The 55,986-nt window shown below is 71.5% G+C and carries 50 protein-coding genes and 6 tRNA genes (1 of these 56 only partly in view); 31 read left to right on the forward strand and 25 right to left on the reverse strand.

Annotated features, from left to right (window positions below):
- Window positions 1-72: 72 nt before the first annotated feature.
- The 3 genes from J5X75_RS04895 to J5X75_RS04905 all read right to left on the reverse strand — a co-directional run bounded on the left by J5X75_RS04895 (window position 73) and on the right by J5X75_RS04905 (window position 3,237).
- Complete coding sequence (locus tag J5X75_RS04895) at window positions 73-831, reverse strand: ABC transporter permease (protein WP_208466055.1); 759 nt, start codon at window positions 829-831, stop codon at window positions 73-75.
- A complete protein-coding gene (locus J5X75_RS04900) occupies window positions 828-1,802 on the reverse strand; it encodes an ATP-binding cassette domain-containing protein (RefSeq protein WP_208466056.1) in 975 nt (324 codons plus the stop codon). The genes J5X75_RS04895 and J5X75_RS04900 overlap by 4 nt, the downstream gene beginning before the upstream one ends.
- An 82-nt stretch (window positions 1,803-1,884) precedes the next feature.
- Entirely contained in the window at window positions 1,885-3,237 is a 1,353-nt protein-coding gene (locus J5X75_RS04905; RefSeq protein ID WP_208466167.1) for a cation:dicarboxylate symporter family transporter, read from the reverse strand.
- Window positions 3,238-3,392: 155 nt separating this feature from the next.
- Between J5X75_RS04905 and J5X75_RS04910 the strand changes: the two genes are divergently transcribed.
- Window positions 3,393-4,745 carry a glucose-6-phosphate dehydrogenase gene (locus J5X75_RS04910; RefSeq protein ID WP_208466057.1) on the forward strand — a complete coding sequence of 451 codons (1,353 nt, stop codon included), beginning with the start codon at window positions 3,393-3,395 and terminating at the stop codon, window positions 4,743-4,745.
- A gap of 19 nt (window positions 4,746-4,764) precedes the next feature.
- On the opposite strand, the gene J5X75_RS04915 is transcribed toward J5X75_RS04910, so the two are convergent.
- On the reverse strand, window positions 4,765-5,130 hold the full coding sequence (locus J5X75_RS04915; RefSeq protein ID WP_208466058.1) for a DUF2784 domain-containing protein: 366 nt from the start codon (window positions 5,128-5,130) through the stop codon (window positions 4,765-4,767).
- A gap of 252 nt (window positions 5,131-5,382) precedes the next feature.
- Here J5X75_RS04915 and J5X75_RS04920 point away from each other — a divergent pair.
- The 7 genes from J5X75_RS04920 (at window position 5,383) to J5X75_RS04950 (ending at window position 6,601) form a co-directional block, all read left to right on the forward strand.
- A tRNA-Arg gene (locus J5X75_RS04920) sits at window positions 5,383-5,455 on the forward strand.
- Window positions 5,456-5,460: 5 nt separating this feature from the next.
- A tRNA-Leu gene (locus J5X75_RS04925) sits at window positions 5,461-5,534 on the forward strand.
- 13 nt (window positions 5,535-5,547) lie between these two features.
- Window positions 5,548-5,620 (forward strand) — tRNA-Leu (locus J5X75_RS04930).
- A gap of 27 nt (window positions 5,621-5,647) precedes the next feature.
- Window positions 5,648-5,738 (forward strand) — tRNA-Ser (locus J5X75_RS04935).
- 11 nt (window positions 5,739-5,749) lie between these two features.
- Window positions 5,750-5,824 (forward strand) — tRNA-Pro (locus J5X75_RS04940).
- An 11-nt stretch (window positions 5,825-5,835) separates the two neighbouring features.
- A tRNA-Ser gene (locus tag J5X75_RS04945) sits at window positions 5,836-5,923 on the forward strand.
- A 90-nt stretch (window positions 5,924-6,013) separates the two neighbouring features.
- Window positions 6,014-6,601: a dihydrofolate reductase family protein gene (locus tag J5X75_RS04950; protein WP_208466059.1), complete on the forward strand. Its 588-nt coding sequence runs from the start codon at window positions 6,014-6,016 to the stop codon at window positions 6,599-6,601.
- Here the strand turns inward: J5X75_RS04950 and J5X75_RS04955 are convergent.
- Window positions 6,579-7,145, reverse strand: coding sequence for an NUDIX domain-containing protein (locus J5X75_RS04955; RefSeq protein ID WP_208466060.1), 567 nt, complete (start codon window positions 7,143-7,145; stop codon window positions 6,579-6,581). The genes J5X75_RS04950 and J5X75_RS04955 overlap by 23 nt on opposite strands.
- A gap of 47 nt (window positions 7,146-7,192) precedes the next feature.
- Here J5X75_RS04955 and J5X75_RS04960 point away from each other — a divergent pair, with 47 nt between their 5' ends.
- Window positions 7,193-8,038 (forward strand): GNAT family N-acetyltransferase, encoded by an 846-nt coding sequence (locus J5X75_RS04960; RefSeq protein ID WP_208466061.1) that lies wholly within the window; start codon window positions 7,193-7,195, stop codon window positions 8,036-8,038.
- Between the two features lie 18 nt (window positions 8,039-8,056).
- Here J5X75_RS04960 and J5X75_RS04965 read toward each other — a convergent pair whose 3' ends face one another.
- Together J5X75_RS04965 and J5X75_RS04970 are read right to left on the reverse strand one after the other, a co-directional pair.
- Window positions 8,057-9,640, reverse strand: coding sequence for an MFS transporter (locus J5X75_RS04965; RefSeq protein WP_208466062.1), 1,584 nt, complete (start codon window positions 9,638-9,640; stop codon window positions 8,057-8,059).
- Between the two features lie 75 nt (window positions 9,641-9,715).
- The gene (locus J5X75_RS04970; RefSeq protein WP_208466063.1) at window positions 9,716-11,575 is read right to left on the reverse strand and encodes an elongation factor G; all 1,860 of its coding nucleotides are present in this window, start codon (window positions 11,573-11,575) and stop codon (window positions 9,716-9,718) included.
- 246 nt (window positions 11,576-11,821) lie between these two features.
- On the opposite strand from J5X75_RS04970, the gene J5X75_RS04975 reads away from it, so the two are divergent.
- The 3 genes from J5X75_RS04975 to J5X75_RS04985 all read left to right on the forward strand — a co-directional run bounded on the left by J5X75_RS04975 (window position 11,822) and on the right by J5X75_RS04985 (window position 14,784).
- Window positions 11,822-12,412 carry a CPBP family intramembrane glutamic endopeptidase gene (locus tag J5X75_RS04975; protein ID WP_208466064.1) on the forward strand — a complete coding sequence of 197 codons (591 nt, stop codon included), beginning with the start codon at window positions 11,822-11,824 and terminating at the stop codon, window positions 12,410-12,412.
- 58 nt (window positions 12,413-12,470) lie between these two features.
- On the forward strand, window positions 12,471-14,039 hold the full coding sequence (locus J5X75_RS04980; RefSeq protein WP_208466065.1) for a DHA2 family efflux MFS transporter permease subunit: 1,569 nt from the start codon (window positions 12,471-12,473) through the stop codon (window positions 14,037-14,039).
- A 76-nt stretch (window positions 14,040-14,115) separates the two neighbouring features.
- A complete protein-coding gene (locus tag J5X75_RS04985) occupies window positions 14,116-14,784 on the forward strand; it encodes a phosphotransferase (protein WP_208466066.1) in 669 nt (222 codons plus the stop codon).
- Between the two features lie 154 nt (window positions 14,785-14,938).
- Here J5X75_RS04985 and J5X75_RS04990 read toward each other — a convergent pair whose 3' ends face one another.
- The 3 genes from J5X75_RS04990 to J5X75_RS05000 are packed head-to-tail and all read right to left on the reverse strand — an operon-like array spanning window position 14,939 to window position 18,669.
- Window positions 14,939-16,177, reverse strand: coding sequence for a vWA domain-containing protein (locus J5X75_RS04990; RefSeq protein ID WP_208466067.1), 1,239 nt, complete (start codon window positions 16,175-16,177; stop codon window positions 14,939-14,941).
- Window positions 16,174-17,346 carry an AAA family ATPase gene (locus tag J5X75_RS04995; RefSeq protein ID WP_208466068.1) on the reverse strand — a complete coding sequence of 391 codons (1,173 nt, stop codon included), beginning with the start codon at window positions 17,344-17,346 and terminating at the stop codon, window positions 16,174-16,176. Before J5X75_RS04995 ends, J5X75_RS04990 begins: the two co-directional genes overlap by 4 nt.
- 6 nt (window positions 17,347-17,352) lie before the next feature.
- Entirely contained in the window at window positions 17,353-18,669 is a 1,317-nt protein-coding gene (locus tag J5X75_RS05000; RefSeq protein ID WP_208466069.1) for a hypothetical protein, read from the reverse strand.
- A 1,095-nt stretch (window positions 18,670-19,764) separates the two neighbouring features.
- On the opposite strand from J5X75_RS05000, the gene J5X75_RS05005 reads away from it, so the two are divergent.
- A complete protein-coding gene (locus J5X75_RS05005) occupies window positions 19,765-20,370 on the forward strand; it encodes a response regulator transcription factor (RefSeq protein WP_183219586.1) in 606 nt (201 codons plus the stop codon).
- A gap of 28 nt (window positions 20,371-20,398) precedes the next feature.
- Window positions 20,399-20,980 (forward strand): VanZ family protein, encoded by a 582-nt coding sequence (locus J5X75_RS05010; protein ID WP_208466070.1) that lies wholly within the window; start codon window positions 20,399-20,401, stop codon window positions 20,978-20,980.
- Here J5X75_RS05010 and J5X75_RS05015 read toward each other — a convergent pair.
- Window positions 20,895-22,085 (reverse strand): glycosyltransferase, encoded by a 1,191-nt coding sequence (locus tag J5X75_RS05015; RefSeq protein WP_208466071.1) that lies wholly within the window; start codon window positions 22,083-22,085, stop codon window positions 20,895-20,897. The two genes, J5X75_RS05010 and J5X75_RS05015, sit on opposite strands and share 86 nt — an antisense overlap.
- Before the next feature lie 430 nt (window positions 22,086-22,515).
- On the opposite strand from J5X75_RS05015, the gene J5X75_RS05020 reads away from it, so the two are divergent.
- The 12 genes from J5X75_RS05020 to fdhA all read left to right on the forward strand — a co-directional run bounded on the left by J5X75_RS05020 (window position 22,516) and on the right by fdhA (window position 34,801).
- Complete coding sequence (locus J5X75_RS05020; RefSeq protein ID WP_208466072.1) at window positions 22,516-24,444, forward strand: nucleoside-diphosphate sugar epimerase/dehydratase; 1,929 nt, start codon at window positions 22,516-22,518, stop codon at window positions 24,442-24,444.
- 62 nt (window positions 24,445-24,506) lie between these two features.
- Entirely contained in the window at window positions 24,507-25,763 is a 1,257-nt protein-coding gene (locus tag J5X75_RS05025) for a nucleotide sugar dehydrogenase (RefSeq protein ID WP_208466073.1), read from the forward strand.
- A 15-nt stretch (window positions 25,764-25,778) separates the two neighbouring features.
- A complete protein-coding gene (locus J5X75_RS05030; protein WP_307797923.1) occupies window positions 25,779-26,432 on the forward strand; it encodes a sugar transferase in 654 nt (217 codons plus the stop codon).
- Window positions 26,422-27,468, forward strand: a complete 1,047-nt coding sequence (locus J5X75_RS05035; protein ID WP_208466074.1) for a hypothetical protein — start codon at window positions 26,422-26,424, stop codon at window positions 27,466-27,468. The genes J5X75_RS05030 and J5X75_RS05035 overlap by 11 nt, the downstream gene beginning before the upstream one ends.
- Window positions 27,469-27,519: 51 nt before the next feature.
- Complete coding sequence (locus J5X75_RS05040; protein WP_208466075.1) at window positions 27,520-28,734, forward strand: DMT family transporter; 1,215 nt, start codon at window positions 27,520-27,522, stop codon at window positions 28,732-28,734.
- A 306-nt stretch (window positions 28,735-29,040) separates the two neighbouring features.
- Entirely contained in the window at window positions 29,041-29,469 is a 429-nt protein-coding gene (locus tag J5X75_RS05045) for a hypothetical protein (protein WP_208466076.1), read from the forward strand.
- Between the two features lie 480 nt (window positions 29,470-29,949).
- Complete coding sequence (locus tag J5X75_RS05050) at window positions 29,950-30,444, forward strand: DoxX family protein (RefSeq protein WP_208466077.1); 495 nt, start codon at window positions 29,950-29,952, stop codon at window positions 30,442-30,444.
- Between the two features lie 59 nt (window positions 30,445-30,503).
- Window positions 30,504-30,986 (forward strand): WXG100 family type VII secretion target, encoded by a 483-nt coding sequence (locus tag J5X75_RS05055; protein ID WP_208466078.1) that lies wholly within the window; start codon window positions 30,504-30,506, stop codon window positions 30,984-30,986.
- Entirely contained in the window at window positions 30,983-31,684 is a 702-nt protein-coding gene (locus J5X75_RS05060; RefSeq protein WP_208466079.1) for a hypothetical protein, read from the forward strand. The genes J5X75_RS05055 and J5X75_RS05060 overlap by 4 nt, the downstream gene beginning before the upstream one ends.
- Entirely contained in the window at window positions 31,677-33,038 is a 1,362-nt protein-coding gene (locus J5X75_RS05065; protein WP_208466080.1) for an esterase/lipase family protein, read from the forward strand. The genes J5X75_RS05060 and J5X75_RS05065 overlap by 8 nt, the downstream gene beginning before the upstream one ends.
- A gap of 11 nt (window positions 33,039-33,049) precedes the next feature.
- Window positions 33,050-33,460 (forward strand): hypothetical protein, encoded by a 411-nt coding sequence (locus J5X75_RS05070; RefSeq protein WP_208466081.1) that lies wholly within the window; start codon window positions 33,050-33,052, stop codon window positions 33,458-33,460.
- A 78-nt stretch (window positions 33,461-33,538) separates the two neighbouring features.
- Entirely contained in the window at window positions 33,539-34,801 is a 1,263-nt protein-coding gene (gene fdhA / locus J5X75_RS05075; RefSeq protein ID WP_208466082.1) for a formaldehyde dehydrogenase, glutathione-independent, read from the forward strand.
- On the opposite strand, the gene J5X75_RS05080 is transcribed toward fdhA, so the two are convergent.
- On the reverse strand, window positions 34,768-35,568 hold the full coding sequence (locus J5X75_RS05080) for a dioxygenase family protein (RefSeq protein WP_208466083.1): 801 nt from the start codon (window positions 35,566-35,568) through the stop codon (window positions 34,768-34,770). The two genes, fdhA and J5X75_RS05080, sit on opposite strands and share 34 nt — an antisense overlap.
- Before the next feature lie 171 nt (window positions 35,569-35,739).
- Between J5X75_RS05080 and J5X75_RS05085 the strand changes: the two genes are divergently transcribed.
- Both J5X75_RS05085 and J5X75_RS05090 read left to right on the forward strand, forming a co-directional pair.
- The gene (locus J5X75_RS05085) at window positions 35,740-36,183 is read left to right on the forward strand and encodes a hypothetical protein (protein ID WP_208466084.1); all 444 of its coding nucleotides are present in this window, start codon (window positions 35,740-35,742) and stop codon (window positions 36,181-36,183) included.
- Window positions 36,180-36,515, forward strand: a complete 336-nt coding sequence (locus J5X75_RS05090; RefSeq protein WP_208466085.1) for a transcriptional regulator — start codon at window positions 36,180-36,182, stop codon at window positions 36,513-36,515. Before J5X75_RS05085 ends, J5X75_RS05090 begins: the two co-directional genes overlap by 4 nt.
- A 12-nt stretch (window positions 36,516-36,527) precedes the next feature.
- On the opposite strand, the gene J5X75_RS05095 is transcribed toward J5X75_RS05090, so the two are convergent.
- Both J5X75_RS05095 and J5X75_RS05100 read right to left on the reverse strand, forming a co-directional pair.
- Entirely contained in the window at window positions 36,528-38,552 is a 2,025-nt protein-coding gene (locus J5X75_RS05095) for a tetratricopeptide repeat protein (RefSeq protein ID WP_208466086.1), read from the reverse strand.
- An 81-nt stretch (window positions 38,553-38,633) separates the two neighbouring features.
- A complete protein-coding gene (locus J5X75_RS05100) occupies window positions 38,634-39,668 on the reverse strand; it encodes an oxidoreductase (protein ID WP_208466087.1) in 1,035 nt (344 codons plus the stop codon).
- A 60-nt stretch (window positions 39,669-39,728) separates the two neighbouring features.
- On the opposite strand from J5X75_RS05100, the gene J5X75_RS05105 reads away from it, so the two are divergent.
- Window positions 39,729-40,082 carry a MerR family transcriptional regulator gene (locus J5X75_RS05105; RefSeq protein ID WP_208466088.1) on the forward strand — a complete coding sequence of 118 codons (354 nt, stop codon included), beginning with the start codon at window positions 39,729-39,731 and terminating at the stop codon, window positions 40,080-40,082.
- Here J5X75_RS05105 and J5X75_RS05110 read toward each other — a convergent pair.
- From J5X75_RS05110 to J5X75_RS05160, 11 genes are read right to left on the reverse strand one after another with little or no spacing between them, the layout of a single operon-like run.
- On the reverse strand, window positions 40,066-41,955 hold the full coding sequence (locus J5X75_RS05110; RefSeq protein ID WP_208466089.1) for a purple acid phosphatase family protein: 1,890 nt from the start codon (window positions 41,953-41,955) through the stop codon (window positions 40,066-40,068). The two genes, J5X75_RS05105 and J5X75_RS05110, sit on opposite strands and share 17 nt — an antisense overlap.
- A 19-nt stretch (window positions 41,956-41,974) precedes the next feature.
- Window positions 41,975-42,988, reverse strand: a complete 1,014-nt coding sequence (locus tag J5X75_RS05115) for a GNAT family N-acetyltransferase (RefSeq protein ID WP_208466090.1) — start codon at window positions 42,986-42,988, stop codon at window positions 41,975-41,977.
- A gap of 25 nt (window positions 42,989-43,013) precedes the next feature.
- The gene (locus tag J5X75_RS05120; protein WP_208466091.1) at window positions 43,014-44,243 is read right to left on the reverse strand and encodes an FAD-dependent monooxygenase; all 1,230 of its coding nucleotides are present in this window, start codon (window positions 44,241-44,243) and stop codon (window positions 43,014-43,016) included.
- Between the two features lie 11 nt (window positions 44,244-44,254).
- Window positions 44,255-45,268: a GNAT family N-acetyltransferase gene (locus J5X75_RS05125; RefSeq protein WP_208466092.1), complete on the reverse strand. Its 1,014-nt coding sequence runs from the start codon at window positions 45,266-45,268 to the stop codon at window positions 44,255-44,257.
- A 23-nt stretch (window positions 45,269-45,291) separates the two neighbouring features.
- Window positions 45,292-46,422 carry a hypothetical protein gene (locus tag J5X75_RS05130; protein WP_208466093.1) on the reverse strand — a complete coding sequence of 377 codons (1,131 nt, stop codon included), beginning with the start codon at window positions 46,420-46,422 and terminating at the stop codon, window positions 45,292-45,294.
- Window positions 46,419-47,627: an O-antigen ligase family protein gene (locus J5X75_RS05135; protein WP_208466094.1), complete on the reverse strand. Its 1,209-nt coding sequence runs from the start codon at window positions 47,625-47,627 to the stop codon at window positions 46,419-46,421. The genes J5X75_RS05130 and J5X75_RS05135 overlap by 4 nt, the downstream gene beginning before the upstream one ends.
- Complete coding sequence (locus J5X75_RS05140) at window positions 47,624-48,892, reverse strand: lipopolysaccharide biosynthesis protein (RefSeq protein ID WP_307797924.1); 1,269 nt, start codon at window positions 48,890-48,892, stop codon at window positions 47,624-47,626. The genes J5X75_RS05135 and J5X75_RS05140 overlap by 4 nt, the downstream gene beginning before the upstream one ends.
- Window positions 48,885-50,438, reverse strand: coding sequence for a tyrosine-protein kinase domain-containing protein (locus tag J5X75_RS05145; RefSeq protein WP_208466095.1), 1,554 nt, complete (start codon window positions 50,436-50,438; stop codon window positions 48,885-48,887). Before J5X75_RS05145 ends, J5X75_RS05140 begins: the two co-directional genes overlap by 8 nt.
- Window positions 50,439-50,457: 19 nt before the next feature.
- Window positions 50,458-51,690 (reverse strand): glycosyltransferase family 4 protein, encoded by a 1,233-nt coding sequence (locus J5X75_RS05150; RefSeq protein ID WP_208466096.1) that lies wholly within the window; start codon window positions 51,688-51,690, stop codon window positions 50,458-50,460.
- 6 nt (window positions 51,691-51,696) lie between these two features.
- Complete coding sequence (locus tag J5X75_RS05155) at window positions 51,697-52,797, reverse strand: DegT/DnrJ/EryC1/StrS family aminotransferase (protein ID WP_208466097.1); 1,101 nt, start codon at window positions 52,795-52,797, stop codon at window positions 51,697-51,699.
- Window positions 52,790-53,560 carry a polysaccharide deacetylase family protein gene (locus tag J5X75_RS05160; RefSeq protein ID WP_208466098.1) on the reverse strand — a complete coding sequence of 257 codons (771 nt, stop codon included), beginning with the start codon at window positions 53,558-53,560 and terminating at the stop codon, window positions 52,790-52,792. The genes J5X75_RS05155 and J5X75_RS05160 overlap by 8 nt, the downstream gene beginning before the upstream one ends.
- Window positions 53,561-53,786: 226 nt before the next feature.
- Between J5X75_RS05160 and J5X75_RS05165 the strand changes: the two genes are divergently transcribed.
- Complete coding sequence (locus J5X75_RS05165; protein WP_208466099.1) at window positions 53,787-54,809, forward strand: lipid II:glycine glycyltransferase FemX; 1,023 nt, start codon at window positions 53,787-53,789, stop codon at window positions 54,807-54,809.
- Between the two features lie 458 nt (window positions 54,810-55,267).
- On the forward strand, window positions 55,268-55,986 hold the 5' portion of the coding sequence (locus J5X75_RS05170; RefSeq protein ID WP_208466100.1) for a S8 family serine peptidase. 2,071 nt of this gene lie beyond the right edge of the window; only the first 719 of its 2,790 coding nucleotides appear in the window; its start codon is at window positions 55,268-55,270; its stop codon lies beyond the right edge, outside the window.

Raw genomic sequence — 55,986 nt, forward strand, 5'->3', positions numbered from 1 at the left:
GTGGGGGTGGGGCGGGTTGGGCCCCCGGCCGGGGGGGCGGGGGGGGTGCGGGGGCCCCCCGCGCGGCTCGCTCTAGGCCCGGCGTGAGTAGGCGCGCAGCGCCAGCGGCACGAACACGACCAGGAGCCCGGCCATCCACAACAGCGTGGTGCCCAGCGGCCCGGCGACCGGCCCGCCGACCAGCAGGCCGCGGATCGCCTTGACCAGCGGCGTGATCGGGTTGACCGCCACGAACGCCTGCAACCAGCCGGGCAGCGTGTCGGTCGGCACGAACACGGGCGAACCGAACGTCAGCGGCAGCACCAGCAGGAACATGATGCCCTGCACCGCGCCGGAGGTCCGGACCATCATGCCGACCCAGACCGAGATCCAGCAGAAGCAGAGCCCGAAACCGATGGACAGCGCCACCGCGCCGAGCGCCGGCAGGAACCCGGTCTCCACCCGGAACCCCATGATCGTGCCGAAGAGCAGCAGGCTCACACACACCGAGAGGTAGCGGACGACGTCGGCGCACACCGCGCCGACCAGTGGCGCGGCCCGGGAGATCGGCAGCGACCGGAACCGGTCGAAGACGCCCTTCTCGATGTCCGCGTTCAGGTTCTGGCCGAGCGCCACCCCGCCCATGGCCAGCGACTGCGCCAGCATGCCCGGTAACAGGAGCTGGAGGTACTCGTGCCGGTCGCCGGAGATGGCGCCGCCGAACAGGTAGGTGAACAGCAGCAGGAAGATCACCGGCTGGATGGTGACGTCGATCAGCGCCTCCGGTGTCCGCATCGTCTTGATGAGACTGCGCTTGGCCAGGGCCGCGCTGTGCATGGCGATCGCGGTCATACCAGTTCCTCCGTCCGGACACGCCCGGTCAGAGCGTGGAACACCTCGTCCAGGCTGGGCAGATGCAGCGCCAGCTCGGTCACCTCGACGCCGTCGGCACGCAGCGCCGGAATCAGCTTGTCCAGCGCCTCGTCGCTGCTCACCGGCACGGACGCCGCGCCGGGCCGGGAACCGGCGGTCTCGTCGAGACCCGCCGCGGTGCCCGGTGCGGCCACCACGTCGAGCAGCCGCAGCACGTCCGGCAGCCGGGCCGGATCAGCCGGGCGAACCCGTAGCGTCTGGCCGCCGACCTTGCGCTTCAGGCCGTCCGGGGTGTCGTGGGCGATCACCCGGCCGTGGTTCACCACCACGATCTCGTCGGCGAGCGCGTCCGCCTCCTCCAGGTACTGGGTAGTCAGCAGCACGCTCGCGCCGCTGGCCACCTGGGTGCGGACCACACCCCACATGTCCTCGCGCTTGGCCGGGTCGAGGCCGGTCGTCGGCTCGTCCAGGAAGATCACCTCAGGCTGCCCGACCAGGCTCGCCGCCAGGTCCAGGCGACGGCGCATGCCGCCCGAATAGGTCTTCGCCGGCCGCCGCGCGGCCTCGCTCAGATCGAACCACTCCAGCAGCTCGTCGGCCCGGCGCCGCGCGTCCCTCCCGCTCAGATCGAGGAGACGCCCGATCAACACCAGATTCTGTACGCCCGTGAGGTCCTCGTCGACGGAGGCGTACTGGCCGGTCAGGCCGATTTTGCGGCGCACCTGCCGCGGGTTCTTGAGCACGTCGATCCCGGCCACGAAGGCGCGGCCCTCGTCCGGGCGGAGCAGGGTGGCGAGCACCCGTACCGCGGTCGTCTTGCCGGCGCCGTTGGGCCCGAGCACTCCCAGCACGGTGCCGCGGCGCATCGACAGGTCGACCCCGTCGAGCGCCTGCGTGCTCCCGAATCGCTTGCGCAGCCCCTCGGCGCGCACCACCAGATCTTCGGTCATGCCGAGAAGGTTGCCGGTCCCCGCTGGCACGGCCCGCACACGCCGCTGACACCGCGCCTGACACGGCCCGCACACGGATCTCTCAGGCTCCGGCGTGCTCCGGCTCACGGTGCGGGGCCGGTGCGCCATGCTCGTCGTCGACCATGGTCCGTTCGTCGAACGGGTCGTCGCCGGAGAGGACCCGCCGGGCCCGGTCGCGGTCGAACTCCCTCGTCCAGACGCCGATCAGCACGGTGGCGACCGCGTTCCCGGCGAAGTTGGTGAGCGCCCGCGCCTCCGACATGAACCGGTCGATACCGACGATCAGGCCGACCCCGTCGACCAGGTCGGGGCGGTGGCTCTGCAATCCGCCGGCGAGCGTGGCCAGCCCGGCGCCGGTGACCCCGGCCGCCCCCTTCGACGCGATGATCATGAAGAGGAGCAGTGACACCTGCTCGGCCACCGACAGCGGGTCACCCATCGCCTCGGCCACGAACAGCGACGCCATGGTCAGGTAGATGGCCGTCCCGTCCAGGTTGAACGAGTACCCGGTCGGCACCGTGATCCCGACGACCGTCCGGCTCACCCCGGCGTGCTCCATCTTCGCGATCAGCCGGGGCAGCGCCGACTCCGACGACGACGTCGACACGATCAGCAGGAACTCCCGGCCCAGGTAGCGCAGCAGGCTGAAGATGTTGATCCGGGCCACCAGCCAGAGCAGCGTGCCCAGGACCCCGACGACGAACAGCGCGCAGGTGACGTAGAAGCCCAGCATGATCTGCGCCAGGCTGATCAGCGCATCCGCGCCGGTCGCGCCGACCACCGCGGCGATCGCCCCGAACGCGCCGACGGGCGCCAGCCACATCAGCATCGCCAGGATCCGGAAGACCACCCGCTGAAACAGTCCGATGGCGCGTAGCACCGCCTCCGACCGCTCGCCGAGCGCCTGCACCGCGAACCCGGTGAGCAGCGCCACCAGCAGCGTCTGGAGCACGTTCCCGGTGGCCAGTGGGGAGAGCAGGCTGTCCGGGATGATCCCGAGCAGAAAGTCGGCGGTGGTCTTGGCGCTCTCCGCACCGATCGCCTTCTGCCCGGCGGCGGCCGCCGTCTCGTCGAGGTTCATCCCCGAGCCCGGGTGGATCAGATTGCCGACCACCAAGCCGATGGCCAGCGCCGCGGTCGACATGATGAGGAAGTAGCCGAGGGCCAGGCCGCCGACCTTGCCGACCGTGGCCGCCTGCCGGATCGAGCCGACACCGAGGACGATCGTGCAGAAGATGACCGGCGCGATCATCATCCGGATCAGGTCGACGAAGCCGGTGCCGAGTGGCTTCAGCCCGACCGCCGCGTCCGGCGCGAGCAGGCCGACGGCGACGCCGAGCAGGACGGCCACGATGACCGCCAGGTACAGGAAGTGGGTACGGTCGCGGTGGACCTCAGCGGTGGCGTTCGTCATGGACGGGATGTGTCCCGGGTCCCGGCGCTGATCACCGTCACGCTCCATCTGTTCACCCCTTGCAAAACGATCACGGGCCGGTGGATGACACGGCGCCGGAGCTTCGTGGGGCGCGGGGCCGAGTACCACCCGGCGTCCGGGGGTATGCAGCGCCCATGACCGATCAGACCCTGATCATCCTGGGCGCGTCCGGTGACCTGACCGGCCGGCTGCTGCTGCCCGGGCTCGGCGCGCTGCTCACCGCCGGGCACGTGCCCGGCCTCACCCTGATCGGCGCCGCCGTCGACGACTGGGACGACGCGCGGTGGCGGGAGCGGGTCCACGAGTCGTTCGGCGACGGTCCGGTGGCCGGGGAGGTCGCCGACCGCGCCCGCTATCTGCGGACCGACGTCACGCACGCCGACGACCTGCGGCGACTGCTCGGGGAGGCCCGCGGCTCGGTGGTGATCTTCTTCGCGCTGCCGCCCGCGGTGACCGCCAGGGCCTGCCGGGCGATGCTCGACGTGGATCTGCCGGAGGGCACCCGGCTCGTGCTGGAGAAGCCGTTCGGCACCGGCAGCGCCGCGGCCGCCGAGTTGAACGCCCTGCTCACCCGGCTGGTCCCGGAGGAGCGGGTGCACCGGGTCGACCACTTCCTGGGCAAGTCCACGGTGCTCAACATCCTGGGCCTGCGGTTCGCCAACCGGATCTTCGAGCCGCTGCTCTCCAACGCCCACGTCGCCTCGGTGGAGATCGTCTTCGACGAGGACCTGGCCCTGGAGAACCGGGCCGGCTACTACGACCACGCCGGCGCGCTGGCCGACATGATCCAGAGCCACCTGCTCCAGATCCTCGGCCTGCTCACCATGGAGCCGCCGTTCACCCTGGGGGCGGCCGAGTTCCGGGACCGCAAGGCCGACGTGCTGCGCGCCACCCGGCCGTGGAGCGACGATCCGGCCGAGTGCAGCCTGCGGGCCCGCTACACCGCCGGTGAGCTGGGCGGGCGGAAGCTTCCGTCCTATGCCGACGAGCCCGGCGTCGACCCCGACCGCGGCACCGAGACCCTCGCCGAGCTGATCGTCGCGGTGGACACCTGGCGGTGGGCCGGGGTGCCGTTCCGGCTGCGCTCCGGCAAGGCGATCGGAAACCGGCGCAGGGAAGCGGTGATCACCTTCCGGAAGCCGCCCCGGGTGCCGGACGGGCTGCTCGGCTGCGACCAGCCGGACCGGCTGCGCATCGGGTTCGGGCCGGACCGGCTGGCCGTCGACTTCAACATCAACGGGCCGGGTGACCCGTTCGAGCTCGATCCGGTCACCCTGGCGGCCGAGTTCGGCGAGGGCGACCTGCCCCCGTACGGGGAGGTGCTGCGCGGCGTCTTCGAGGACGACCCGACCCTGTCGGTACGCGCCGACACCGCCGAGCAGTGCTGGCGCATCGTCGAGCCGGTCACCGGGGCGTGGCGGGCCGGGAAGGTGCCGCTGCGCGAATACCCGGCCGGCGGTTCCGGGCCCACGCTGCCGTTGCCGTGACCGGGGCACTCGGCTGGATTCAGCTCGTGCCGCGCCTGATCCGCCAGCGCCGCACCGCGACCGCGTAGGAGAGGACCACCACGGCCGCGATCAGCAGCCGCACCTCGTCGAGATACCGCTCCGGATAGATCACGCCGGTCAGGTACGTGTCGATGAACCCCCGGCTCAGCCCCGCCTCGCCGGTCCGCTCCCGGGCCCAGTCCTCCACGTGGGTGAGCGGGCAGTTCAGCCCGAACAGCACGATGCACAGGCCCCACCCGGCCGCCAGCAGGTGCAACCAGACCACCTTCGGCCAGCGCCAGGCCAGGAAACCGCCGAGCACCACGAACGCGATGAACAGGAAATGCACGGCCATCGTGGTCTCGGCCAGGATCCGGTAACCCATGCCGCCCAGTTTCCTCGATTAATTCGTTGGACGGGCCCCCGCGCCATTGCCTACCTTGGTTTCAGCGCCGGCCGAGCGAGCCGGATCGGGAAGAGGAGGGGAAACGATGTCCAGTCTGCGGATGCTTCCCCTGAGCCGACCGCTGGGGCGGTGGCGCGGCTAGCAGCCTGCTAGCGATCTTCGCGCCGCCCTTCCGATCACCGGAACCGGGCGGCTTTTCGTTTCCCATGACAATTCCACAGCGGATGACAGGTCCCCGTAGCTCAGCGGAGAGAGCACCGGATTACGGATCCGGGTGTCGGGAGTTCGAATCTCTCCGGGGACACACACGCCCTCGTGGCCCAACAGGCAGAGGCACCAGGTTGAGGACTTGGACGGTGCGCGTTCGAATCGCGCCGGGGGCACGTGCGACACCAGGCCCGGGTAGCCCAACGGAAGAGGCGCCGCGTTCAGAGCGCGGAGGATGGGGGTTCGAATCCCTCTCCGGGTACGCAGAGGACCGTGCACGGTCCCTGATGGAGGGCTGGCCGAGTGGCCCAAGGCGACGGATTGCTAATCCGTAACAGGGGTAGTGACCTCTGTCGGGAGTTCGAATCTCCCGCCCTCCGCGCAAGTCCACCGGGTCGTGGCGCAGCTTGGTCAGCGCGCTCGCTTTGGGAGCGAGATGTCGCGGGTTCGAATCCCGCCGACCCGACTGTTCGACAGGGAGACGCCAGCCGATGGGTGCCGGCCGCCGCCTCGAAAGCGGTTGGAGGTTTGACGCCTCGTGGGGGTTCGACTCCCTCCGTCTCCGCCGTTGTCCGGGAATCGCCGCGTGAACGCCTTGCGTGAACCGCCGCCGGGTAGAAGCCTGCGAGAAGGGATGCGCAGAAGGAGGCCTGCCATGGGCAAGGTCGTCGCTGCCCTGTCCATGTCTCTGGACGGGTTCGTCGCGGATGAGAACGACAGCGTCGGTGAGCTGTTCGGCTGGTACCAGAACGGCGACGTCGAGGTGCCGAGCGCCGACCCACACCGGGTCTTCCACGTCTCCAAGGCGAGCGCCGGCTTCCTGCGCCAGGCTTTGACCGGCACCGGCGCGCTGATCTGCGGGCGGCGGCTCTTCGACCGCACCGACGGCTGGGGTGGGCGGCACCCGGCCGGCTGCCCGGTCTTCGTGGTCAGCCACACGGTGCCCGGCGGCTGGCCCCGGCCGGACTCGGCGACCAGCTTCTACACCGACGCCATCGCCGCCCTGGAAGCGGCACAGGACACGGCCGGGGAACGGACCGTCTCGGTCTCCACTCCGGCCCTCACCCAGCAGTACCTGGACGCCGGCCTGCTCGACGAGCTCGTCGTGTCGCTGGTGCCGGTGCTGCTCGGCGCGGGTGTCAGCCTCTTCCGCGAGCAGCAGGTGGGGCCGATCCGCCTCGGCGATCCCGACGTGGTCGAGGGGACCGGCGTCACCCATCTCACCTACCGCGTACTGAGGTAGGCAGTTTGCTCAGGAAGCGGCCCAGATGCGGGTCGAAGTGGGCCGGGTCGGCCGCGGCGATCTCCACCGGGGTCCACCAGCGGGTCCGGTGGAACTCGCCCGCGTCCGGGCGCAGCTCGTGGCCGCGGGGCAGCTCGACGACATACCACAGGCTCACGTCGATGTGGCCGGAGTCCAGGCCGACGGTCTCGGTGACGGTCAGGAAGAGCGGTTCGGCCCACGGTTTCGCGACCACGCCGAGTTCCTCCTCGAGTTCGCGGACCGCCGTGTCGTACGGTTCCTCGTCCACCTCGACGTGCCCGCCGGGCGGCAGCCACAGCCCGGCGTTGCGGTGCGCGACGAGCAGGACGGCGCCGTCCGCCGGATCGACCGGCACCACGTAGGACACCAGGTGTTTCACCGGCTCGGCCGGCTTGGCCCGCCGGTAGACGTCGTCGGTGCGGCGCAGCCACCCGAGCACGTGCCCGCGGTGTTCGCCCTCCAGATTGTCGACCGGCTCCAGCCGGGTCACGAGCTCGTGCACTGCCGCCACCGTTGAACGCATGCGGGCATGATGGCAGCCCATTGTGCCGAGTGGGTGACAATTCGCGCATGACCATGCGCGTAGTGCGGCTCGCGAACCCTGACAACGGCAACCCGGCCTGGATCGCCGAAGGCGACGACGGGCGCCCGCTGGGGTCCGCCTACCTGTTCATCCCCGCCGGTGGCGGCTCCGCCGACCTGCGGATCACCGTGCATCCCGCCGAGCGGCGCCACGGAGTCGGCGGCCGGCTGCTGCGGGCGGCGGTCGAGACCGGCCGCGAGCGAGGGCTGCCGGCGTTGCTCGGCCAGGCCGTCGAGGAGGGCTCCGCGGGGGAGTCCTTCTGCGCCGCGGCCGGGATGCGACGGGTGCTGGCGCTCACGTACACCCGTCTCCCGCTCGGCGCGGAGCCCGCGCCGACCGCCCGGCCGGTGCCCGGCTACCGGCTCGTGCACTGGGAGGGCACCGTCCCGGACGAGCTGGCCGAGACGTTCGCCCGGTCCCGCAAGGCGATGGACGACATGCCGATGGACGCGGCCGCCTGGGTCCCGGACGTGTGGGACGTGGACCGGCTGCGCTGGATCGCGGACGCCGTGGCCGAGCGCGGCGAGATCCTGCTGACCACGGCGGCCGTCGCCGGGGACGGGGAGATCGCCGGGTTCACCGAGCTGGTGGTTCCCGGCGACGGCACCGGCGACGGGCAGGGCTACGGGACCGGCGTGCTGCCGGAGCACCGCGGGCACGGCCTGGCCCGGTGGATGAAGTCGGAGCAGATCGGCCTGGTCCGGAGCCGCTTCCCGAAGCTGGGCGGGCTGCTCGCCGACACCGCCGACAGCAACACGGTGATGCGGCGGATCAACGACGGGCTCGGCTACCGGCCCACCCACCGGAGTCTGCTCTACCAGTGGGATCTCTGACCCCGCCGGCGGTGCGGCTCAGCCGAGCAGGTTGCTGTCACCGCTGGACGGGCGCGGGTCGGGCAGGCGGGTCATCCGGAAGGAGTTGAGCAACCCGAGCAGCGCGGCCAGCAGCGGGATGATCAGCGCCGCCTGGAGCGCGATCGGCCGGGCCTCGGTGTTGATCCGGATGATCTCGTCGTGCACCTCCGGCGGTTTACCCACCAGCAGGGTGTCCAGGTGTTCGTTCGTCATCACCTCGGCGTTGTGCTGGAGAGCCTGGGCGACCTCCTGCTTCTCGGCCGGGCCGAGCACCGTGCTGCGGTCGGCCAGCGTGGTGAACGCCAGGCTGAGCGTGGCCAGCATGATCGCGCCGGCGAAGGCGAGCCCGAACGACAGGCCGAACGACCCGCCCGCCGAGTTGACCGCGGCCGCCTCGCTGACCCGTTGCTCCTCCACGGGCGACAGTGTGTAGTTGTTGAGCTGCGACACCAGCAGGCCGAGGCCGGCGCCGGCGACCGCCAGCGGGATCAGCAGCTGCCAGCCGAAACCGGCTCGCGGCACCAGCGGGATGAGCGCCACCGTACCGAGGCTGAGCAGCAGGAACCCGGTCCGGATGATGACCGCCGGGCGGCGTTTGCCGGCCCGGCGCCCGGCCAGCAGCGCGACCCCGAACATGGTCAGGGAGAGCGGCGCCAGCGACAGGCCGGCCTGGAGCGCGTTGTACTCGAGAACCATCTGGAGGTAGATCGGCAGCGCGATCATGACGCCGCCCAGCGTGATCTGCTGGAGCAGCTGCCCGGTGATCCCGGCCCGGAACAGGCCGGAGTCGAACAGGCCCGGGTCCAGCAGCGCGGGCCGGTTCGCCCGCTTGCGCCGCACCAGCCAGTAGGCGAGACCGGCCAGCGCCACCACGCCGAGGCCGATCAGCGCGAAGACCCGGTCGCCGCCCTCCTGCCAGACCAGGATGCCGAGCACCACACCACCCATGCCGACGACCGACAGCACCGCGCCGACCAGGTCGATGTGCCGTGGCCCGGTGTACTCGACGTTGCGGATCAGGCCGATGCCGGACAGCACCACCGCGATGATCACGCCCTCCAGCGCGAACCCGACCCGCCAGGACAGGAACGTGGTGATGAAACCGCCGATCAACGGCCCCACCGCGGCGGCGATCGCGGCCGCGGCGCCGACCATGGCGTACACCTTGGTCTGTGCCTTGCCCTCGAAGTTGCCGTGGATGAGCGACTGCATGGCCGGCAGCAGCAGGGACGCGCCGACGCCGCCGATCAGCGCCCAGCAGACCACGATCGGGGCCAGGGTCTGCGAGACGGTCATCGCCACCGCGCCGACCGCGTAGCCGAGCAGGCCCAGCACGTACGCCCGTTTGCGGCCGATCAGGTCGCCGACCTTGCCGCCGATCAGGATGAACGCGGCCGACACCAGCGCCTCCAGGGCGATGGCCGACTGCACCCGGCTCGCCGTGGTGTCCAGGTCCCGGACCACCGCCGAGATCGAGACGTTCATCAGTGAGGTGTCCACGACCAGGACGAACATCGCCATGGAGAGCAGGATCGCCAGTCGGTTGGGACGGCCGACCGCCGTCTCCGCATCGCGTGCCATGACGAGAGCCTGGTCGGGGGGCGGCGCCACGACATCCCCCCGTGCGGATGAGATCATCGTGGCGCCGACCGCTCGCTATGCCGCCGGACGGTAGCCGGCCGGGCGGCTGGTGAACGTGCCGCGGCCGTGTGTGCGGCTGCGCAGCCGGGTGGCGTACCCGAACAGTTCGGCCAGCGGAACCGTCGCGGTCACCGTCCGTACCGTCGAATCGGTCACCTGAGCGCGCCGCGCGGCAAGATCGCCGAGCACCGCGCCGAGCGCGTCCGAGGGCGCGCTCACGGTGACCTCCGCGACCGGCTCGAGCAGCGTCAGCGTGCAGGCGCGCAGCGCCGCGCGCAGGCCGAACCGGCCGGCCGCGCGGAACGCCATCTCCGACGAGTCCTTCGGATGCGTCTGCCCGTCGGCGAGCGTGACCCGCAGACCGACCACCGGATGGCCGCCGAGCGGACCGTCGCCGAGCGCCTCCCGGCAGCCCGCCTCGACCGCCCGGATGTACTCGGCCGGCACCCGCCCACCGGTCACCGTGGACGCGAACACGAAACCCGTGCCCGGTTCCGGCGTCACGTCCAGCACGACGTGCGCGAACTGGCCCGCGCCACCGTCCTGTTTGACGTGCCGGTAGAGCATGCCGGTGACGCCGCCGGTCACCGCCTCCCGGTAGGAGACGCGCGGCCGGCCCACCGTCAGCTCCAGGCCGGTACGCTGCCGCACCTTCTCCACGGCCACCTCCAGATGCAGCTCACCGAGACCGGACAGCAGGGTCTGCCCGGTCTCCGGGTCGGTACGCACGGACAGCGACGGATCCTCGTCGGCCAGCGCGGCCAGCGCCGCCGGCAGCTTCAGCGCACCCGCCCGGGTACGCGCCTCGACCGCCACCGACACCAGCGGCTCAGCCGTGCGCGGCGCCTCCAGCAGCACCGGCCGCTGCCGGCTGGACAGCGTCGTGCCGGTGCGGGCCGCCTTCACCCCGGCCACCGCCACGATGTCGCCGGCCACCGCACGGTCGATGTCGGTGTGCCGGTCGGCCTGCACCCGCAGGATGCGGGCGATCCGTTCGGTACGCCCGGCGCCCGCGTCCCACACGGTGTCCCCCTTCGTGATCGTGCCGTCGTAGACGCGCAGGTAGGTGAGCCGTTCCCGTCGCTTGAAGACCAGCGCCACCAGGTCCTTCGCCGGGTCGCCGGCGGGCGCCGGCAGGTAGTCGACCACCGCGTCGAGCAGTGGTTCCACACCCTTGTCCCGGTAGGCGGAGCCGCAGAGTACGACGACGGCTTGTCCGGTTTTCGTTAATTCGCGAAGCGCCTTCTTCAGTGTTGTATCCGATATATCGCCTAATTCCTCCAGTGCTTCGGGATGCAGTTCGGCTACCGCCTCCTCCAGCCTTCTCCGCGCGTCCCTAGCCTGAGGTGGGGGGTCGTTGACCAGGTCGATCACGCCGGCGAAGTCGCCCTCCCGGCCGATCGGCAGCTGCACCACCAGCGGCGTGACCTCCAGCCGGTCGCGGATCGAGGCCACGGCCGCGTCCAGGTCGGCCCCGGGACGGTCCAGCTTGTTGACGAAGGCGATCCGGGGTACGCCGTACCGGTCGGCGGTCCGCCAGACGCTCTCGCTCTGCGGCTCCACCCCGGCGACGCCGTCGAAGACGGCGATCGCGCCGTCCAGCACCCGCAGCGACCGCTCCACCTCGTCGGCGAAGTCGACGTGCCCCGGCGTGTCGATCAGATTGAGCCGGTGCCCGGCCCAGTCGCAGCTGACCGCCGCCGCGAAGATGGTGATCCCACGGTCGCGCTCCTGCGGATCGAAGTCGGTGACGGTGTCGCCGTCGTGCACCTCGCCGGTGCGGTGGGTGATGCCGGTCGCGAAGAGGATCCGCTCGGTGAGCGTGGTCTTGCCGGCGTCGACGTGCGCAAGGATGCCGATGTTACGGACATGCATGATGAATCGGTCTTTCGAGTCTGATCGGAAGCGGACTGCGCCGTTTACAGGCAGCGACCAGCCCCGGTGGCGCAGCCGGAGCCGGCCATGCCAGACACGAGAATCAGCTCGAAACGCGACACCGGGATGACGACGGCGGTGCGGTAGCGCATGGCCGTGTCTCCTCCCTGGTCGCGGTGATGGCGTCACGTTACGGAAGATCCGCGAGGGATGTCGACCGATTAATGTGGGGCGATCATCGTCCTGGTGCTGGCGTTCATGGCGGCGGTCCGCGTGTGGAACCGCCGCGGTCCGGCGCGGGCTCAGCCCTTCACCGGGCCGCTCGCCGCGGCCACGCTGGTCGGACTCTCCGGGCTCACTCCCGCCGAGGTGGGTCTCACCCTCGCCGCCGGTGGGGGGTACGCGGTGAGCGCGGCCCTGCTCGTCGCGGCCGGCTACGGGGTGGCCCTCCGGATCCCGGCCGCGCGCCGGGCGCTGGCCGAACCGTACTTCCCGCACCCGGTCCGCAGCGCCCTGATCGGCGTGCCGTTGAGCACGGTCCTCTTCGAGGAGGTGGCGTTCCGCGGCGTGCTGTTCACGCTGGTCGAACAGGCACACGGACCGGCCTGGGCGGTGGCCGTGACGTCGGTGCTCTTCGGGCTCTGGCATCTTCCGGACAGCCGGGAAGTGGTGTTCACCACCCTGGCGGGTGTCGTTCTCAGCTTTCTCCGGCTGCTCAGCGGCGGACTTCTGGCCCCCATCGTGCTCCATTGGACCGCCAATGGCCTGGGAATACTCACCTCGGCATGGGTGCGCCGATCTGGGCAACCGGATATCGGCCAGGGCGACGAAACCTGAGAACCGTGTCGTACCCCGCCGCTACGCTCCGGAATGCCGCCCAACCTGTGGAGATGTTGTGAGCAGTCAACCCGTGGCGGCGCCGGCGAAACTCGACGGCGCCGTCCTCAAGATCGCCGGGGTCGTGGTCCTCGGCGCCATCATGTCGATCCTCGACGTGACAGTGGTCAGCGTCGCGCTGCCCACCTTCCAGAAAGAATTCAACGCCACCTACGCCGAAGTGGCGTGGACCATGACGGCCTACACCTTGGCCCTCGCCACGGTCATCCCGCTCACCGGCTGGGCCGCTGACCGGTTCGGCACGAAGCGGCTCTACATGGCCGCCCTCCTGCTCTTCACCATCGGCTCCGCCCTCTGCGCCACCGCCGACAGCATCGGCCAGCTCATCGCCTATCGGGTGCTCCAGGGCCTCGGCGGCGGCATGCTCATGCCGCTCGGCATGACGATCATGACGCGGGCGGCCGGCCCCGAGCGGATCGGCCGGCTGATGGCCGTCCTCGGCATCCCGATGCTGCTCGGCCCGATCGGCGGCCCGATCCTCGGCGGCTGGCTGATCGACGCCTACAGCTGGCACTGGATCTTCCTGATCAACCTGCCGATCGGTCTGGCCGCGCTGATCTACGCGCAGATCGTGCTCCCGGCGGACCGCCCCGAGCCGTCCGAGTCGTTCGACTTCATCGGCATGCTGATGCTCTCGCCCGGCCTCGCGCTCTTCCTCTACGGCGTGTCCTCCCTGCCCGAGGAACAGACCATCACGGCGAACAAGGTGTGGGTCCCGATGCTGGTCGGCGCCGCGCTGGTGATCGGCTTCATCTTCTACTCGTTCAAGCCGGTGCACCCGCTGCTCGACCTGCGGCTGCTGCGCAACCGCAACCTCGCCGTCGCGTCGATCACGCTGGCCGTCTTCACCGTCGCCTTCATGGGCGCCGGGCTGCTCTTCCCCAGCTACTTCCTGCAGATCCGGGGCGAGTCGACGCTGCACGCCGGCCTGCTCATGGCCCCGCAGGGCATCGGCGCCATGGTCACCATGCCGATCGCCGGCATCCTCGCCGACAAACACCCGGTCGGCCGGACCGTGCCGTTCGCGCTGCTCCTGATCGCCGGCGGGTTCTACACCTTCACCCAGGTCGGGACGGACACGTCGTACCTGCTGCTGTGCGGCTCACTGTTCGTGATGGGCCTCGGCATGGGCGGCACCATGATGCCGATCATGACCTCGGCGCTGCGCACCCTCAAGAACCACGACGTGGCCCGCGGCTCCACCCTGCTGAACATCCTCCAGCAGATCGCCGGCTCTGTCGGATCCGCCGTCATGTCGGTGATCCTCACCAGCGAGCTGAACGATTCGGCCGTCATTCCCGGCGTCACCACGAAGACCGGCGACCCGGTCACCGAGGCGGGCCTGGCGATGGCCGCCCAGTCCGACCCGTCGATCGCCGCGTCCGTCCCCGACCCGACCCTGATCGAGCGTGGCCTCCAGTTCGCGGCCGACGCGTTCGCCAACACGTTCACGGTCGGTTTCGTGCTGACGGCGCTCACGCTGATCCCCGCGCTGTTCCTGCCCCGCAAGCACGAGGAGTCCCACCTGCTCGACGACGAGAACGTCCCTCCCGTCGTCCTGCACTGACCCCACACCCGTCACGCCCGGCCGGCCTCCCGCCGGCCGGGCGTTTCGTTTGCCGGGTGCGACTACCGTCCCCGGCATGGATCTTCTTGGATCCGGCCGGGAGGCCGACGTCTATGCGCTCGACGAGTACCGGGTTCTGCGCCGCTACCGTCGCGGCGACGACGCCTCGGGCGAGGCCGCGGTGATGTCGTACCTGGCCGGGCACGGATTCCCGGTGCCGCGGGTGCACGCGGTCGACGGGCCCGACATGATCATGGAACGGCTGGACGGCCCGACCATGGCAGGTGCCTTCCAGGCCGGGGCGCTGACCGTCCCGGACGGCGCCGAGATCCTCGCCGACCTGCACCATCGCCTGCACGAGCTGCCCGCCCGCCTGAGCCCCGCCCCCGGCGACCGCGTCCTGCACCGCGACCTGCACCCCGAGAACGTCATGCTCACCTCGCGCGGCCCGGTCGTCATCGACTGGCACAACGCCGCCGAGGGCCCGGCCGCCCTCGACGTCTGCCTGACCGCGATCATCATGGCCCAGGTCGTCGCCGACGGAACCCACCCGCAGGCCGCCGCGGCCGCCGAGTTCCTCACCGGATTCCTCGCCCGGATCGGCGACGGCCCGCTGTCCGCCCTCGGCGACGCGATCGCCGTGCGCCGCGCCGACCCGTCCCTCAGCCCGGCCGAGGCGGCCCGGCTCGCCGACACCGTCACCCCACTGATCCGTGCCGCCTGGCCGTCCCCCGACCCCGCCTGACCCGTCCCCGCCGTTGCGCCCAGAACCGTCCGGCTGGTCGTGGGGGCTGTTTCAGCGGGGTTGAGACCGCTCTGAGAGCCAGCCGGCTTTGTCCGGCTGGTCGTGGGGCCTGTTTCGGCGGGGTTGAGACCGCTCTGAGAGCCAGCCGGAGGGGTCAGCCGATCGTGACGACCCGGGCCCAGGAGGGTGGCGGGTCGGAGCGGTGGTCCGGGTTCGCGGCGTCGACGACCCGGGGGCGGCGGAACAGGCCGACCACGGTTCGGCAGGCCGGCTGGCTGCGGGGCCACGGGGTCTGGCCGTCGGTCAGGACGACCACCACGTCCGGTGCCGGGCGGGTGGACAGGGCACGGTCGAAGCCGGCCCGGAGGTCGGTTCCGCCGCCGCCGGTCAGTTCGATGCCCGCCGAGGTGCAGACCGGGGCCACCACGTGGGCGGCGGCGTCACAGGCCACCACCCGTACCAGATCGCGGCGGCCACCGACGGCCCGGCTGATCGCGGCCACCTCGAGCAGGGCGCTGCCCAGTTCGGTGTCGCTCACCGAACCCGAGGTGTCGATCACCACGGCCACCCGCGGTGGGTTGCGCCGCAGGCTCGGCAGCACCACCTTCGGCAGGCACGCCGAGCGCCGGGCCGGCCGGCTGTAGACGTAGTCCTCGCCGACGCCGGGGGCGGAGGCGGCCGAGCGGATCGCGGCGCCCAGCAGATCCCGCCACGGCTGCGGCGGATGGATCACCCGTTCCGCCCACCGCCGCCAGCCCAGCGGCGCCTTGCCCGGAGCGCCGGTGATCGCCTGCGCCACCCGCAGCTGGACCAGGTCACGTTCCTGCTCGTCGAGGGCGTGTGCGCCGTCCGGGCCGAGTTCCCAGACCCGGGTCAGGCCGTCCGCGCCGCTGCCGCAGTCCAGCCAGGCCAGCTGCCGCCGGTAGGTGTGTGCCGAGAGCCGGGCGACGTACTCCTCCATGAGCAGGCCGACCGGCAGGTTCACCTGGCTGGGGTGGACCGCCCCGCTCGGTTGTGGCAGGCCATCGCCGTACACATCGTCGTTTATCTCGAAATCGGCCGCGATGTTCATGCGGAGCCGGTCCCCGCGCCCGGTCAGGTCCTTCGCGGCGGCGAGCCGCTCGCCGCGGCCGTGATGGTCGCGCAGCAGGTGGGCCACCTCGTGCACCCACACCCCGGCGAGATCCTTGAGGGTCGTGGCGGCCACGAAGGCGGGGGAGACGTAGCAGCGCCAGTAACGGTCGACCGCCATCGTGGGTACGGCCGGCGACTCCACCACCCGCAGCGCGAACAGGGCGGTCGCCAGGTAGGGCCGCGTCTGGGCGGCGTAGAGGCGTGCCGCGTACAGTTTCTCGCTCTCCTCGGCGGTGAGCGCCGCACGGGGGCCGGTCATCGGGCCGCGCCGACCCGCTCGGCGAGCGACAGGGCCGGGGTGAGCTGCTCGATGTCGGGCGGCAGCACCCAGTCGGCGCGGCGCAGCGCGGCCAGCGCGGACGCCGGGGCCACCACCAGGTCGGGGCCGCCCATCTTCAGCGAACGCACCAGCACCACCCACGCCGCGTCCCAGCGGGAGCGTTCCGGGCGCTGCCGGACCGCCTCGACCAGCCCGTCCAGGACCGCCTGGCGCAGGTCGCCGCGTTCCGGGAGCAGGGCCGTGTGCGGTTCGGCGAGCAGGTCCTCCGGGTCGGGCAGGTCCATCCGGTCGAGGAAGGCCATCACCTCCAGGCCCGGACCGTCGCCGACGGTGCCCCGGACCAGCATGGACAGCACCTCGCGGGAGGCGCCCGCCGCGGTGGCGAACGCGATCAGCCGCAACGCCATGTCCCAGCTGCGCGGCGACGGCCACGGGCCGCCCCGGCGGGCCTCGGTGTCCGGCAGGCGGTGCACCATGGTCGGCCGGGCACGCAGGAAACCGCACACCGCGCGCCGGGCCATGTCCACCGCCTCCGGCAGACGGCCCGGATCCAGGGACGGCAGGACCGCACGCGGCCAGGTTCCGCCGAGGCCGCGGACGACGACCTCGTGCTCGTACGCCCATTGCAGGTGTACGAACCGGTTCGCCAGCGGTGGGCTGAGTTCCCAGCCGTCCGCCGCCGAGGAGCGCGGGTTGGCGGCGGCCACGATCCGTACGCCGTCCGGCAACCGCAACGCGCCCACCCGCCGTTCCAGGACGACCCGGAGCAGGGCGGCCTGTACGGCGGGCGGCGCGGTCGACAGCTCGTCCAGGAAGAGCAGGCCACGACCGGCCCGGACCAGGCGCACCGCCCAGTCCGGCGGCGCCATCGGCACGCCCTGCACAGCCGGGTCGTCACCGACGATCGGCAGGCCGGCGAAGTCGGACGGTTCGTGCACGCTGGCGATCACCGTGGTCAGCGGGAGCCCCAGGCCGTCGGCGAGCTGATGCAGGGTGGCGGTCTTGCCGATGCCCGGTTCACCCCAGAGCAGGACCGGCAGGTCGGCGGCGACGGCCAGGGTGAGAGCGTCGAGCTGGTTGTCGGGCCGTTCCTCGGTGCGCGTGTCGGCGAGCAGAGTGAGCAGATCCGTGGCCACGGTAAGAGTCAAGTATCATCACCTTTTTGTCGATTTGTCAGGTCGGGTCCGATGGTCCCGTCCCCGGCGTCCGAGCCGCCCGAGCGTGACCTTCCCGGAGAGTCCCGGCTCACCGGAGAGCAGCCCGGCCCGGAACATCCCGTACCGGTCCCGCTCCTCCACGGCGGCCGCGAACTCGTCCCGCAGCTCACCCTCCGGCAGGCGCGCGCCCGGTCCGAGGTGCTCCTCCGCGACGGCCAGCGCCCCGTCGTGATCGCCGTGATCGAGCCGGTTGCGGACCTCGTCGAGGAACGCCGGCCGCCGGCCCCGGCCGGTGACGACCGCCAGGCACGGCAGTTGCGGGCCGCCGAGCCGCCGCAGGATCTCCTCCCGCTGCAGCTCCTCCTCGCTGTGGTCGAGTGGCCGGAGCGCCCCGTCCACCAGCCCGAGCCGATGGACCTCTCCCCGGCACTCGACCAGCCGCTCCCCGTCGGGGTCGGCCGGACCGGTGGGAGCCGGGGCGGGCGTCCCGGAGAAGCCCGGCGCCAGCGCGGCGGCCACCAGCGGATGCAGCCGGTCCGGTGTGATCAGTCCGGCGTGGAGCAGTTCCAGGTCGGGCAGGACCCAGGTGGCCGCCCACGGCAGCACCATCCCGGTCGGATCCCCGCCCCGGTCGGCGCGCCGCGGACGATCCTCCCCGAGTACCAGCCGCCGCCCGCCCCCGAGACGAACGGTGACCGGTCCGTCCCGCCCTTCGGCCGCCCGCAGGATCGCGGCTTCGGCTTCCCAGCGGTGCGCCGCATACCCTTCCCCGGACGGCTGCCAGCTCTCCGCACCGCAGCGTTCCCGCAGCTCAGCAGCTTGATCGGCGGCCCAGAGATGAGGATGCAGATCGAGCCGGAACCGCCGGTCCGGCCGGGCGTGCGGATACGGCCCCGGATCCCGGGAACGCGGCTCCCACAAGGCGAGACCGATCCGCTGCCCGCCGGCGGCCCATCCCGGAGCGGTCCGCGCCACCAGATGGACGGCCGATCCCGGATACCGGGCGAGCGTCATGGTCAGGCCCGGCCGCAGCAGCCCGTCCGGCGCGATCCGCGGAAGATGCCATCGCAGCAGCTCGGGCGCCATCCGCCGAAGATCGGCACGAATCATCGCCGCGAAGCCACGCCCGTGGGCGCGCCCGACGGCCCGAAGATGGAGATCGACGTCCACACGCGCCGCCGCGCAGGCTCCGGCCCAATCGCCGGCGAGCCGTCGTGCGGTGGCGGACTCGATCATCGAGGGCGGCACGCCGAACTCCCGCGCACGCCGCCAGCCCTGAAGACGGGATTCCCCGTTCGCCATCCATGAGCGCATCAGCACTCACCTTGTGCGAACAGAACCCCCGATCCACAAACGAAGGTATTCATCGCACGGCACTGTACAGCCCCCCTTCCGTAGGTGTCACCCCCAAACCCGCGGCGGCTTTTTGTCCGCCTATCTGTCATTCTTCCTTTTCTTGTACGCGAAAAGTCGCCCACAAACGCCACCACGACGCCCGCCGAGCCGCGCGATCATCTGCACCTCCATGCCGCAGCGCGCCCGCCGGGCCACCTGCCCACTCCAGGCCGTCGCCCACCACCCCGCTCCCCGTCGACCGAACTCAGCTGGCTCCCAGGGCCGTCTCGGGCGTTCCGAGACAGTCCTGCCGTCCAGCTGGATCTTCGGGCTGTCTCAAGTGTCCGGAGGCGGCTCTGGCGTCCAGTCGGGGCGGTGGGGCGGGGTTGGGTGAGGGTGAGTGGCGGGTCGGCCCGACGCGGGCGCGGAGGCCTGGAGTCGCGGTGAGGCCGGCCGAACCGGCGGGACGGGGAGGGTGCGGTCGGGGCCGGCGTCGCGCGTACCGATGAAGGCGCGTGAGTGAAGCCGGAAGGGCGACCCGGAAGGGATGCGGCGATCCGTCACCCGTGCGAGGGAACGGGGTAATCCTTTTCGGGCCCCGCGTGCGTGATCAAATTCCGGCTGATCATGAATGGGCCGGATAACGGTCCGGTTGCGGCGGGGGAACCGTTATCACTTTCAGGTGATCGGAATGGCAATATTCGATCAGTTCGCTGTACCTTTGGTCCAGATAAATCGGGACATCACCCAGGTTTCCGACGGGTAACTGATCGATGTCCCGGTCATTTCGGCCTCCTGAATCGTTGATCCGGCATACCTGACTCGTTCGATCGGCTATGACTGTGTGCGGAGGGTGCTCCGTGCCGTTACGTTAAGTATGTGCCCAGTGGAGATCCCCATTGGCACGAATGAGGGTTGAGCTGGGTGAACGACCGTTTTCCCGGATCAATGGAAGATCTGTCGACCCGAGGTCGTCCGAATGGACACGGGGCGATAGAAAGGTATGTGCATCCAACGTTCCTGACAGGTCGACGAACCGGCCGGAAGCCGGCGTCCCTCGGCAAGGGTGGTGTGATGATCCGGGTCGTTGTGGTGAGAGACGAGGGATACTTCGGTGTCCCGGTGCGAGCGTTCCTCGAGACCGAACCGGACATGCACTATGTCGACACCCTCCCTATCGGCGCCGACCTGGCGCAGCGTGCCGCCCAGCTGTGGCCGGCCGTCGTCGTGATCGACACGCAGTACATGGTGAGTCAGATCCTGCCGATAGCCGACGAACTGCACACCGCGATCCCGTCCTGCTCGATGCTGCTGCTGTGTGATCCGTCGAAACGCGGCATGCTGCCGCCCCGCCGGTGGAACGGTGGGCTCAACTTCCTGGTCAAGGACTCGTCACCGGCCATGCTGGCGGACGCGGTCCGGCGCCTGGCCCGCGGCGAGCGGGTGGTGTCGCCGATGTTGCAGGCCGCCTCGCTGAACACCGATCGGGGCCTGAGCACCCGCGAGCTGGAGGTCCTCGGCCTGGCCGCGGAGGGCGAGTCGGTGAAGGAGATCGCCGGCCGGCTCTACCTGTCCGGCGGGACGGTGCGCAACTACCTGTCCGCGATCATCTCCAAGACCGGGGCACGCAACCGGCTGGACGCCATCCGGATCGCCCGCAAGGAGGGATGGCTTCGCTGACCGGTGCGGCCGGGTAGCGTGGGAACGGATGCCAGTCCATCGACTCGACATCCCGGCGCTGCCCGTTCTGCTGCCGCTGGGTGTCATTCTGATGATCGTCTCCACGGTGTTGCTGCACCGCCGTGGGCAGCTGACCCCGGGCCGGCTCGCCGTCTTCTGGTTCGCCGGGTGGTATGCGGTGGCGATTCTCGGCGCGACGATGCTTCCGCTGCGACTCTCCTGGGGCCCCGGCGCCGGCGGCCCGGACTGGGAGCGGATCCTCTGGGTGCCGATCGAGGACATGCGCCGCCGCGACTTCCTGCTGAACACGCTGATGACGCTGCCGCTCGGCGCCGTTCTGCACATGGTCTTCGGAGTGCGCGGCTGGGGCCCGGTGGTGAAGATCGGCTTCGCGATCAGCCTCGGCATCGAATCGGCCCAGCTGTTCCTGCTGCTGACCCTGCACGGGCTGCGCTGGGCCGACGTGCACGACCTGATGTCGAACACGTTCGGCGCCGTGCTGGGTTACCTGATATTCCGCCGGCTCATGCGTTTCGCACATTTCCGCCGGGCAGTGGAAAACTGTTCTTTCGACCGAACCGGCCGCGATAGCCCAGCAGCGGTGCGATGACCCGGCGGGGCCCGGGCCGGTCGCTGATCCGTTCGTAGAGCCGGCCGACCGAGGCGGCCAGGTGGTCCGCGTCGTACCGGACTCCCGCCGACCGGGCCGGCAGCCGGCGCCCGCGGCGTTCCGCCAGGCAGAGCACCTCGGCGCGCAGCGCCCGCGGCAGCGACTCCCGGTCGAGGGAGAGCCGGTGCGTGCCGCGGACCGTCGCGCGTGCCGCCACCCGCTCCTCCAGCGGCATGCACGAGCCGTAGACGGCGGGCAGCCCGGAGGCGATCGCCTCCAGCGTGGCCGTGCCGAAGGCGGTGTGGTCGGGTGAGGCGAAGACGTCCATGGCGCAGAGCATCTCCCGCGGGTGGGCCACCGCCCCGGCGAACAGCACCCGGTCGGCGACACCCGCGATCACCGCGAGCCGTTCCAGGGCGGCGCGCGCCGAACCGTCGCCGACCAGCAGCAGGACCGTGTCCGGCACCTCGGCGACCGCGCGGATCAGCAGGTCGAACCGCTTGTCCGGTTCCAGCCGCCCGAGCCCGCCGATCACCGGTACGTCCGGTGCGACGCCGAGCCGGGCCCGGGCCGCCGCCCGCAGCGCCGGGTCGAACCGGAACTCGCGGGCGTCGATCGCCTTGGGGATCATGGTGATCCGCCGCTCCGGCACGCCCCACGAGCGCAGCCGCCCGGCGATCGCCGGGGACGCCGCGATGGTGACCTGGCCGAGGCGCTCGCCGGCCAGGTAGAGGGCACGGACCGCGGGGGAGACCCGGCGGCCCTCGATGGTCTCGGTGCCCAGATGGTGCTCGGTCGCCACCACGTGCGGGACCCCGGCCAGCCGGGCCGCGATGCGGCCCTGCACGCACGCCCGGTACAGGTGGGTGTGCACCACGTCGTACCGGCCGGCGCGCATCAGCTGCCGCAGCCGCCGGACCGCCGCCGGGTCGTGGTCGCGTGTGGTGGTGACCCGGTGCACCCGGACGCCGCCGGGCACGTCCACGGCACCGGCCGGCGCCAGGGTGACCACCTCGCTCTCGTACGGCAGCCGGCGCATCAGCAACCGCAGTTGCTGCCCGGCTCCACCCGGCTCCAGCGTGCTGATCACATGCAGCACCCTCATGTCTTTGTCCCCCGGTCGCATTCTCGACAGAACGCTTGCGACACCCGCGCTCAAGACGCTGCCGGAAACCGCGTCACAAAGGAAGTCTCAGATGTCACGCCTAAGATGAGTCCTTCTCATCGTGGATATGACATCCTCCGCCGAATGGCCATCCGCCGTCATCCGGAAGTATCTCGCGAAAATGCCGATCAAGGCCGTGTCCTCAATAGAACGGCGAACATGAGGTTTACTCGCGTAGCCCATGACAATTGCTACTGTAAACCGACCTCGCTGACTGGAACTCTAAATTTGCGAAAGGTCGATAGGACGTAACGCAGACGAGTCGCTGCCCGCATTTCAATGTCCGGAAATGCATTTGCGCCGACTCGTTTTTCCTTGTCGAGCGAAGGATCCGCGGCCGGCCGCGCCGGCATCGTACGAGGGGGAATCCATGCAGGTACGGCGACAAGCGTTCGGCGAGTCGCGCGGCCCGGGCGCACACCCGGTGCCGTGGCATCGCCGAGCCCTGCCCGGCCGCGCCGCGCGAGCGCTCACCGACGCGGCGGCCCTGGCCACCGCGCTGCTGATCGCCACGCTGCTGCGGCACGACGGGCACATCGGCGACGTCCATCTCACCGGTCTGGTGGTGCTGTCCGCGGTCGCCGCGGCCGTGCACACGCTGGCCGGCATCAATTTCGGGCTCTACACCGGCCGGTGGGCGTACGGCTGCTTCGAGGAGATCGCCGCGCTGGTCAAGACCTCCGCCGTGACCGTGCCGGCGCTGCTGGTCCTGGACACCGTGCTGGGCCGGCTCGTGCCGCGCTCGGCGATCATCGCGGCCGGCATGTTCGCGCTGGTGCTCACCGCCGGCGTCCGCTACATGGTCCGCTCGCTGCGGGACAGCCGGCTGCGGCCGTCGCCGGACCGCGGCACCCGGGTCGTGGTGATGGGCGCGGGGGAGGGCGCCACCTCGGTCATCCGGGCCATGCTGCGCAGCCCGTCCAGCCCCTACGTGCCGGTGGCCCTGCTCGACGACGACCCGGCCAAGCGCACCTTCCGGGTGATGGGCGTGCCGGTCGTCGGCACCCGCGACGACATGGCCGACGTGGTCCGCCGGTTCCGCGCCGAGGCGGTGGTGATCGCCATCCCGAGCGCCAGCGCCGACCTGATCCGGGCGCTCACCGAACTGGCCCAGCCGCTCAACGTCGACCTCAAGGTGGTTCCGCCGGTGGTGGAGCTGTTCGGGCGTACCGTCCGGGTCGAGGACATCCGCCCGGTCAGCCACGAGGACCTGCTCGGCCGCCGCGAGGTCGGCATCGACCTGGAGGCCGTCGCCGGATACCTGTCCGGCCGCCGGGTGCTGGTCACCGGCGCCGGCGGCTCGATCGGCTCGGAACTGTGCCGGCAGGTGGCCCGGTTCCACCCGGCCAAGCTGGTGATGCTGGACCGCGACGAGTCCGGCCTGCACGCCGTGCAGCTGTCCCTGGACGGCCGCGGCCAGCTCGACGACCGCAACCTGGTGGTCGCCGACATCCGCGACGAGCAGCGCCTCGACGAGGTGTTCGCCGAGCACAAACCGCAGGTGGTCTTCCACGCGGCGGCCCTCAAGCACCTGCCGCTGCTGGAGATGCACCCGTCCGAGGCGCTCAAGACCAACATCATCGGGACGTACCAGATCCTCCAGACCGCGATGCGGCACGGCGTTGACCGGCTGGTCAACATCTCCACCGACAAGGCCGCCGACCCGTGCAGCGTCCTCGGCTACTCCAAGCGGATCACCGAGCGGCTCACCGCGGCCGCCGACGCCCTGGTCCCCGGCACCTACTGCAGCGTCCGGTTCGGCAACGTGCTCGGGTCCCGCGGCTCGGTGCTCACCGCCTTCGCCGCGCAGGTCGAGGCGGGCGGCCCGATCACCGTCACCCACCCGGACGTGACCCGCTACTTCATGACCGTCCAGGAGGCGGTGCGGCTGGTCATCCAGGCCGGCGCCCTGGAGAGCAAGGGCGAGGTGCTGATCCTCGACATGGGCGAGCCGGTACGCATCGCCGACGTCGCCAAACGCATCGCCGACGCCGCCGACCAGCACATCCAGATCGTCTACACCGGTCTGCGGCCGGCCGAGAAGCTCGCCGAGGTCCTGCTCGGGCCGGACGAGCCGGACCACCGGCCCAACCACCCGCTGATCTCGCAGGCTCCGGTGCCGCCGCTGGACGGGGCCGTGCTGTCCCTGCTCGACCCGTCGTCGCCCCGGGAGGACCTGATCGCCGTCCTGCACTGGCTCGCCGCGAGCCCGGCCCTGCCGAAGAAGCCACACCCGGTCATCGCCGGCAAACAGCGCCGGGCCGAGACCGCCGCCGTCCCACCGGGCCGGCGTCCGTGAAGAACCGGCGCTACGGGCGCCGCCTGCGCAAGGCCCGGAAAATGTTGAAGGAGAACACGCCCATGCGGGTCGTCATCGCCGGTCAGGGTTACGTAGGACTGCCGCTCGCGGTCCGCGCGGCCGAGGTCGGGCACACCGTCGTCGGCTTCGACGTCGACGACGAGCGGATCAAGAGGCTCGCCGCCGGTGAGTCGTACGTGGACGACGTCTCCTCCGCGCACCTGCAACGCGTCCTCGCGAGCGGCTCGTTCCACCCGTCGTCGGACCCCCGCGCGTGCGCCGGCTTCGACGTCGCGGTGATCGCCGTGCCGACGCCGCTGCGCGACGGCAGCCCGGACCTCAGCTACATCGAGGACTCGGCCCGCACCCTGGCCCGCTACCTGCGGCCGGGCGCCACCGTGGCGCTGGAGTCCACCACCTACCCCGGCACCACCACCGAACTGGTCGCGCCGCTGCTGGAGGAGGGCTCCGGGCTGATCGCCGGTGTCGACTTCCACCTCGGCTACAGCCCCGAGCGCATCGACCCGGGCAACCGGGAGTGGAACCTCACCACCACGCCCAAGGTGGTCTCCGGGATCAACCCGGCCTCCCTGGAGCGGGTGCAGGCCTTCTACGCCTCGGTCGTCGAGCAGACCGTGCCGGTCTCCGACCCGAAGGTCGCCGAGCTGGCCAAGCTCCTCGAGAACACCTTCCGGCACGTCAACATCGCCCTGGTCAACGAACTCGCGGTGTACGCACACGACCTCGGCATCGACGTCTGGGAGGCGATCGCGGCCGCCGGATCGAAGCCGTTCGGCTACATGCGGTTCACCCCCGGCCCGGGCGTCGGCGGCCACTGCCTGCCGATCGACCCGTCCTACCTGTCCTGGCGGGTGCAGCGGACCCTCGGGCAGAGCTTCCGCTTCGTCGAGCTGGCCAACGACATCAACAACCACATGCCCGACTACGTGGTACGCCGCCTGGTCGCCGCCCTCAACAAGCGCCGCAAGGCGGTCAACGGGTCGCGGATCCTGCTGCTCGGCCTGGCCTACAAGAAGAACAGCGGCGACGCCCGGGAGTCGCCGGCCCGCCGCGTCGCGTCCCTGCTGCTGGACATGGGCGCCGAGGTCCGGGCCGCCGATCCGCACGTGGTCGAGGACGCCCACGTCGACAGCCGGGTCGGCATGGTTCCGCTCACCGCCGACCAGATCGCCGCCGCCGACGCCGTGGTGCTGCTCGCCGACCACGACGACTTCGACCTCGACCTGGTCCTGGAACACGCGCCGTACGTGCTGGACACCCGGCACCGCCTGACCGGCCCGACCGTCGAGTCGCTGTAAGAGAAGAGGACCATCGTGCGCCTGATCTGGAACGGCCTCAACCGGCTGACCGCTCTGCTCCTTCTTCTCCTGCTCGCCCCGGTGATGCTGGCCCTGGCCGCCTGGATCCGGATCGCCGACGGCAAGGGTGTCCTCTTCGTCCAGGACCGGGCCGGCAAGGACGGCGTACCGTTCCGGATGCTCAAGTTCCGTTCGATGGTGCACAACTCGGTGGCCCTCAGCGCCGAGCTGGGCATCGACGACCCGTTCGGCCTGGTCGAGAACGACCCGCGGATCACCCGGTGCGGACGGTTCCTGCGGCGGACCAGCCTGGACGAGCTGCCCCAGCTGATCAACGTGCTGCGCGGGCAGATGAACCTGGTCGGCCCCCGCCCGGACGTGCTGCCGCAGGTCGCCTGCTACTCCCCGGAGGACGCCCGCCGCCTCGAGGTGAAGCCCGGCATCACCGGCTGGGCGCAGGTCAACGGCCGTGACGACATCGACTGGGCGCAGCGGTTCGTCCTGGACCGCTGGTACGTCGACAACTGGTCGCCCCTGCTCGACCTGAGGATCGTGTGGCGGACCGCGGTCAGCCTGAACCGGGACGAGCCGCCGGTCCACGTCGACCAGCTCAACATCGCCCGCCAGCAGGCCGTCGAGCCCACCGAGGAAGTCAGCCGTGTCGGCTGAGATCGGATCCGAGTTCCACTGGGACCCGGCCGCCCTGCTCAGCACCGAGCGGGGCGGCCTGCCCGGCTGGCTGCCCACCCGGCGGGCGCTGTTCGCCACCGGATGCGGCGCGATCGGCTCGCTGCTGGACCTGCTCGCCCCGGCCGGGCGGCTGCACGTGCCCACCTACTTCTGCATGGGTGTGGCCGAGGCGCTCTCCGCCCAGGTCCCGATCGCCTGGTACCGGCATCTGCCGGACGGGCACGGGCCGCGCTGGGACACGCTGCGCGCCGCGGACGGCGACGTGGTGCTGGCACAGAGCCTGTTCGGCCGCGACGACGGCGCCGCCTGGGACACGTGGATGAGCGCCCACCCCGGCGTCACGGTGGTCGAGGACCACTCGCACGACCCGTTCAGCGAGTGGGCCTGTGCCAGCACGGCGGCGTACGCGGTGGCCTCGCTCCGCAAGACGCTGCCGTTGCCGGACGGCGGTCTGCTGTGGTCGCCGCGCGGGCTCGACCTGCCCGTACCGGCCGGGCCGGCGTCCGGCGGCGCCGAGCTGAAACTGACCGCCATGCTGCTCAAGGCCGCCTGGCTGGACGGGCGGCCGGTGCCCAAGGACCACTTCCGTGACCTCCAGCAGCGTGGCGAGCACCGGTTGCTGGGCAGCGCGGCGGCCGCCTCCGCTTTCACCGCCGCGGTGCTGCCGGTCCTCGACGTCGCCGGGATCCGTGCGGCGAGCGCCCGCAACGCCGCCGAGATCGCGGCCGCCCTCCCCGGCCGGGTGACCTCCGACGGCTTCCGGGTCCAGCTCACCTGCCCCACCGGGGAGGTACGCGACGCGCTGCTCACCCACCTGGCCCGCCACGGGATCTACGCGCCGGTGCACTGGCGGCAGGACCGGGCCGGGTTCTGGAGCGGCGACGCGGAGGCGGCCGCCCTGGCCGAGCGGATGCTGACCCTGCCGGTCGACCACCGGTGCGGCCCGGGGGATCTGCGGCGTATCGCGGAGACCATCGAAGGATTCGCTCGCTTGGATCTTTTCCGGGTCATATGATCCGAGTGTGACCGATCGATCCACCGAGCGTGATCTTGTGGAGGTTGGGCGATGACCTCCATGAGCTGGTTCGCGCTGGGGATGGCGATCTTCGGGGCGTTCAGTTACGCCACCGGATCGATCCTGCAGGCCATCGGCGCCAAACGCAGCCACAGCACGGTCAGCACCCTCGGTCACCCGCTCTACCTGATCGGCATCGGGTTCGACATCGTCGCCTGGGTCGGCGCGATCGTCGCCCTCCAGCATCTCGCCGTCTACGTGGTCGAGTCGGTCCTGGCCGGCTCGCTCGCGGTCACCGCCGTCGCCGCGTGGCTGTTCCTCGGCTCCCGGCTGCGCCGCCGTGACGTGGCCGCCATCGTCTGCACCACCGCCGCCCTCGGCGTCCTGGCACTCTCCGCCGGGCAGCAGCACGAGATGCTGCCCTCCACCCGGGTGCGGATCGGCCTGGTCGCGGCGCTGCTGTGCCTGTGGGCGCTGGGCTGGGGCGCCACCAGGACCGGCCGGCCCGGCCTGATCGCCATGATCGGCGGCTTCTCCCTCGGCGGCGCGGCGATCTCCGGCCGCGCCCTCCAGTTCCCCGAGGAGGAGATGCGGCAGGCGTCCACCGCCGTGGTCACCGTGGTCACCGAGCCGGTCCTCTGGTGCATGATCCTGTTCGCGCTGACCGGCATGCTGCTCTACGCCAGCGCGCTCCAGGGCGGCGAGGTCGGCCGGGTCACCGCGGTCCACTGGACCGGCGAGGTGGTGCTGCCGTCGATCATCGCGCTCACCCTGATCGGCGACACCGTCCGCCCCGGCTGGGAGTGGGCCGCCCTGGCCGCCGGCGCGGTCACCGTCGGCTCCGCCATCGTGCTGGCCTCCGCGCCCGCCGCCGTCGCCCCGGCCGGCGACGAGCCCGCGCTCGCCCCCGCCGGCACGGCCGTGGTGGTGCCGCCGCCACGGGCCGGGCTCGCGCTGGTGCCCGCCGAGACGTGGCGGCTGGCCATCCCCGCCGAGGCGTATTGGCCGGCGCTCCAGCCGCCACTGGTCCGCGGCTACGGGACCATCATGTGGTGGGGCTCGCCGATCACACCGCAGCCATTGTGGATCCCGCCGGACCGCACCCTGAGCCCGCCCGGCGCCATCCCCTCCTGGGCCGGCCCGCAGCTGCCCGAGGCCCGCACCACCAGGCCGGCCCGGAACGGCCTGCGGCGCGCCCGCCGGCTCCCGGCCCGCCGGCACGCCGCACTCCCGGCCGGCCGGCACTCCGGGACACACGCGGCCTAGAAGTCACTCGATATACCGCACACGCTTCCTCCAGGCCGGCGAACCTCGTGGCCGGGACGCGACCCGGCGTTCCTGACCTCACGGAACGGACACATGACCAGCAACGGCGCCGGAGGGATCCCGGCCGTGCCCGGCTGGGTCGCCGCCCGCCCCGTCGTGGCACGGCGAATCAGCATCGGTCCGATCATCGCTCGGCTCCGGAATCGTCGCGGGTGCCAACCTTGGCCGGAGACGTGCCGGATCCGCCCACCTCGCCGATCCGCCGCAGTAGCATCGGGGGCACGGTGAGCTGCGATGGTGGTCGATATGAGTCTGCAGTGGTGGTCGATCGAGATCCTTGACGGGCCGATGTCGTCCGCCGAGCGATGGCGGGACGCGCACGAGCAGGTCCTGCTGCCCGCCGCGGTGTCCCACGGCGCCCAGCAGTGGGCGTGGCACCGGTTCCGCTGGGGCCTGCTTCTGGAGATCGCCTTCAAGGACGCCGAGGCCTGGCCCGCCTTCCGCGCGCTGCCCGCCGTCCAGGCCGCCCTCGACGCCGTCCCCGACCCGGTCAACGGCCTGCTCATCTACCCGGGCCGCGGCGGCAGCGCCGGCCGCCTCCAGCCGCGCCGCCCCCGCCCCACCTCCGGAGCCGGCGCCGCACCCGTGCCTCGTGAACCGGTCCGCACCCGCGTCACCCTCGCCGAGACCGAACCGGCCCCCACCCGCGGCGGGGTCCTCACCCACACCGCCTGACCAGCCTCGCTCCGCCCACGTCCCCGGCCGCCCGACGGCCGGGGACGTCTTTCACCCCGCGTCCCTCCAGCCAGGACGTTCCACTCACGCCCTTTCCCCGGTACGCGCATGGCGCTCCGCCGTGGGAGACCCGCGAGCATCTGCCCACTCCCGCCTTTGCCGCCGCCGCCGGGCTGAGCTGCCCACTCACGCCTCATCTCCCTTTCGGCTGGCCTCTTGAATCCGCTGAGACAGCCTGGGAGGGCGAGTGGGCAGCTCAGCCCGGCGGGCGCGGCAAAGGCCGGCGTGGCAATGGGTCGCGTGGCGCCGGCGGAGCGGGCGGAGTGTGGTCGGGGGCGGCTTCGCGCGTACCGGAAACGGGGTGTGGGGGGCGTCACGCGGAGGGAGGGGCGCGCCGCGGTGGATTTCGTCGGCCAAAGCCCGCGCCGGATCGTTAAGGGCAGAGCGCGGGAGACGCGTGAAGGGCCGGAGGGAGGCGTCGTGAGCGTCGGTGAGCTGGTACGAGCCGGTGAAGAGACCCCCATGCGGGTGCGGATCGCCGCATGGCTGGGCGCGCGCAGCCCGGAAGCGCTGCGGATCTCGCTCGGGATGATCCTGGTGATGTTTGGGAACCTGAAGTTCGTTCCGGGAGCGTCACCGGCCGAGGCGCTGGTGATGCGGACCGTGGATCTGCTGACGTTCGGGCTGATCGGCGGGCGTGCCGCGGTCGTCGGCACCGCCCTGGTGGAGGTCGCGCTCGGCGTGATCCTGATCAGCGGGATCGCGCTGCGGGCCGGGCTGACGCTGCTGCTGCCGGTGCTGGCCGGGATGATGTCGCCGCTGGTGCTGTTCCCGGCCGACCTGTTCGTGAACTTCCGGCCGACGCTGGAAGCCCAGTACATCATCAAGGACGTCGTCTTCGTGGCCGCCGCGGGCGTGCTGATCGCGCACGCGCTCGGGGCACGGATGGCGGTGCCGACTTCGCGGCGTCTCTGAACGGAAACCGGGCGCCCGGCGTAGACCCCAGCGAGACGTCATGCTGGGAGGTGGGCGCGATGGGGCTTTACGGGGACCCGGACGAGCTCGACCGGCTGGCCGCCCGGCTCCGGGAGAAGGCCGCGCGGATCCGTGACGAGGCGGCCACCCATGAGGCGCGCGGGCACGCCGCCGCGTGGGTGTCCGACGGGGCCGCCGCCTACCGGGAGCGGCTCAGCCGCGACCGGGCCGAAGTGGCCCGGCAGGCCGCCGGGATCGACCACGCGGCCGCGTTGCTCACCGAGCACGCCGAGAGCGTCCGGCAGATCATCGCCGACATCGCCCGCATCGAACGCGAGACCCGGCAGTGGTTCGTGGACACCGGGAAGAGCCTGGTGGACCGGGCCGACGACCTGATCGAGGCGGCCGGGCGCACCCTGCGGCGCGGGCTCACCGAACCGCCATGGGTCGACTGGCCGTTCCGGCCGGACAACCTGCCCGCCGCGGGCGACGTCCGGTGGCTCGAGGTGGGACGGTTCCTGCGCGGCGAGGGAGCGCTGTGACGGCGGCCCGGCGGCTCGTCCTCGACGGTGGTGAGCTGCTCGCGTATGCCGACGGGCTGGGGCTCGCGCTGCCGCCCGGGATCGTCCCCGGCGCCGTCGGTCCCGCCCCGGGCGTGCCGCCGGTGGGTGCGGCGCTCGCCGTCAACCTGACCGTGCTGGCCCGGCCGGTCGTGGCGGTACGGGTCGAGGCCGGGATCGGCGGACGGGCGCTGCGCGGCTGGTACGCGCTGGCCGGAATGTTCGGGGCGAGCCTGTTCGCGCTGCCCGGCGACCGGGCCGAACTGTCGCTGTTCCCGGCCGCGGAACTCGGGCGGGAACTGCTGCGGGCGGTACCCGACGAGCCGGCCTCCCTGCTGTCGGTGCTCAACCCGGGTGAGCCGCTCACCGGAACCGTGCCGCTGGACGAGCTGCGGGAACCCGACCCGGCCTGGTTCAGCCGGCTGCCGCAGGACACCACCGGACCGGTGGCCCGGGCCCGTGCCGTCACCCACGGGACGCTGTCGGCGCTGGTCACCGGCCGGGCGCCGGACTCCGGCGTGCTCGCCGGGCGGGTGGTGTGGCTGCGTACCGGCGACCGGTGGACCGGGATGCGGCCGATGCCCGGCCGGACGGTCCGGTTCGAGCCGGTCGAACCGGCCGACTTCCCGAGCTGGCTGGCCCCGGCGCTGGCCACCGTGCTGGCGGCCTCCCATGGCTGAACCGGAGATCACCGGCGGTGCGGGCGGGGTCAGCGCCGACTACGCCGACCTGGCCATGCTGGCCCGCGGCAGCGACGACCTGGCCCGCACCCTCGGCCGGATCAGTGTGGACTGCCACGCCGTCGCCGCCGACCCGGACGTCCTGGCCTCGGCGGTGCTGTCACCGGTCACCGCGGCCCGGTTCGAGGCGGCGCTGGTGGAGGTGCTCGACGGGCCGGGCGGGCTGAGCGGGCAGGCGGCCGAGTTCGGGGTACGGGCGGTGGGGCTGCGGGCGGCGGCGGCGTCGTACGAGGCCACCGACGCCGCCGGGGCCGCCCTGATCGACGCGGTCCGGTGGAGCGCCGGAGCGATGGCGCCGGTGACGCTGCCGGCCGGGATCGCCGGGCTGCTGATCACCGACCCGGGCATCGTGACCGGGCTGATCGACGATCCGGGTTCGTTCCAGCGGATCATCACCGATCATCCGGGCATCGTGGACGCGGTCGTGGGTGGGGCGCCGGGGCTGTTGGGGGTGCTCACCGGGGGTGGGGTGGTCACCGACGTGAAGGGCGGGGCGGACCTGGTCGCCGGCCTCTACCCGGACGGAACGCCGACGGTCACCGAGATCGACGGCGTCGCCGACGACGCTCGTGCGCGGACGGTGCCGAGGAATGTGGGGGACATCTTCGAAGGTCTCGACTACCGGAACAGCACCGTGAGCGAAGGACAGCCGGACCGGATCGACGTGAAGCGGATCGTCGGCCCGGACGGAACGAAGTCGTTCATCGTGAACCTGCCCGGCACCAAGGACTGGAACCTGCCCACCGACGGATTCAACCGTGAACTGAACGATCTCGGCACGAATGTGCACGTGCTCGGCGGCGACGTGACCGCCCGGGAACGCGCGATCGCGATGGCGCTGCACCAGGCCGGCGCCGGCAGCGCCGATCCCGTGATGCTGGTCGGGCATTCACAGGGTGGCATGGTGGCGATGCAGGCCGCGCACGACCGGGGGACCGCCGATTTCGACTTCAACGTCACCCACGTGGTGACGGCCGGCTCACCGGTCGGCCGCATCGCCGTTCCGGACGACGTGCAGGTGCTCTCCCTGGAGAACAAGCACGACATCGTGCCGCACCTCGACGCGGCCGACAATCCCGACCGGCCCAACCGGACGACCGTGACTTTCGGCGACCAACATGGAACGTTCGAGGGCAACCATGGAACCACCGAGTCGTACCTGCCGGCCGGTCAGGATCTCGACGCGAGTTCCCACCCGTCGGTGGTGGGTTTCCGGGACAGTGCCTCCGCCTTCCTTCCCTCCGGCGACGCGACCGTGACATCCCGCGTCTTCGAACTGAGCCGTGAACCATGACAGGAGGAACCGTGAACCGCCGTTGGGCGCTGATCGCCGTCGTGTTGGTGTTCCTCGGAATCGCGGGCTGCGCCCAGAGCCCGGAGGACCGTGAGCAGAACAATGCCGTGACGGAGCGGATGGAGGCGGTGCTGGCCGAGAACCCGGACGTCGTGCGGACAAGGCTGACCTACCAGAACAACATCACGGCCGGGAAGTCGCTGGATGCCAGTGTCGGGGTCGGCAAGGGTGCCGACCTGGCGCCGATCGCCGAGGAGACCATCAAGGTGATCTGGACGAGTGAGCTGGCCCCGTTGCGGAACGTGACGGTGTATGTCTGGGACACCACCGACGACACCCGCCACGACGAGCGCCGGCTGAACTTCGAGGACGCGGCGCTGACCGCGGAGCTGGAGGGGAAATACGGGCCGCGGCCCGTCTAATCACCATTCGTCACTACTGAGGGTTTTCTTCGCGTCACGCTCCGGATGAGACTGGCCGTGACTAGTGAAGGAGGCGCCATGGGCAACAGAGCCGTTGTCTACCAGGGCCCCGGACGGGTCGAGGTGCACGACATCGACTACCCCGGGTACGAGATGAGGGACGGGCCGGGGGTCAACAAGGAGAACGTGGGCCGCCGGACCCCGCACGGAGCGATCCTCAAGACCCTGGTCAGCAACATCTGCGGCAGCGACCAGCACATGGTCCGCGGCCGGACCACCGCTCCGGAGGGGCTGGTCCTCGGGCACGAGATCACCGGTGAGGTGGTGGACGTCGGGCCCGACGTGGAGTTCGTGCGGGTCGGCGACATCGTGTCGGTGCCGTTCAACATCTCCTGCGGCCGGTGCCGCAACTGCAAGGAGCGCAAGACCGGCGTGTGTCTCAACGTCAACCCCGACAGACCCGGATCAGCGTACGGGTATGTCGACATGGGCGGCTGGGTCGGCGGCCAGGCGGAGTACGTGATGGTCCCGTACGCCGACTGGAACCTGCTCCGCTTCCCGGACCGCGACCAGGCCCTGGAGAAGATCCTCGACCTGGCCATGCTCAGCGACATCTTCCCGACCGGCTACCACGGCTGTGTGAGCGCGGGCGTGACCACCGGCTCGACCGTCTACATCGCCGGCGCCGGACCGGTCGGGCTGGCCGCCGCCACCTCGGCGTTCCTGCTCGGCGCGGCGGTCGTCATCGTCGGCGACCTCAACGACGAGCGGCTCGCGCAGGCCCGCGGCTTCGGCTGCGAGACGATCAACGTGGCGCACGGTGACCCGGTCGAGCAGGTGCAGCAGATCCTCGGGCGGGCGGCTCCCGCGATCGGGCAGCCGCTTGTCGACTCGGCCGTCGACGCGGTCGGATTCGAGGCCCGGGGGCATGGGCGGGACTCGTCGACCGAGATGCCGGCCACCGTCCTGAACTCGCTGATGAACCTCACCCGGGCGGGCGGGGCGATCGGCGTACCCGGTCTGTATGTGACCGGTGACCCGGGCGGGGTCGACGAGGCCGCGCGGGTCGGATCGCTGTCGTTGCGGCTCGGCCTGGGCTGGGCGAAGTCGCACTCCTTCGTCACCGGCCAGTGCCCGGTGATGAAGTACAACCACCAGCTCATGATGGCGATCCTGCACGACCGGGTGCGGATCGCGCGCAACGTCAACGCCACGCCGATCCCCCTGGACGAGGCTCCGCGGGGATACCAGGAGTTCGACCAGGGGGCGGCCCGCAAGTACGTGCTGGACCCGCACGGCGTACTGCGTCAGGGAACCGTGACGGTCAGGTCGGCCACGTAGCCGGCCGACACCGAACCGGTCACGGTCGCCATCTGGGTGGCGGCCAGGTCGTCACCGAACACCATGTCACCGGCCAGGGTGATCCGGCTCAGGTTGGTGACGCTCTGCGAATAGCCGGTCGCGCTGCTGTAGACCGTCCGGGAGACGGACTCCGGCAGCGCGATCTGCGAGGTCTTCCGGATCGGCCCGGACGCGCTGGTGGCCGCGGCGAGCGACGAGTACACCTCGAAGTGGACGTGCGGCCACCGGCCCGCGTAGCAGCCCGGGTAGATGCTGGTGAACGTCACCGTGCCGGACGAGTTGGTCACCTGGATGCCGCGCAGGTAGTTCTGGTTCGTGACACCGGACGAGTAGAGCGAGTAGCGCCCGGCCCGGTCGCAGTGCCAGGCGTAGACCGCCGCGCCGACGGTCGGTGTGCAGGCCGCGTTCAGCACGGTCAGGGAGAACTGCAACGGTACGCCCGGTGCGGTGGTGGTCGACGTGCCGAACGACGACCGGATGTCACCGCGCACGATGCCGGAGAGCACGCGTACGTTGGGGCCGTTCGAGCCGTCGGCCGGGTACGGTCCCGCGGTCTCCGAGTCGACCTCCGCGGCGCAGGCGGCGACGGCCGGGTCCGCGGTGCCGTTGATCAGGGCGCCGCCGGCCACGGCCAGGGCACCGGCCCCGCCGATCGTGGACAGCATCCGCCGCCGGGTCATGACGGGTAGGTCGTAGGTGAGGCCCTTGTCGTGCACCTCACGTACGAAGGCTTCGTTGTCCTGCATGGGGTTCCTCCTTCTGCCGTTGGGGGAACCGCATCGAAACATCGAAGTCTATGAATGACCTGTGGTTGATCTCCGGGTGGGCATACCGGCTGGGTCATCTCTTGCCTCCGAGGAAAGAGTTCGTGTATCTTTCCCCTCAGGAAACATTTGCCTACGGGGAAGGTGTCCGACATGGATGTCGACGAGGCGTCGAAGGCGCTGGCCGAGATGCAACGGCGTAACGAGCAGACGCTGCGGCAGGGGAGTCCCAGCCGGCTCCCAGCGTGGTACACGTTCGGCTCCGCGGCCGCCCTCATGCTGATCTGGGCCAGTGGCGATGTGGACGGCTGGCTCGAAGTGGCGATGATCGCCGGCGGGGTCGGCGCCACCCTCGCCCTGACCCGGCTCCTCGAGCGCATCACCGGCGTGCGGTTGCGGGCGCGGGCTCTGCGGATCGGGCCGATCGCGCTGCTCATCACGGCCATGCTGATCGTCAGCATCGTGGTGGGCTCGGTGATGCGGCTGTATGACATCGCCGCGTCCAACACCATCGGTGGCCTGGCCGCGTCGATCGTGCTGATCCTGGCCGGGGGGTCGGCGCAGGCCGCCGCGGCCCGGCCCCGGAAGCGGCCATGAGCGGCGGGCGACCAGAGGGCTTCAACGAGCTGCTGCACTTCCCGGTCCGGCTCTCGATCGTGTCGCTGCTCGCTCCGGCCGTGCACGTCGAGTTCAGCTTCCTGCGTGAGGCGACCGGGCTCAGCGACTCCGCACTGAGCAAGCAGCTGACGAGCCTCCAGGAGGCGGGCTACGTCGAGGTCCGCCGCACCGGCCGCCGGGCCACCGCCGCCCTCACCGCCGAGGGCCGCCGAGCCCTGGCCGAACACGCGGCCGCGCTCCGAGCCCTGCTCGGCGCCGCCTTCGACGGCGCCCCACCAGAGACACCGGCCGGCGAGGCCCTCCGGCCATGACCGCCGGTCAGGTCATGGGTTGCTCTCGGACGTGCCGATCCAGCCGTTGAGCATGCGAGCACAACCCTCGGTGTCCGGGTGCTCCGGCCCGAGCACTGTTCTGAACTCCTCCACTGCCCTACTGAGGAGCGCGATCGCGTCGTCCGTGCGACCGTCCTGTTGGTAGGAGGCGGCGAGGTTGGCGCGGGCAAGGATGGTGTCGGGGTGCTGGTCGCCGAGGACGCGTTCGCTGTCGGTCAGGACCTGTTCTTCGAGGGCGATCGCGGCGTGGGTGCGGCCGTCCTCCCAACAGGAGAAGGCGAGGTCGGCGCGGGCGCCGATGGTTTCCGGGTGTTGATCCCCGAGGAGACGCGCAGCCTTCTCGCTGACGGGCCGCTGGTATTCGATCGCGGATCGGTGCAGGCCCGCATTCGAGAAGCTCTCCCATACGGTGTAGGGAAGGCTGTGGACCTCGGGTAGCCAGAGCGCCGACCCGGAGACCTCCTGCAGGGCGACGCCGTTGGAGCGCAGGGCGGTGGTGAGGTCGGTGATCACGTGGTCGTCCTCGGGCCATATCTCGAGTAGGGCGTCGGCGGCCGCACGGGCGGCGGGAGCGAGGTCGTCGGCTGACTCTCGCGCGGCTCGTGCCGTGAGGGCGTGGATGCGCACTGCCCGGGTGCTGTCGCCGGGGGTGTGGTCGACCAGGCCGTAGCGGTGGAGGAGCCGGAGCGCCTCGCGCGCCTGGGCGCCGGTGACCAGTGAGCCGGTGGCCGCGATCAGATATTCGGTCACCGTGGATGTCGTCCAGAACGCCTCGGGGTGGCCCGCCGGGTCGAGGAGCGACGCGAGCGTCAGTGCCGGGCGGGCCAGGCCGGCGGGATCGGCGGTCTCGGCCGCCTGCAAGGTCAGCAGCATGGTGGTCGCCACCGGGCGGGTGTGGTCGTCGGGTCTGCTGTCGGCGGGCATCAGCTGGGTCAGGTGCTGGTTGCTGTCGCGGTAGCGGGACAGGTAGGTGCGGCAGGGCAGCGCCTGGTTGATCAGATAGGCGGCGGCGTGGGACAGCGCGAGCGGCAGATGGCCGAGGGCATCGGCGAGCTCCGCCAGCGAGTCGTCGAGGCAGATGGCGCGGTCGGCCCTGGTAAGGCGGTCGGTGAGGTAGGCGATCGACTCGTCCGGGTCGTACACGTCGATGTCGATCTTCTGGCGGCCGCTGCCGAGGATGGTCGCGTCCTGGAGGCGCGTGGTGGCGAGGGTCCAGCCGGTGGGCCGGGCCGGAGGCCACAGTTCCGCGATGTGGTCGGAGTCGGTGATGTCGTCCAGGACGATCAGCCAGGTCAGGTCGGTCGTGTGCAGCCAGTCCAGGAAGGCGACGGCGTCGGCGCTCTCGTCGGTCCCGGAGACGCCGGTGGCCCCCACCCGCTCGGCGGCTCGGGCGTAAGCGGCGAGGATCTGGTCGGGGCTGCTCGCGGGGACCCAGACCACCAGGTCGGTCTCCTTCTCCGCGATGGCCTGGTGAGCGGACCACGCGGCCAGTTGGGACTTACCGACTCCGCCGCCGCCGGACAGGACGCGGGCCGCGCTGTCGGCGTCGTCCTCGCCGAGCACCACGTCGGCGCCCGCGCCGCGGGCCGCGGTGATGCGTTCGCGCAGGCCGGTGCGCGGTTGGAAGGCCGCGGCCAGCGGCGGGATCATGCCCACGCACTCCGGATGCGGCCCGGTGGCGTTGCCGCCTGTGGGGACCGGTTTCGGCTGGGTGGCGTTGCCGCCTTCCGCCGGCTCTGGTGAGGCTGCGGCGGTGGGCGATCCCACCGTGACGGCGATGTCGGCGGCGGTGGGCGATCCCACCGCGACGGCGGTGTCGGCGGCGGTGGGCGGTGGGGAGAGTGGGATGAGATGGGTGGCGGCGAACGTGACCAGGGCGACCGCGACGGCGATCGCGCCGGCCAGCTGGTCGGCGATCTCCAGGCCGGCGCCGAAGAGCAGGGCGGAAAGGCAGGCCACGACGGCGGCGAAGAGGAGGCGGCCGACCAGGATCGCGCGGGGGGTACGGGGCGGCATGGGCGGCGGCCTTCCGGCGGGCTGATGCTGGGAACGGCCAGTTTAGGAATACCGGTCCAGGCGGGACACTCGTCGATCGGGTCAGTAGTAGACGTCCTCGTGGGATCTGTCGTAGTCGCGGATCTCGGTCAGGCGGTTCTCGGTGAGCAGGCGGGCCCAGGCCGGGTTGCCGAGGAGGATCCGGCCAGCGGCGACGAGGTCGTACTCGCCGGTGGCCAGGCCCGCGGTCAGGCGGGGCAGCTGGGGAAAGGCGCTGGTCAGGCCGACCGAGCCGACGGTGATCGACGGGCGGCCGGTCAGCTTCTTCGCCCAGCCGGCCAGGTTGAGCTCGGAGCCGGGGAAGGCCGGTTCCCAGAAGCGGCGCTGGGAGGCGTGGAAGGCGTCGGCGCCGGCGTCCGCGAGCACCGTGAGGATCTCGGCGAGCTCGTGGGGGGACTGGGCGATGCAGGCCTGGTAGTCGCGTTCCTTGAACTGGGAGAAGCGGAAGATCACCGGCAGTTCGGCGCGGACCGCGCGGATCACCTCGGCCGGGAAGGCGGCGCGGCGGGCGGGGGAGCCGCCGAAGGCGTCGGTGCGGTGGTTGGTGACCGGCCACAGGAACTCGTCCAGGAGATAGCCGTGCGCGCCGTGGATCTCCACGGCGTCGAAACCGGCGCGGGCCGCCACCCGGGCCGCCTCGGCGAAGGCCGCCACGACGGTGTCGATGTCGGCGGTGGACATGGCGTGACCGCCCACCCCGGACGGGGTCCACGCCTCGACGCCGTCGACCGGGCGGCGTTCGCTGCCGAGATGCCACAGTTGGGTGGCGATCCGGCCGCCCACGGCGTGGACCGCGGCGGTCACGGCGCGCCAGCCCGCCTCGGCGGGGCCCGCCGTCATCCGCGGGACGGTGGTCTCGTGGCTCGCGCTCGGGTGGCCGACCAGGGTGCCCTCGGTGACGATCAGGCCGACGCCGTTCTCGGCCCGGCGGCGGTAGTAGCCGGCGACCTCCGCGGTGGGCACGCCACCGGGGGAGCGGAAACGGGTCATCGGCGCCATCACGAAACGGTTCGGCAGGTTCAGCCCGGCGAACGTGAACGGGGCGGTAATGGTGGGCGTGGTGGTTGTCGTGGGCATGGGGTGACGCTAAGACTTGACACTGATGTGAGGGTCAAGCGTTGTGAGCCGGGAGACAGCATGCGGATCGGGGAACTCAGCGCCGCCACCGGCGCCAGCGCGCGGTCGCTGCGCTACTACGAGGAGCAGGGACTGCTCGGCAGTGAGCGCGGCACGGGCGGGCAGCGGCACTATCCGGCGGCGGCGCCCGAGCGGGTGGGCCTGATCCGGACGCTGCTGGCGGCCGGGCTGTCGACCGCCACGATCCGGGACGTGCTGCCGTGCGTGGCCGACGAGGCGATCCGTACGCCGTGGCTGGCCGGCCGGCTGGGCGAGGAGTTGCGCCGGGTGGAGGCGCAGATGGCCGACCTGCACCGCACCCGGGACATCCTGGCCGGCCTGGTGGAACGGTACGCGGTCAGCGGGCAACCGTGATCATTCCCCGGCCGGCGATCCGGGCGAGGGTGATCCGGTCGATCTCGGTGTAGGGCTGTCTCGTTCCGGGCAGGGCGTCGGCCAGCGTCCGTACGGTCAGGGTGGTGGTCCGGCCCGGGGCGGCCGGGACCACGTCGACGGCCAGGAAGGCGTAGGCGTCGTAGCGGACCTGCGACCAGTCGATCGCCTCCGGCACCCGTACCCCCGCCTTTTGGCCTGATTTTCCGACCACCGTCTCGGCGCCGGACCAGACGTAGCTGTTGTCGACGCTCGCCGTGGTGTTCTCCGGGCTTTTCGGACGGTGACCGCGGTAGCGCTCGCCCTCGGGCAGTTCGCGCGCGCCGGACGACCTCACCCCGGGCGGGGCCGGCGCCTCCGGGCCGGGCGCCGGGCGGAACGGGGAGCGGAGCCGCCCGCCGGAACCGGCGCAGAGGTAGGTGACCCCGTCCTCGGCCGGGTGGATCGTGGAACCGTCCGGCGCGGAGCGGGTCCTGCGGCCGTACCGGATCGGGTCGGTCCGTTCGAGCTGGTGGTTGTGGCCCTGGATGGCCAGGTCCACCCGGTATGTCGAGAAGAGCGGGTCGAGGGCGTCGCGGACACCGCCGTCGGAGGCGTGCTTGTCCGAGGTCGCGTAGGCGCACTGGTGGAAGAACGCGACGATGAAGTCGACCGTGGTCCCGGACCGCCATTCCCGCAGCACCGACTCCACCCAGCGCACCTGCCGGCCGCCGGAGTAGCCGGTGTTGGTCTGGAGTTCGGCGCACAGGTCGTTGGCGTCGATCGCCAGGAAGCCGACGTTGCCGTAGACGAACCGGTAGGCCGACGGGCAGGATGCCGGGCCGTTGCCGGGCAGGTCCAGCCGGGCGCGATGGCCGCCGTAGCCGTGGTCGCCGTGGATCGGCTCCATGTCGTGGTTGCCGGTGGTGAACATCCATGGGACGGAGGCGGCCAGCGGTTCGATCTGGTCGAGGAAGACGTCCCACACGTACGGGTTGAAGAGGTTCCTGCCGGGCGGCGCGGTGCGCGACATGGCCATGCTGTCGTCGGCGGGCAGCCCCTGCCCGCTCGGGTTGGCGTAGCAGATGTCTCCGGCGACCAGCGTGAACACCGGGTTCTGGGTGCGCATCAGGCCGACCTGGGTGACCGCCGGCCACGGGTCGGCGCCACCGGCCCCGGCCACCGGATCGGTGCTCGGGTAGGAGTTGTTGTCGAAGACGGCGGCCGGCCAGGCGCCCCCGGCCCGGCGGACCACGGCCGGCTGCTGATGCCAGGAGTGCCGCGGGTCGGTCGGCGCCGTGTGGGTGCCGAGGTCGGCGACCGCGGTGAAGGTGAACGGCGCGGCCGCCGGCCCGGGGGCGGCGGTGAAGTGGGCGTCCCCGGTGACGGTGCCGTCGGAGAGGCGGATCCGGTAGTGGTGCACGGCGCCCGGCGCCAGCCGCTCCATCACCGCCTTGACGTAGAACTGGCTGCACACCGGGCCGCCGGCGATCGCGTCGCTGCCGGTCAGGTGACGGATCTCGGCCGGGAAGCGGCTGCCGTAGTCGCCCGGCGCGGTACCCACCTCGACGACCGCCCGCAGCCCGGCCGGCGGCCTGCCGGTCCTGCTCACGAGCTGGGCGGTGACCGCCATCGCCCGCCGCGGCACGCCGTCGGCCCCGGGCACGAACGACAGGTGACGGCCGGAGACCACCACCCCGGCCCGCCCGGCCGTGCCGCCGGCGGCCGCGAACGCCGCACCGGCCAGCCGGTACTGGGCGTACACCAGAGCGCCGCCGGTCAGTGCGGCCCGCAGCGCGGCCCGCCGGCTGACCCGGTGCCGGGCCAGGATCCGGTCGTTCCGCTCGGTGTACTCGTCGATCGTCCCGGGACCCATGCCCGATATGATGCCAAAATCATCGGTACGGTGGGAAACGCCCCGACATCAGCTCGGGTGTCGGCGTGCCGGCCAGCTTCTCGAACGCGACCGGGTCGGTCACCATCCGCCACGTGTGGAAGTCCTGGCGCCCGGCCGCGAAGGCCGCCTTGTAGCGGAACAGCGAGTCGTCCGCCCCGCCCACCCCGCCGCCGAGATGGTGCACCAGGTTGCCGTGCTCCCGGCCCCACCGCCGTACCTCGTGATAGAGCATCTTGTCGGCCCACCAGATCTGCCCGTCCCGGGTGGACTGGAGATGCGTCTGCATGATCCGCCGGTACGCGAAGAACAGGTTCCCGCCCAGCACCTCCCCGTCGCGTACCGCCACGGCCAGGTGGACGTGCCCGTCGAGCGCCTCCCGCAGCCGGTGGAAGTGATCCCGGTCGAAGAAGTAGAACGCGGTGGCCCCGACCCGCCGCATGGTGGCGTGGTACGTCTCCACCCACGCGTCGAGCAGCCCCCAGTCGTCGAAGACGACCTCCACCCCGGCCCGGGCCGCCTTGTTGATCTGGTTGCGGTGGGTGCGGTGGGTCTCCTGCCACAGCCGCTCGGGGCTCAGGGTGAGGTCCACCGAGACGGTCTCCCCGTGGTGGACCACCGTCCCGGTCCCGGCCAGCACCGCCGCCGCCGACGGCAGCAGCGGATGGAGCCGGGCGAAGACGCTTATCACGTCGTTGGTGCGCAGCACGCCGGCCATGGCCAGGGTGGCCCGCTCCCAGAACCCGGTCTGCGACGGTGGCACGTCACTGACCGGCCCGGGGTAGCCGTACGGGGAGACGGCGTCCCGTAACCCGGTGCCCGGCACGTCGCGCAGCACCAGGGGAAGCAGCAGCACCTGGCCCATCTCGTCGTACCGGAACGCGATCGGCGTGCCCCCGGTGAGCCGGGCGTCGAGCGTCACGTAGGCGGGCAGGTGGTAGACGTCGTGGTGGACACGCCGCAGCGCCTCCGTCCACGCCGGGTCGCCGGGTCGCAGCAGGGCGCCTTCGGCCATCGGTCATCCCTTCTCCTCGGGTGGGTCACGCCGTATGCGGTATCGCCTGTCGCGTCGCCACCCGGGTCGTCGTGGGCCGGCGCCGGGCCCGGCCGGCCCGGCGGGCGCTCAATGTCCACCGCAGCAGCGTGCGGGGGACCGTGCTCTGCGTCGCCATGTGCAGCAGGTACCGCCACGTCGGATATTCGCCGCGCCGGTTCGACAGCGCGTACGAGAAGCGTTTGGCCGGAAGGCCGGCGTACTCGGGCATCCGCTCGAACCACGCGCTGCTCGCCCGCGCCGCCTTCTGCAACGGCGCCAGTGCCACCTTGCGGCGATGCTCGTACCGTTCCAGGGCAACCGGGAGGTCGTCGCCGGAGGCGACCGCATCCGCCAGCGCCATCGCGTCCTGCATGGCCAGCTTCGTCCCGGAGCCGATCGCGAAGTGGGTGGTGTGCGCCGAGTCTCCCATCAGGACGATGTTGCCGTGGTCCCAGCGCTGGGCGGTGACCCGGCGGAAGTTGAGCCATCCGGCGCCACCCGCCTCGGCGCGCTGGTCGATCAGCTCGGCGCCGTCCAGATGCTCGGCGAAGATCTCCGCCAGCCGGGCCGCCCCGGCCCGCCCGTCCATCCGGTCGAAGCCCAGCCCGGCCCACGTCTGCGGGGTGCACTCCACGATGAACGTGCTGGTCTTGGCGTCGAACGGGTAGGCGTGGAACCAGATCCACCCGGCCTCGGTCTCCTCGAACCCGAAGGTGAACGTGTCGAACACCTTCGGCGTGCCCAGCCAGATGTATTTGTTCCGGGCGACCTCCACCTCGGCGCCGAAGTGCTCGGCGTGCGCCTCCCGGATCCGGCTGCGTGCCCCGTCGCACGCCACGATCAGGTCGGACGGCGGCAGATCGGACAGGTCGGTCAGCTCGTCCGAGTACCGGATGTCCACACCGACCTCGACGGCCCGCTCGGCGAGGATCTCCAGCAGCCGGTGCCGGCCCAGACTGAACCCGTAACCGGCCAGGTGGGTGACCGGTTTGCCGGTGGCCCGCACCTCGTACTCGTCCCACTTGTAGGCGGCGTCCCAGATCCGCCCGGCACTGACCGGGTCGTAGGCGAACAGGTCGTCGAGCAGGTCGTCCCAGAACACGACACCCCAGCCCCAGGTGACCCCGGCCGGGTTGCGCTCCAGGACGGTGACCTCGTTGTCCGGGTCCGCGAGCTTCGCCAGCGTCGCGAAGTACAGGCCGGCGGGACCGCCGCCGACGCAGGTGATCCGCATGACGATGCTCCTCAGCGGTAGGAGGGGAAGGTGGTGGTCAGGTCGGCCGGGTCGGCGCCGGGTCGGCGTTCGCGGACCAGGGCCTCGTACGCGGCCGGGTCGGCGACCACGCGCCAGGTGTGGAACGGGTGCCGGCTCGGCGAGAACCCCGCCTTGTACGAGAAGAGCGAGTCGTTCGCCCCGCCCTTGCCCCCGCCCAGGTGGAACACCCGGTCACCGCGCTGCTTGCACCAACGGCGCACCGAGTCGTAGAGCAGCTCGTCGGCGTACCGTTTCGGCGCCCGCCGGGTGGACGAGACGTATCCGGTGGCGATCCCGTCGTACGAGAAGAAGGTGTTGCCCCCGACGACCTCGCCGTCCTCGAGTGCGACGACCAGGTGCATCCGGTCGCCGACCGCGTCGTGCAGGGCCGTCAGGTGCTCGACGGTGAAGAAGTAGTACGACGTCGCGCCGACCCGCCGCATGTTGTCGTGGTAGACGTCGACCCACTCGCCGAGCCGGCTCCAGTCGTCGAACACGATCTCGGTGCCCGCACGTTTCGCCCGGTTGATGTGGTTGCGGTGGTCACTGCGGGTCTGCTTCCACATCTCGTCCTCGGAGACGGTCAGATCCATGGAGACGGTCTCGCCGTGGTGGACCAGGGCACCGTGCGCGGAGAGGACCGGCGCCGGCGCGTCGAACAGCGGGTGCGTCCGGACGAACGCCGAGACGATGCCCTCCTCCCGCAGCGTCGCGACGAACGCCGCGCACGCCTCGTCCCAGAACACCGGGTCGCCGCGGCCGACCGGGCCGGGATACCCGTACGGGGAGATCGCGTCCCGCAGCCCGGAGTCCGGGATCTCCCGCAGGATCAGCGGGATCAGCAGCCGCCGGCCGTGCTTCTCGTAGTGGAACGCGGCCGGCGCGCCGCCGTAGAGCCGGGCGTCCAGAACCACGTAGTCCGGCACGTGGTACATGTCGTGACCGACGTGCTGGAGGGTCTCCTTCCACTCGCGGGCCGCCGGATCCAGCAGCGATGCCGTCATGTCGCTTTGTCTCCTTCCGGCGTTCAGGCCCGCAGCAGGCGGGCGTTGAGCGCCATGTTCGCGGCGAACTGATCGTTCACCACCTGGTGTCTCTCCAGCCGCAGTTGCACGGCCGGGTCGTAGCGGCCCAGCTTCACGAACCCGTCGGACCACCAGCCGTTGTCGCTCCCGGTGCCGTCCACGTAGGCGTGATAGGTCGTCCCGCCCGGCCAGACCACCTTGGTCAGCAGGGCCGAGAACGCCGCCATGTCGGCCGTCGACCAGCCCTGGCCGCGGTCGTGGGCCTCCACCACGTACGTGATCACCGCGTTGCCGTGGCCCACGTCCTGGCCGGGCCGTCTCATCGAGCCCCACACGTCGTTCCAGAACCAGGCGGTCGGCTCGGCCGGGTTGCGCCGCAACTGCCCGCGCAGCCGGGTGCTGATCTCGTCGACCACCGCGTTGCAGCGGGCTTTGCGGCCCTGGTCGGCGGTGAGGTGGGCCATGTTCATGGCGATCAGCGCCCAGTGCGACGCCATGTGGGTGCGCTCGCGGTAGATGTAGTCCTTGGTTCCCCGGCTGTGCCACTTGTCGAAGACGTCGGTCTCGGCGAAGGCGAGCAGCCGGGCGTAGCGGGCCCGGTAGCCGGCGTCGGTCAGGTCCTTCATGGCGACCAGCAGGTTCGTGCCGTACCGCCACAGGTACGACTCGTAGAGCGGCACCTCGTCGCCGCCCTCGCCGGAACGGCTGGACGCCCAGCCGGAGAACCGGTCCCTGAACGAGCTCTTCGACAGCGACCTCGACGGGCGGGCCGAGGCCACCACGTTCTCCATGAACGTCAGCCCCCGGTCGAGGTAGCGACGGTCGCCGGTGGCCCGGAACATCGCGGTGCACGCGTCGATGTCGTACGCCAGGTCGTAGTGGTCCCGGCTGTCCTTGGACCGGCTCAGCGGCAGCCCGTTGCGCAGCGAGAAGTCCCAGCTGCGCAGATAGACCCCGGTCCAGTAGGCCACCGTCTTGATCTTCAGCGCCTCCTGCATCGAGGGCGGCGGGACCGGCATCGGGTCACGGATGTCCGGCACGTCGTCGCCGGCCGCCCGGACCAGGTGCAGCCCGGCCGCGCCCGCGACCGCCGCCCCGCCGAGCGAGGCCACCAACAGGGTCCGCCGCCTCATCGCGCCACCGCCGTCATTCGTGCCGGCGCCGGAAAGGACGGGGCCGGAGGGGGCGCGACCAGGGCCGCCGCGGCCGCCATCGCCGCGAACATCCAGGCCAGCCGGGAGTCGTAGTAGTCGCCGGAGAACAGGCCGCTGAGCGCCACGAAGACGGCCGACGCCACGGCCAGCCCGGTGAGCTGGGGACGGCGCCCGCCACCGCGGACGATCCGGGTCCACAGCAGCACCGAGACGGTGAGCAGCCCGAGACCGATCAGCCCGCCCTCGGCCGCGACCGCGAGCACGTAGTTGTGGGGATACTCGACGGCCTGGTTGACGCCGATCAGGCCGTAGAAGCCGTCGACGCCGGCGCCGCCGATCGGATGGTCGGCGAAGAGACGGACCGCGGCCATCCAGATGTCGGTCCGTCCGGAGAGATATTGTTCCTGCACGGTCTGTTCAACGAACCGTTCCTGGAAGAGGTCGGTGAACTCGGGCGGCGCCAGCGCCCCGATCAGGCCCACCGCGACCAGGGACACCACCACCGACGCCGCGATCCCGGCGGCGCTCAGCCGGTGCCGCAGCTTGAGCAGCGCGGCGAAACCGACGACCCCACCGGCGACCAGCGTGCCGCGCGAGCCGGACAGCACCGTGGCCAGCAGGAAGAGCGGGATCACCAGCAGCGGCAGCACCCGGCCGGTCAGCATGAACAGGGCGATCGCGCTGATCACGCCGAGCACCTCGATCCGGGCGAACACGTTGGGCCCGCCCCCGAAGGCCGAGTAGCGGCCCTGCTCACCCGGCCCGCTGATGAAGATCGCGGCCAGCGCGTAGACGATCGCGGCCACGAAGAACAGCTGGAAGGTGAAGCGGATGACGGTCTCCGGGTCGCCGGTCGTGTACTGGTAGGTCGCCACCAGCAGGACGCCCAGCAGCACCAGGTCCAGCACCTGCGGGCCGACCCGGGCGGCCGGCGGGGCCCACAGCGCCGACGCGATCTGGAAGAGGAAGAACAGCAGGGCCGCGATGATCCAGCCCTCCCGCCCCGGCTTCTTGTCGGTCAGTTCGGCGGCGTTCAGGATCAGGACGGCCAGCGCGATGAGCAGGCCGATCACTCGCAGGTCCACCCAGGCCAGATCGACCAGTCCGGCCCGGTCCAGGGTGTACCGGCCGCCGATCGCGACGAGGATCAGCAGCAGGCCGGGGGCGAGGAACGCCCGCCTCATCGTTCTCTCACGAGCTTCGTCGCGATCATCGCGAACACCAGGCAGGCGCCGTACCCGGCCAGCGACCCGTAGGCCGCGCCGAGGATCCCGAGCCGCGGGATCAGCAGCAGGTACGCCGCGAAGCTCACCACGAAACCGGTGATCTCGGCGGCCGACACCAGCCCGCCGTGCCCCTTCGCGATCAGCAGGCCCAGGCTGACCCGGGACACCGCGTACAGGCCGGCCGCCACCACCAGCGGCAGCACGACCACCTTGGCGTCCGCGTAGTCGTGGCCGAACAGCGGCTCGATCAGCAGGTACAGGCCACCGGCCACGACCGGGACCACCACCAGGGCGTACGCGCCGACGGCCAGCAGGATCGGCGCGGTCCGCAGCGTCCCCTCCCGGTGCGACGCCCGCCACCGGCCCAGACGGGAATCGGCGTAGGCCCGCACCGGCCACGCCAGCAACTCGGTCATGGTCGCCACCGACGCGTAGTGGCCGAGCGCCGCGGTGGACGCCAGCGCCGGGATGACCAGGCGGTCCACCCGCAGCATCGCCATGTTGGACAGCGCGGCCGGGAACAGCGCCAGGCCCTCCCGCCGGACCTGACGGTTCACCGCCGGGTCGAGGGGGGTGGCGGCCGCGGTCACCGGCAACCGCGTCCAGATCAGCAGGTAGACCACCGTGGGCGTGGCGCCGGCGAACAGGTAGGCCAGAAACCACAGCTCGGGACGGGCCGCTCCGGCCACGTACAGGCCGATCAGCATGGCCAGCAGCAGCAGCGCCTCGAGGACCCGGGCCACCAGGAAGTCCCGGACCCGGCCCACCGCGATCGCGATCGACCGGGTGGCCAGGCTGGCGGCCTCGATCAGCGCGAACACCGCCAGCATGGCGACGATCACCGGGCCCGGCGTCAACCGGTCCGGCGCGGCCAGGTGCCAGATCACCGCCCCGGAGAGGAAGACCAGGCACGGTACGGCGAGCAGGCGGCCGTACGCGCGGACGGCCGGAGCGGGCGCCACGTTGTGGTAGGCGGCCACGAAGCTGCGCTCGGTGCCCATCAGCAGGACCTGGGTGGCCAGGTACACCACCTGGAGCATGAGGGCGACCTCACCGCGATGGGTGGGACTGAGGGACCGGACCATCAGGATGTTGGCCGCCATCGCCACCCCACCGGTCAGCACCTGCGAGGCCAGCAGCTGGACGGACGGTTCCCGCAGCACCCGGCCGGCCAGTGCCGCCGGGCGGGCCGGCGCGGCCTCCTCGACCCGCAGCTCACTCACCGCGCTGCTGCTCCTCGTCCGGAGTGGCCGCCGGCTCCTCCTGCGACGCCTCGCGCTGAGTGGGAACCTCCGGCGTCTCCGGGCCGGGCGCCTTCTCGATCTCCGGGTCCACCACCCGGGCCCGGCCGCGCGCCGTCCCGACCGGGGGCAGCGAGACGAACGTGTCCTCCAACCGGGCGGACGGCTGATCCCCGTCCAACCCGAAGATCAGATCGGGGCTGTCCGCGCCGCCGACCTGCGCGGAGTCCTGCCAGGAGCCGCCGGTCGGCAGCTTGCGCGGCAGCGAGTTCAGCACCGCCCCGGCCAGCCGGGCGCCGACCCGTTGCAGCAGGTCGATCGACTTCTCCACATCGGCCGTCCGGGTCCGGTTGGCCCGCACCACGAGCAGCGCGTCGTCGGTGACGTGGGCCAGCACCGACGCGTCGGCCACCCCGTGCAGGGCGGGCGCGTCCACCAGCACGATGTCGTACCGCTCGGTCAGGGTCCGGACGGTGGCCGGCAGCCGGGGCGAGGCCAGCAGCTCACCGGGGTCGGGCGCGTGCTCCCCGGCCGGCAGCACGGTCACCCGGCCGCCCAGCGAGCTCTGCAGCACGTCCGGCACGCGGGCGGTTCCGGCGAGCACCTCGGCCAGGCCGGGCGAGGCCTCCAGCGACAGGTAGCGGCCGACGCCGGGCGTACGCATGTTGGCGTCGACCAGCACGACCCGTGCCCCGGTCTCGGCCATCGCTATGGCCAGCCCGCACGCCACCGCCGTGGTGCCCTCCTTCCGGCTCGCGCCGGTGAGCAGCAGTGACCGGCCACGTTGCGGGATGCCGGCATGCGGGTCGGCGAGCACCGGCAGAAGGCTGCGCAGCCGCCGGAACGCCTCGGCCAGCGCCTGATCCGGGTGGCCGTCCCGGGGCCGCCCCCCGATCGAGATGACCCCGACCGAGTCGAGCCCGAGGCGCCGCAGATCGGCCTCGTCGGTGACCGTACGGGCCGTCGCCTCCCGGACCGCGACCGCGACCGCCCCGATGAGCAGCCCCAGCACGGCGGCGAAGCCGGCGTTGCGGCCCAGGTTGCCCGGCTCCTCCACGGTGACCGCGTCCTGCACGATCGAGACCGCCGGGGCGGGCCCGTCCCGCGGGTCGGCCGGCGCGCCGATCTGCCGGGCCAGGCCGACCAGGACCGCCGCCGCGGTCGTGACGATCTGCCGGCTCTCCTCCTCGCTGTCGGCGACCGCCGACACCACCAGCAGGTCGGTGCCCTCACGTACCTGCGCCGACAGGCTCTTCTGCACCTCGCCGGCGGTGACCTCGGGACCCATCCGGTCGACCACGGCCTGGGCCACCCGGGGGCCGGTCAGCAGGGCGATGTACGAGTTGAGGCGCCGTGCCCCGGCGTCCGGATCGCCGGTGCCGGCGCTGACGAAGAGGGTCAGCGACGATGTGTAGCCGGGTGACCCGGCCGCCGTCAGGCCCGCCGCGATGCCGGCCGCCACCAGCACCGGAACCACCAGCCAGAGCCATCGGCGCCGGCAGGCCCGTACGTAAGCGCGCAGTTCCACGCTGACTTCCCCCGATTCGTCAGGACTGGACGGACTGCTTCTTCCGGCGGGCCGATCGGTTCAGCACCGCCTCGAACTCCTCGAACAGCAGGTCCCGGGAGAACCTCTCGACGGCCAGCCGGTACGCGGCCTCCCGGGCCTTCTTCAGCCACACCTCGTCACGCAGGTGCCGGACCAGCTGGTAACCGGCCTCGTCGGTGTCCTCCGGGTCGAGTACCAGGCCGGCCCCGGTCTCGGTGAGCAGGTCGGCCTGCCAGCCGCCGTAGTTGATGGCGATCGGCCGGGACGCGGCCAGCGCGTCGAAGAACTTGTTCGCCGAGTTGTCCCACAGCCCGCGGATCGGCCGGACCGTGCTGCTCGACATGGTGGCCGCGCCGAGGATCACCGGCAGCTCCGACTTGGGCACCTTCTCCCACATGTGCACCACGTCGCCGAGCAGGCCCAGTTCGGCGGCGAGCGCCTTGGTCGGCTCCCACTCCTTACCGTGGCCGACGATCAGGAACCGCACGTCCGCGTCCAGCTCGCGGGCCCGGCGCATGGCCCGCACCAGGTACTCCACGCCGTTGACCACGCCCAGCGCCCCGGTGTAGACCAGCAGCGGCCGGTCGCCGAGCCAGTCGTGCGACTCGCGGAACCGGCGCACCCGCTCCTCGTCGACGGCGAACAGGTCCAGGTCGGCGGCGTTCGGGATGACCGTGGTCGGGGTGCCCGGGCGGCGCGCCACCACGCCGGCGGCCATGCCGGGGGAGAGGGCGATCACCTCGGACGCGTTGCGGTAGGCGAAGGTCGCCAGGCCGCCGGCGAGGCGCTGGACCACCGGGTTGCGCAGCGCGCCCATCTCGATCGGCACCTCCGGCCAGAGGTCGCGGACCTCGAAGACGAACGGCGCGCGGCGCAGTTTCGCGGCGATCACGCCGGGCACCGCCACGGTGAGCGGGGTGCTGGTGGCGAAGACCAGGTCCGCCCGGAGCCGGGCGGCCTTCGCGGTGGCCAGGACCATGAACTCGGCGAACGCGCGGATCCGCCGGGCGTACGACATGTTGTTGTTGTAGGGGACCCGGAACCAGTGGACCGTGACGCCGTCCTCGTCCGTGGTGCGCCAGCCCAGGTCCCGGGTGCCCGGGGTGATGTCGGTGGTGATCACGTCCACCGTGTGCCCGCGTGCGACCAGGCGGCGGGCCTGCTCGTAGGAGCGGATCCCGCCGGCCATGCCCGGGTTGCAGTAGTACTGGTGGATGTAGACGATCCGCATCTCGGTTCAGCCCTCCCGGATCGCGCCGACGACGCGTTCCCGGTCGTGTTCGGTCAGCGCGGATCCGCTGGGCAGGCACACCCCGCGGCGGAACAGGTCGGCGCTGACCTCGCCGCCGCGCACCACGCAGTCCTGGAAGACCGGTTGCAGGTGCATCGGCTTCCAGGCGGGCCGGGCCTCGATGTCGCGCTCGGCGAGCCGCGCGATGAGCCGGTCCCGGTCGCCGTCCACCAGCGCGCAGCTGAGCCAGTAGTTCGGGGTGCCGTAGCCGGCGACCGGCATGAAGGTGAGCTCCGGCAGCGCGGCCCGGTAGTACTCGAACGTCGCCCTGCGGGCCGCGATCATCTGGTCGAGGCGCTGCACCTGGCCCCGGCCCACCGCGGCGAGCAGGTTGCTGAGCCGGTAGTTGTAGCCGACCGTCCGGTGCTCGTAGTGCGGCACCGGCTCGCGGGCCTGGGTGGACAGGTGCCGGGCCTGCTTGGCGACCCGGCCGTCGTCGGTGACGAGCATCCCGCCGCCACCCGTGGTGATGATCTTGTTGCCGTTGAAGGACAGCACCCCGGCCAGCCCGAACGACCCGGCCGGCTGCCCACGGTAGGTGGCGCCCAGGGCTTCGGCGGCGTCCTCGATGAGCGGGACGCCGTACCGGTCGCAGGCCTCCATCAGCGGGTCGTAGTCGGCGCACTGGCCGTACATGTCGACGGTGATCACCGCGCGGGGCAGCTGGCCCCGCTCGGCCCGGGCGCGCAGCTCCTCGGCGACCAGGGCCGGGTCCACGTTCCAGCTGTCCGGGGTGGAGTCCACGAACACCGGGCGGGCGCCCAGGTAGACCACCGCGTTCGCGGTCGCCGCGAAGGTGAACGACGGCACCAGCACGGTGTCGCCGCGCCGCACCCCGGCCGCGATGAGGGCCAGGTGCAGGGCCGCGGTGCCGCTGCTCAGCGCCACCGCGTGCCGCACACCGACGAGCTCGGCGACCTGCTCCTCGAAGGCGTCCAGGTCGGGGCCGACCGGGGCCACCCAGTTCGAGTCGAAGGCGTCCAGCAGGAGCTTGCGCTCGAGGTCGCCGACGTCCGGTGGGGACAGGTAGATGCGGGTGTCAGTCATGGACGCGCGTCCTCACCGCCAGGATCGGCCAGGCGGGGTGCAGACCCTGCCGGTGGATGAACATCGGATCGCCGCCGGCGTGCATGGCCGGCCGCAGGGTGGTCGCGAAACTGCGGTAGCCGGCCTCGCGGGCCACCTCCACGTCCCGCTTGCGGAAGTCGACGGCGGGGTGGCCGTACGGTGCGGCGAAGTCCCGGACCGGTACGCCGAGCTCGTCCTCGATCTCCCGTTTGGAGTCGACGATCTCCCGGGCCGCCGCGGCGTCGTCCTGGTCGGCGAGCCGGTGATGGGTGACCGTGTGCGACCCGAAGGCGAACCCGGCGGCCCGCAGCTCCCGGCAGTCGCGCCAGGTCAGGTTCCCCGGCTGCCCGACCATGCCGGAGGTGACGAAGAACATCGCCGGCACCGTCATCTCCAGCAGCACCGGCGCGGCCACGTCCCGCCAGGTCGGGTGGGCGTCGTCGAAGGACAGGCAGAACACCGGCCCGGTCAGTGGGCGCGCACCGCTGAGCACCCGTAACGCCTCGTCCCAGGACACCATCGGACCGATCGCGGACAGCGCCTCCAGGTGGCGGCGGAAGTCGCGGGCGTACTCGGCGGGAACGTCGTGGTAGAAGGGGAAGTACAGGCCCGGGGTGCTGGGCAGGCGGCGCCGGAGGCCCGCCGTGGCCAGGATGCGACCCTGCAACCGGGGCCGGGCGCGCAGCCGGCTGCGCAGGCCAAGCTCGTTCAGGCGTCGTTTGAAGGCAGTGGGCGGCTGCATGGGATCGGCACCCTCCCGCTCGTTCGACAGGTCACGGCCACGGGTCGTCGCCCCGCGGCCTTCACCCACGATTGCAAATGCGCGAGAGGTGCGGCAGTAGCAATTGTCATAATGAACGCGAAAGATATTCGCGTCAATTGAAAATAGGCCCGATCGGCTTCTTGCGGAATGGTCTTATGGTTGAGCATCATCGTGCCGGCCGTGCTGTAATTCGATCGGGGACCCCATGTTGAAGTTGCACCGGGTGGAACCGTCCGCCGACCTCTGGGCGGACCGGGCCACCTACGAGGATCGCCTGATCTTTCACACCCGGGAGTGGATCCACTTCGTCGCCGAGTGCCAGCGCGCCGAGCCGCTGCTCGCCGTCGTCACCGACCGCGGTCGGCCCGTCGGCCACTTCACCGGCCTCCTGAGCAGGCGTTTCGGCATGCGGATCCTGGGCAGCCCGATGGCCGGGTGGACCACGTCGTACGTCGGTTTCAACCTGCGCCCGGGCGTCTCGCGCCGCGCCGCGCTGGAGGCGCTCATGCCGTTCGCCTTCGGTGAGGCCGGCGCCGCCCATCTGGAGATCCGCGATCGGGGCCTGACGGAAAACGATCTCGGCGGTCTCGGACTGCGCTGGGACGCCGCGCCCACCGCGGTCATCGACCTGAATCCGACAGAGGATCAACTCTTCGGGGCGATGGCGAGCGCATGCCGCCGAAACATCCGCAAGGCCGCGAAGTCCGGCGTCGTCATCGAGGACGCGGGTGATGATCCCGCATTCGCCGACGAATTCTACGATCAATTGCGTGATGTATTCGCCAAACAGAATCTGGTACCGACCTATTCGGTGGACAGGGTTCGGTCGTTGATCCGTCACCTGGCGCCCGCCGGGAACCTCCTGCTGCTGCGGGCCCGGGACGCCGACGGCCGCAGCATCGCCACCGCCGTCCTGCCCTGGTACCACCGGACCATGTACTTCTGGGGCGGCGCCAGCTACCGCCCGTTCCAGCACCTGCGGCCCAACGAGGCCGTCATCTGGCACGCGCTGCGCTGGGCCAGGGAGCGTGGCGTCACCGAGTTCGACTTCGTCGGCGGCAACGCGTACAAGGCCAAGTACGGCACCACCGAGGTTCCGGTCCCGTGGGCGCGCCGCTCCCGGTCGCCGCTCGTCGCCCACCTGCGCGACGCGGCCAAACAGGGCTTCGCCCTGAAGCAGCGCACGGTCGCCCGCCTCACCCGCCCGTCGGTGGCCATCCCCGGCTGAGGCGCGGGCCGCGGATCTTTCCGGCCCGGACCACCGATCTGCGCCCGGCGGGCGCGGCAAAGGCTTGCGTCGCAGTGGATCGCGGATCGCACGAAGGGGAACGCGTAGCCCGTACCGGTGAATGGTGGGTGAAGTCCGCGCCAACGAACCCCGGATCGAGCCGTGCCGGGTTTGAAAGACGATGAAACATGCGTAACTCGTGGCGGAAATATTGCGATGCCGCGATGCAGTGATGTTCGTCATCCGGAACGCCGCCTCGATGATCAAAGTGCAGGTGAAACGGGACTTCTAGCTGCGCCGCGCGCATTTTGACATCGGCTTGAAACAATGTGAAAGAACTGCAAGAACTTGCAGAGAGTGGAGGATATCAATAGCGTGCGTTTCCGTGGTCCGGCCGGCCATGTCCGTATCGCGCTCCGTCCCGGTGGGGCGCGCGGAAATCGACCGAGGGAGACGTCATGCGACACGACCGGAGCGGCCCGGACCCCCGACGGAAAGAACGGCGACGGCGGACCGCCACCGCGCTGATCGGCGCGGGCGCCCTGCTGATCACCCTGGCCGGCGCGCCGAACCCGGCCCACGCCGCGCCGAACGAGCCGACGGTCGCGGCCGCGGTGACCGAGGCTGTCGAGGGCGGCCGCGACGCCACCTTCTGGGTGGTGCTGCGGGACCGTCCCGACCTGGCCCCGGCCGGCAAGGCCAAGGGTAAGGCGCGGGCGAAGGCCGTCCACGACGCGGCGCGCGCCAGCACGGCCCGGCACCAGAGCGGGCTGCGGAAACTTCTGACCGCGCGGAAGGCCCGGTTCGAGCAGTTCTGGATCGCGGACACCGTCAAGGTCACCGGCGACGCCGCGCTGCTGGCCGAGGTGGCGGCCCGGCCCGAGGTGAAGGCGGTGCTGCCGGACACACCGGTCACCCTGCCGGCGCCGGTCGCGGGCGCGGTGCAGGCTGCCGTCGACGCGAACGAGTGGAACGTGGACCGCGTCGGCGCGCCCCGGGTGTGGGGTGAGCGGGACGTCCGCGGTCAGGGGATCGTGGTCGCCAACGTGGACACCGGGGTGCAGTTCGACCACCCGGCACTGGCGGCGAACTACCGGGGCCGGCAGGCGGACGGCACCGTCCAGCACGACTACAACTGGTTCGATCCGGCGCACGTCTGCCCCGGCGCGAACCCGTG

Origin of the sequence: Actinoplanes flavus (genome assembly GCF_017592555.1) — a bacterium.
GTDB classification, from domain to species: domain Bacteria; phylum Actinomycetota; class Actinomycetes; order Mycobacteriales; family Micromonosporaceae; genus Actinoplanes; species Actinoplanes flavus.

What these genes read in the sequence shown, in the direction of transcription:
- J5X75_RS05155 (WP_208466097.1), bottom strand. Translation starts at nt 52,797, where the DNA reads ATGACTGACACCCGCATCTACCTGTCCCCACCGGACGTCGGCGACCTC.
- J5X75_RS05115 (WP_208466090.1), bottom strand. Translation starts at nt 42,988, where the DNA reads ATGGCCGAAGGCGCCCTGCTGCGACCCGGCGACCCGGCGTGGACGGAG.
- J5X75_RS05130 (WP_208466093.1), bottom strand. Translation starts at nt 46,422, where the DNA reads ATGAGGCGGCGGACCCTGTTGGTGGCCTCGCTCGGCGGGGCGGCGGTC.
- J5X75_RS05000 (WP_208466069.1), bottom strand. Translation starts at nt 18,669, where the DNA reads ATGCGCTCATGGATGGCGAACGGGGAATCCCGTCTTCAGGGCTGGCGG.
- J5X75_RS05095 (WP_208466086.1), bottom strand. Translation starts at nt 38,552, where the DNA reads ATGCCGCCCCGTACCCCCCGCGCGATCCTGGTCGGCCGCCTCCTCTTC.
- J5X75_RS05085 (WP_208466084.1), top strand. Translation starts at nt 35,740, where the DNA reads ATGGATGTCGACGAGGCGTCGAAGGCGCTGGCCGAGATGCAACGGCGT.
- J5X75_RS04955 (WP_208466060.1), bottom strand. Translation starts at nt 7,145, where the DNA reads ATGCGTTCAACGGTGGCGGCAGTGCACGAGCTCGTGACCCGGCTGGAG.
- J5X75_RS04905 (WP_208466167.1), bottom strand. Translation starts at nt 3,237, where the DNA reads ATGACGAACGCCACCGCTGAGGTCCACCGCGACCGTACCCACTTCCTG.
- J5X75_RS05165 (WP_208466099.1), top strand. Translation starts at nt 53,787, where the DNA reads ATGTTGAAGTTGCACCGGGTGGAACCGTCCGCCGACCTCTGGGCGGAC.
- J5X75_RS05135 (WP_208466094.1), bottom strand. Translation starts at nt 47,627, where the DNA reads ATGAGGCGGGCGTTCCTCGCCCCCGGCCTGCTGCTGATCCTCGTCGCG.
- J5X75_RS05040 (WP_208466075.1), top strand. Translation starts at nt 27,520, where the DNA reads ATGACCTCCATGAGCTGGTTCGCGCTGGGGATGGCGATCTTCGGGGCG.
- J5X75_RS05055 (WP_208466078.1), top strand. Translation starts at nt 30,504, where the DNA reads ATGGGGCTTTACGGGGACCCGGACGAGCTCGACCGGCTGGCCGCCCGG.
- J5X75_RS05065 (WP_208466080.1), top strand. Translation starts at nt 31,677, where the DNA reads ATGGCTGAACCGGAGATCACCGGCGGTGCGGGCGGGGTCAGCGCCGAC.
- J5X75_RS05090 (WP_208466085.1), top strand. Translation starts at nt 36,180, where the DNA reads ATGAGCGGCGGGCGACCAGAGGGCTTCAACGAGCTGCTGCACTTCCCG.
- J5X75_RS04910 (WP_208466057.1), top strand. Translation starts at nt 3,393, where the DNA reads ATGACCGATCAGACCCTGATCATCCTGGGCGCGTCCGGTGACCTGACC.
- J5X75_RS05020 (WP_208466072.1), top strand. Translation starts at nt 22,516, where the DNA reads ATGCAGGTACGGCGACAAGCGTTCGGCGAGTCGCGCGGCCCGGGCGCA.
- J5X75_RS05015 (WP_208466071.1), bottom strand. Translation starts at nt 22,085, where the DNA reads ATGAGGGTGCTGCATGTGATCAGCACGCTGGAGCCGGGTGGAGCCGGG.
- J5X75_RS04985 (WP_208466066.1), top strand. Translation starts at nt 14,116, where the DNA reads ATGGATCTTCTTGGATCCGGCCGGGAGGCCGACGTCTATGCGCTCGAC.
- J5X75_RS05005 (WP_183219586.1), top strand. Translation starts at nt 19,765, where the DNA reads ATGATCCGGGTCGTTGTGGTGAGAGACGAGGGATACTTCGGTGTCCCG.
- J5X75_RS04960 (WP_208466061.1), top strand. Translation starts at nt 7,193, where the DNA reads ATGACCATGCGCGTAGTGCGGCTCGCGAACCCTGACAACGGCAACCCG.
- fdhA (WP_208466082.1), top strand. Translation starts at nt 33,539, where the DNA reads ATGGGCAACAGAGCCGTTGTCTACCAGGGCCCCGGACGGGTCGAGGTG.
- J5X75_RS05080 (WP_208466083.1), bottom strand. Translation starts at nt 35,568, where the DNA reads ATGCAGGACAACGAAGCCTTCGTACGTGAGGTGCACGACAAGGGCCTC.
- J5X75_RS05100 (WP_208466087.1), bottom strand. Translation starts at nt 39,668, where the DNA reads ATGCCCACGACAACCACCACGCCCACCATTACCGCCCCGTTCACGTTC.
- J5X75_RS04915 (WP_208466058.1), bottom strand. Translation starts at nt 5,130, where the DNA reads ATGGGTTACCGGATCCTGGCCGAGACCACGATGGCCGTGCATTTCCTG.
- J5X75_RS04895 (WP_208466055.1), bottom strand. Translation starts at nt 831, where the DNA reads ATGACCGCGATCGCCATGCACAGCGCGGCCCTGGCCAAGCGCAGTCTC.
- J5X75_RS05025 (WP_208466073.1), top strand. Translation starts at nt 24,507, where the DNA reads ATGCGGGTCGTCATCGCCGGTCAGGGTTACGTAGGACTGCCGCTCGCG.
- J5X75_RS05160 (WP_208466098.1), bottom strand. Translation starts at nt 53,560, where the DNA reads ATGCAGCCGCCCACTGCCTTCAAACGACGCCTGAACGAGCTTGGCCTG.
- J5X75_RS05125 (WP_208466092.1), bottom strand. Translation starts at nt 45,268, where the DNA reads ATGACGGCATCGCTGCTGGATCCGGCGGCCCGCGAGTGGAAGGAGACC.
- J5X75_RS04970 (WP_208466063.1), bottom strand. Translation starts at nt 11,575, where the DNA reads ATGCATGTCCGTAACATCGGCATCCTTGCGCACGTCGACGCCGGCAAG.
- J5X75_RS04965 (WP_208466062.1), bottom strand. Translation starts at nt 9,640, where the DNA reads ATGGCACGCGATGCGGAGACGGCGGTCGGCCGTCCCAACCGACTGGCG.
- J5X75_RS04950 (WP_208466059.1), top strand. Translation starts at nt 6,014, where the DNA reads ATGGGCAAGGTCGTCGCTGCCCTGTCCATGTCTCTGGACGGGTTCGTC.
- J5X75_RS05120 (WP_208466091.1), bottom strand. Translation starts at nt 44,243, where the DNA reads ATGCGGATCACCTGCGTCGGCGGCGGTCCCGCCGGCCTGTACTTCGCG.
- J5X75_RS05105 (WP_208466088.1), top strand. Translation starts at nt 39,729, where the DNA reads ATGCGGATCGGGGAACTCAGCGCCGCCACCGGCGCCAGCGCGCGGTCG.
- J5X75_RS04900 (WP_208466056.1), bottom strand. Translation starts at nt 1,802, where the DNA reads ATGACCGAAGATCTGGTGGTGCGCGCCGAGGGGCTGCGCAAGCGATTC.
- J5X75_RS05150 (WP_208466096.1), bottom strand. Translation starts at nt 51,690, where the DNA reads ATGCGGATCGTCTACATCCACCAGTACTACTGCAACCCGGGCATGGCC.
- J5X75_RS05110 (WP_208466089.1), bottom strand. Translation starts at nt 41,955, where the DNA reads ATGGGTCCCGGGACGATCGACGAGTACACCGAGCGGAACGACCGGATC.
- J5X75_RS04990 (WP_208466067.1), bottom strand. Translation starts at nt 16,177, where the DNA reads ATGACCGGCCCCCGTGCGGCGCTCACCGCCGAGGAGAGCGAGAAACTG.
- J5X75_RS05010 (WP_208466070.1), top strand. Translation starts at nt 20,399, where the DNA reads ATGCCAGTCCATCGACTCGACATCCCGGCGCTGCCCGTTCTGCTGCCG.
- J5X75_RS05045 (WP_208466076.1), top strand. Translation starts at nt 29,041, where the DNA reads ATGAGTCTGCAGTGGTGGTCGATCGAGATCCTTGACGGGCCGATGTCG.